The organism is Thermaerobacter litoralis (assembly GCF_054654595.1).
Genome location: NZ_BAAIES010000011.1, coordinates 229,904 through 272,500 on the forward strand (window position 1 = coordinate 229,904; position 42,597 = coordinate 272,500).

The window sequence follows — 42,597 nt, forward strand, 5'->3', positions numbered from 1 at the left end:
ATCGGCTACAGCCCTCCCTCGATCTTGGTCCAGCCCCTCGGGTGGCATCGCGCGCCTGCCGCCCGCGGGCGTTTGGCTAACCGGTATATCGAGGGGAGGGCAGGGTTCCGTTAGGGGAGGCCAGGTCCCAAATTGGCCGTCGAGATGGGAAGACTCCTCAGGACCCCACCCCGACGCCCTTGCCCAACAGCTCTTCAATCACTACCGCCACGCCGTCCTCGTCGTTGCTCACTGTGACCCGGCTGGCGGCGGCCAGGGCGGCCGGCGACCCGTTGGCCATGGCGACGCCGATGCCGGCGAACTGCAGCATCTCGATGTCGTTGTCCCAGTCCCCGATGGCGACGACCCGCTCCACGGGGATGTCCAGGTGGGCGGCCAGCCGCTGGACGGCCCAGCCCTTGCACACCGGCCCGTCCGACACCTCGACGGCGTAGATGTCCGGCTCCAGATCGGTGCCCGCCAGGACGCGGACGGCGTCGCCCCACGTATCGGTGACCCAGCGGCGGAAGGCTTCGGCCCCCTCCCGCCGGTCCCGTACCAGCACCCGGACGGCGCCGACCCCCAGCCACTCCATGAGGTCGGGCACCTCCTGGGTGAGCCGCCCCGCCTCGAAGAACCAGGACGCCCGGGGCAGGCGGGCGCCGGGTTCGTAGAGCATGCGGTCGCCATGGGGGTGGTCGAGGTCGTGGAAGAACAGGGAGACGCCCAGCTCCCGGGCCTTGAGGATGGCCTGCCGGGCGAAGCCCTCGGGCAGGGGCTGCTTCCAGACCGGCCGGTCCGTCACGGGGTCGACGGCCACCGCGCCGTTGTGGACGATGCAGGGGTCCTTCAGGCCCAGGACCTGGGCAAAGGGCCGGCTGGCCACCCAGCGGCGGCCGGTGGCCAGGACCACGTGGTGCCCGGCAGCGACGGCCGCCCGGACCGCGTCCCGCACCCGGTCGCGCAGCCGGCCTTGGCTATCCAACAGGGTTCCATCCACGTCGAGGGCGATGAGGTAAGGGAGCAACGGGCATCCTCCTTCGAAGTCAAACCGTTCCTATTATAGGCGGTTTGACCCGAAGGCGCCCGCCGGGGCTCGCCGCGAAGCCGCCAGTGGCCTCGGCCCGCGGCGGTCCCCCTCATCCGCCGGCCAGCTGCCGGCCCGCCGCCTCCACCACCTGCAGGGCGCGGTCCGTCTCCTCCAGGACCCGGGCCAGGGCGGTCGCCACCCGCTCGGTGCCGTAGGTCTCCACCAGCCGGTCCAGCTCCGAGCGGGCCGCCGGGGAGACCTGGCCCACGTGGTGGCGCAGGAGCTGCAGCAGCGCTTCCCGGGCCTCTCGCCCGCTGTGCAGCCCGCCCTCCACCACGCCGTAGGCGCTGTCCCGGAGATCGGGGTCGCCTTCCCGGACCACGGCGGGTCCCGTCAGGGGCTGGGCACCCGCCCGTCCGGCCGGCAGCCCAGTGTCCCCGGCGACCTCGCCCGCGGCCGGGTGGGGGGAGGTGCGCCCCAGGCCGGTCGACCCCATCCGGCCCGTGCCCGGACCGGTGAACCGGAAGGCAGGTCCTGCTCCCGGCCGGTGGAACCGGCTGCCCGGCAGGCCCGGCCGGGGATGGCCGCTTCCGGGCTCCCTGGCGCCCGCCAGGCCCCGGCCCGCCGCCGAAGCCTCGGCGGCCGGCCCCGACGGGGATGGCCCCACCGCGCCCGTTCCCGGATGACGCCCCGTGCCGCCGGCGCTGCGCCAAGTGCCCGCCGGACCCGTAGCCGGGCGGCCGGTTCGTCCGGGGCGGTAGCGCCGGTTCCAGCCCGACCCGGAGCCGGGGCGGGTCGAGCCGGCTCCGTAACGGTGCAGTTCCAGCAGCCGGTCGGCGTAGCGGTTGGCCAGGGGCTGCTTGCCGCCCAGGCGGCGGGTGGAGAAGGCGTACTTGCCGCTGTTGGGATCGAAGTGGACCACCTCGACCTGGACCCGCTCGCCCTTGTAGAAGTAATCCTCCGCCCGTTCCACGTACCAGTCGGCGATCTCGGAGATGTGGATGAGACCCCGGCGGCCGTCGTCGGTCACCAGGAAGGCGCCGTAGTCGACGATGCCGGTGATGGTGCCGTGGACCCGGGTCCCCGGCGTCAGGGGGACGAGCCCCGCCCGGTCACGGACGACGCCGGCGGGATCTGCCGTCCCGGTGCTGGGCGCCCCACTCGCAGCCGTGCCGGAGGCCACCCCGGCGGCGGGCGCCGCCGGGGCCGTGGCGCCGGCGGTGGAACCGGCCGGGGTCCGGGGCTGGGCGGCCGCAGAAAAGGGCAAGGCGGTGCCGCCGCCGGCCGGTTCGTCCGCCGGGGTCGACAGCGATTCCGCAGGCAGCGAATCCTCGTCAGGGAGCGGGGAATTCTTGAGTCCATCCGACATCCTGCATAGATGCCTCCTCGGCGCCGGGCGACCCTGTCGCGGGGTGCCCGGCTGCAACCCCGAATACGCCCTGGGTGCATCCGTCCCGCATGTAGGTTATGGAATATGCACCCGCCTTATCCAAAATGAGCAGCCCGACCAGGGATTTGACCATGTCCAACCAGGGCGGTTCAATCGACAGGCGCGGGGATGGATCCACACCGTTCCTGCATCGAGCGGGTTGGGTGGGGCACCTTCCCTGCATCCGCCCCGGCGGGCGGGCCGCGGTGGATGGAGCCAGGATATGCGGTCCGCCGGCCGGGAGACCCTCGCGGTTCCAAGGGCGGGAACCGGAAAGCTAGCGGAGGGCGAAGCTGAGCTCGGCCTCGGCGGCCAGCTCGCCGTCGACGGTGGCACGGGCGCGGCCCTTCCCCAGCGGCCCGCGCAGGGCGACGACCTCGACCTCAATCTCCAGGCAATCGCCGGGCACCACGGGGCGCCGCCAGCGGACGCGGTCGGCGCCGGCGAACAGGGCCAGCCGGCCCCGGTTCTCGGGCAGGGACAGCACGGCCGCCGCGCCCACCTGGGCCATCGCCTCCAGGATCAGCACCCCGGGCATGATGGGCCGGCCGGGGAAGTGTCCCTGGAAGAAGGGTTCGTTGGCGCTGACGCACTTCCGGCCCACCGCCCGGCGGCCCGGCTCCAGGGACAGGATCCGGTCGACCAGTAGAAAGGGGTAGCGGTGTGGCAACACGTCGAGGATGGCCTGGATGTCCATGCCCCCATGGGGCTGATCCTGGGCAGACATGCCGGGTGTCGATCCTCCGCGCTCCGTCGTGATGGGGATCCGGGTCGTGGTGCCCCGCGCCGGGGTCCCCGGATCCGCTCGTGCCCATAGGATTCGCCGGGCGGCGTCATCTTACCTTCTCGATGGAAAAGAATGGGGAGCCGGAAGCCCGGCTCCCCAAGATCCCACGATCTCCCCCGTATCCTACGGTCGGCGGAAGGCGGCAGAGGGGCCCGATCAGCCGCGGGCCTGCTGGTAGCGCCGCCCGACCTCGTCCCAGTTGACCACGTTCCACCAGGCGGCGACGTAGTCGGGCCGCTTGTTCTGGTACTTGAGGTAGTAGGCGTGCTCCCAGACGTCCAGGCCGAGGATCGGGGTGTGGCCCTTCATGTAGGGGCTGTCCTGGTTCGGCAGGCTGTAGACCTGCAGGTCGCCCTTCTCGTCCACCACCAGCCAGGCCCAGCCGCTGCCGAAGTGGGTCGTGGCGGCCTTGGTGAACTGCTCCTTGAAGGCGTCGAAGCTGCCGAAGGCCTTGTTGATGGCGTCCGCCAGGGCCCCCGTGGGCTGGCCGCCGCCATTGGGGCTCATGATCTCCCAGAAGAGGGAGTGGTTCGCGTGGCCGCCGCCGTTGTTCCGGACGGCCGTGCGGATGTCCTCGGGGACCTGGTCGATCTGCCGCAGGAGCTCCTCGACGGGCTTGTTCTGAAGCTCGGGGTACTTCTCCAGGGCGGCGTTGACGTTGTTGACGTAGGTGGCGTGGTGCCGGTCGTGGTGGATCCGCATGGTCTGCTCGTCGATGTGGGGCTCGAGGGCGTTGTAGTCGTACGGCAGGGGCGGCAACTGGTAGGCCACCAGCGATCCCTCCTTGAATCGGACGGTGCGCGGAGCCCGGTCCCGGGGACGAACCGGCCCCGGAAACCGGACTCCCGGTACCGCCGGCCCGGGCGCTCACCCGACCGGCGCCGGTTGCCTGCCCGTTCCCGCGACCCGGGCTGTCCCGCGCTCGATTACGAGTATATACCAAGCATCGGCAGCTTTCATGCGCCGGGGGCAGGGGGCCTAGGGAGGGGTCGCGGAGGCCGGGGACCTTGGGGGCTTTGGGGGCTTGGGGCGTTTCCGGGCCTCGGGGGGCTTGGGGGCTTGGGGGGATTTGGGGGGCCTTGGGGGGGCTTGGCGCGGCTTGGGGGCTTCGCAGGCTTGGGACGCCTGGGGGCTGTGACGGCGCGTGGGGGTGGTGGTGAAGAAAGCCCCCGGCCGGGCGGCGCAGGCCGCCCGGCCGGGGGCGCATCAGGGGGGAGGCCCATGCGGGCCATCGGAGCAAAGGGAAAGGGAATCAAGCCGTTTAGGAATCAAAGCCCTACGGCATAAAAACCCTACGGCCGCAGGCGGTTGATCAGCCCCATCATCTCGTCGCTGGTCCACACCGCCCGGGCGTTCAGCTGGTAGGCCCGCTGGGCTGCCAGGAGTCGGGTCATCTCCGTGGCCAGGTCCACGTTGGACTGTTCCAGCATGCCCTGGCGAATCCGCCCAGCGCCCCCTTGACCGGGCGGCACCGCGACCAGCGGCCCTCCGGCGGGGGCGAACAGGCCGTCACCCCGCCCTTCCAGCGCGTCGGGCGCGGCGGGAACAACCAGGGCCAGCCGGCCCGCCACCACCTCCCGGCCGTCCGCCAGGACCGCCCGCACCTCCCCGTCCGGCGTCACCACCCAGCTGCGGGAGCCGGGCGGGAGGGTGAGGGGCTGCCCATCGTCGGCCAGGAGCGGCCGCCCGGCGCCGTCGGTGACCCACAGCGCCTCGCCGGCGGGGGCCGGGCCGGTCTCGGGGCCCGGGCCGGGCGGGGGCACCGTTCCCGGGGGCTGGGCCGGCGGGAGGCCCGGCCCCGCCTGGCCGGCCGGCCACGGGCTCGCCGTGAAGTGGCCGCCCCGCGTCAGCAGGATCTCGCCGCTGGCCGGATCGACCACCTGGAAGAACCCGCCCCCTTCGATGGCGAGGTCCCAGGGGGAATCCGACGCCTGCAGCGGCCCCTGGCGCCAGAGCCGGGGCGTCGCCGCCAGGCGCACGCCGTGTCCGGCCTGCACGCCGCCGGCCGCGGCGGCGGCCGGTTCCACCGGCACCTGGACGGCCGCGTAGACCAGGTCGGCGAAATCCGCCCGGGCGGCCTTGAACCCGGGGGTGTTGACGTTGGCCAGGTTGTTGGCGGTGAGGTCGACCTGCCGGGCCGCCGCAGCCATGCCCGCCGCCGACGACCACAGGGCGCGCTGGATCATGTCACCCGCCCCACTTCCTGAATGGCGAGCCCCAGGGTCTGGTCCTGGGCCTGGACCGCCCGCTGGGCCGCTTCAAAGGCCCGGTAGTTGGCCAGCATCGTGACGACCACCTGGACGGGGTCCACGTTGGATTGTTCGAGGACCCCCTGCCGCACGGGGGTGGCGGCAGGCACCGGCGGGCCGGAGGCCGCCGTCGCCTCCCAACGGTTGTCGCCGGCCCGGCGGAGGCCTGCGGGGTTGGCGAAGGTGACCCGGGCGATGGTCCCGACCACCACGTCGCCCACCCGCACCTGCCCGCCGGGGTCGACGGTGAAGTCGCTGGTTCCCACCAGCAGCGGCAGGCCGTTGGTGTCGAGGACGGGCGAGCCGTCGGGCGCCTGGAGATAGCCTTCCGGGCCCACGGTGAAGTTGCCGGCCCGGGTGAAGGCCGGGCCTGTAGGCCCCTGGACCACGAAGAACCCGTCGCCCTCCAGCGCCAGGTCCTGGGGCCGCCCGGTCTCCAGCCAGGGCCCGGCCCCCATGTCGGCACCGGGTTCGGCCACCACGACGCCGGTCCCCAGCGGCCCCACGGGTGCCGCCCCGGTGCCGTCAAGGCGCGACAGCAGCAGGTCGGGGAAGGCCTCGGTGACGTTGCGGCTGGCCTTGTAACCCGGCGTGTTCACGTTGGCCAGGTCGCCGGCCAGGCGCTCCTGCTGCAGAACCCGGGCCAGCATCCCGCTGGCGGCGGTGTACAACCCGCGCAGCACCCCGCCATCCCTCCCCTCTCAACCGGGGACGACCTGGTGAGCCACGGCCCCAGGCGCCCCGGCCGCCGACGGTCCGTCGGCGCTCCCCCGGCTTTCACGGCCCCCCTAAGCAAAACCCCCGGCGGCTGCCGGGGGTGAAGGGCTTTCCAACGCCAGGCCGGGTGCTGCGGCCTTCCCGCATGAAGGAGGCACCCGGTGCCGGATCGGTCTCCACCCGTTCGGCAGCCCGGCCGTCGTAGCAGGCGCGGCGGCGCCCCGGGGCCCATCGCGGGCGCCCCTTCCAGGACCGCCGGCCGCATCCTGCGGTAGACCCGTGGCTTTGCGCCCCCGCCTTTCGGCGGGTTTGCCCTTTCGCGGCGTGGCCGCTTTCCTCGGCGATTCGACGCCGGTCGCACGGTTCCTGCCGGGTTTCGCCAGAAAATGTCCAACGCCCCGAGGCGGGCGCCTGTTCCTCCCCCGAGGCGGGGGCCGGTCCATCCCCCGGTGGGGGGCCGGCTCATCCCCCGAGGTGGGGGCCGGTTCATCCAGCGATGAGGACGCCGTCCAGCCGGTCCAGCATGCTCAGGGCGACGCCGGTGCCCAGCGCCACGGTGAGCAGGGGTTGCTCCGGCCGCACCACCGGCAGGCCCGTCGCCCGGGCGATCCGCCGGTCCAGGCCCCGCAGCAGGGAGCCGCCCCCTGTCAGGACCAGGCCGCGGTTCAGGATGTCGGCCGCCAGCTCGGGCGGAACCCGCTCCAGGATGCCGCGCAGGGCCGTGATCAGGGCGGCGAGGGGCTCGTCCAGGGCCTGCTGGACCTCGGCGGCCGAGAGGTACAAGGTCCGGGGCAGGCCGGTGACCAGGTCGCGGCCGCGCACCTCGAAGCGCTCCCCCTCGTCGTCGGGAGGCTCGGCGCTGCCGATGGCGATCTTGGCCTGTTCGGCCGTCCGCTCCCCGATCAGCACGTTGTACCGGCGCTTGACGTAACGGACGATGGCCTCGTCGAAGGTGTCACCCCCGACCCGGGTCGAACCGGCCACCACCACGCCGCCCAGGGATAGGACGGCGATGTCCGTGGTGCCGCCCCCCACGTCGACGACCATGTGGCCACCGGGCTCGTGGATGTTCAGGCCCGCCCCCAGGGCCGCGGCGACCGGTTCTTCCAGAAGATAGACCTTGCGGGCGCCAGCCTCGTAGCCCGCTTCGATGACGGCCCGGCGCTCCACCGTCGTCACGCCCGAGGGCACGCAGACCACCATGCGCGGCCGCACGCCGAGGCGGCGGGGCATGGCCCGCTGCAACAGCATCTTGAGCAGGGTTGCCGTGGCGGTGAAGTCGGCGATCACGCCGCCCCGGAGCGGGCGGGCGGCGACGATGTGGCCCGGCGTGCGGCCCAGCATCCGGTGGGCCTCCGACCCGACGGCCAGGACCCGCCCCGTTTCGCGGTCGATGGCCACCACCGACGGCTCGTTGAGCACGATGCCCCGGCCTTCGACGAAGACCAGCGTGTTGACCGTCCCCAGGTCAACCCCCAGGTCCCGGACGAACCCGACCATGACTTGTCCCCCTCCTGACCGCCCGGGCACCGCTGGGGCGGCGGCGGGGTGACCGGCGGGGTCGGCGGCCGCCGGTGGCCGCGCCAGGGCCTCGGGGCTGGCAGGGATCGCTGACAACGGCTTGGCTTTAACAACGGCCTGGGTAAGAGGTTGCCATGACGGATTTCTTTGCCATCGGGCCGGGTTCCTCTTGACGGCAAAAGGCCGCCCGGAGAGGACGGGCGGGCGGAAACCGGGGTTGTCCCTCCCCTGGCCAGGGTGCGGGGGTCGAGGACCGTTGCGGGACAGGTCCTCCTTGCGGCGGGAAGGAAGGTGGCCGGGCTGCAGGCCGGTTGATGCCGGGTCGGACCCGGCGGGCCGCCGCCACGGCCGTGTTCGACTGGGGGCCAGGGCCGGTGCGGGCAGGGACGGCGCTCAAGCCCCGACGGGCGGTTCCGACGGAGCTTGCTCGGGTTCCTGGCCCCGCTGTTCCTGCAGGTACTTGAGGCGCGTGGCCTCACCGCCCCGCAGGTGACGCTCCGCTTTGTTGGTCTCCAGCACCTGGTGGACCTTGGCCGCCAGCTGGCTGTCGATCTTGGGCAGGCGCTCGGTGACGTCCTTGTGGACGGTGCTCTTGGAGACACCGAACACCTTGGCTGCTTCGCGCACGGTGGAGCGGGTGCGAGCGATGTACGTGCTCACCTCCACCACGCGCTTCCAGATGTAGTCCTTCACCGACCTGCCCCCTTCGCCCTGGTCTGGTACCATCTATATGAGGGCGTTAGGCAAACATACCTTGGCCGCAGGCCCGCGCACGGCTTCGGACGAGCGGACAGGCCGGATTGCGACGGCAGGGACGTTGGGGGGCCGGGCACCGGAGGGTTGGGCGCCCCGCGGCTGCGGACCGGGGGCGGTGGGGCCGGGCGGGCGGCAAGCCCGAGGTCCGGTGGCCCGCAGACCTGGGGGCGGCACGGCCCGTCGCCGCCGGGGGGACGAACCGGCCCGATGGCGCCATGCAAAGCAGGGCGGCACCGCCGGGAGCGGTGCCGCCCTCTGCTTGGGTCAACGCGGGGGAACGCGGGCCGGCGGACCGCCGGGGACCGCTGGTGGTCGTCCCGTGGGGGTCCCGTGGGGGTCCGGCCCGGCCTGGCGGGGCTACTCGATCACGGTCTGGGGGTCGACCGCCTCGTCGCCCCGCCAGATCTCGAAGTGGACGTGGACGCCCGTGGCCGACTCCACCCGGGCCGACTGGCCGGCCTTGCCGATGGCCTGGCCCCGCCGCACCTGCTGGCCGGCCTGGACCGTCGCCTCGGCCAGGCTGGCGTAGACGGTGCGGTAGCCGCCGTCGTGCTCGATGGTCACGGTCAGGCCGTGATCGGGATCGCGGTCGACCGCCACCACGCGCCCGTCGGCGGCCGCCAGCACCTCGGCGCCTTCCTGGACCGCCAGGTCAACGCCGGGATGCCAGCGCCAGTCGCCCATGGTCTCCGAGTACTGCCAGCCGAAGCCCATGGCCGTCCGCCCGTTGGCCACCGGCCAGATGAAGGACGGCGTCGCCTCGCCGGTGACCTCCCGGGTGGGCACGTTGTCCCGGGGCTCGGCCGGCGTCTCCGTCCCGGTGCCGGTCCCGGCCTGGCCGGTGACCGGTTGCGGCGTCGCTGTGCTGGGCGCCACCCCCTGGTCGGCGCCGGTCTCCAGCGGGGTCTGCTCGTCCAAGGAGGCGGTCTCGGGGCCGCTCAGCCCCGGCCAGCCCTGGAAGTACAGATAAGACCCGATGAAGACGGCCACCAGCACGGCGAAGCCCACCAGCGACCGCAGTGCCGGCCGGCCCCGCATCTTGGCCATCCAGCTGGCCAGCCGGCCGGGCATGCGGCTCTGCCCGCTCTGCGGGGTCTCCTGCATGTGGCACCACCTCTGGCCGGTAGTGTTACCAGGGCTGGTGCATTTATGCAGGAACCCCGCCGGGATGGGGCAAAACCCGGCGCTGAGGGGGCCCTGCCGCTGGGCCCGGCCCGGTTCGGTCCTCCCGGTTCGGTCCTATTCGCTGAAGATGGGTCGCAGGCTGGTTCCCGGATAGTAGTGCCGGAGGATCTCTTCGAAGGTGCGCCCCTGGCGGGCCATCCCGTCGGCGCCGTACTGGGACATCCCGACCCCATGGCCCCAGCCGCGGATCTCGAAGGTGAGCCGGTCCCCCTGACGGCGGCAGGTCCACCAGGTGGACGGCAGGTCCAGCCGCTGGCGCAGCTGGGGACCGGTATAGGTCTTCTCGCCCAGCGTCGCCTGCCCCACCCGGCCTCCCGGCGACGGCTCGATCCGGGAAAAGCACTGGTCGCCAGGTAGCCCCCGGACCACCTTGGGGTCGACCTCCAGGCGCCGGGCGAACTCGTCCAGGGGCATGGTCCGGGTGCTGCGCCAGTGGGGCGAGCCCGTCTCCCAGGGGGAGTCGACCGGCCGCAGGTAGGGCACCTGGTTCCCCCACACCGCGGCGGCGTCCTCCGTGCGCCCGCCGGAGGTGGAGTGATAGACCGCGTCGATGGGCGCTCCCTGGTAGACCAGGATCAGGCCTGCCGTGTCCCGAACGGCCTGCTGGATCTTCCGGGTGAAGCGCCAGCCGTTCCAGAGGCCCCACTGGCGGCGCCGGGCCTCCAGGGGCTGCCATGCCTGGCCCGTCTGGGGATCGCCACAGACGTCGGCCTCGGGGTGCTGGCGGCAACCCGGCCCGCCGAAGACCTGCATCTGCCGCACGGTGTAGGTGCGGGCGGCCACGGCCTGGGCCTTCAAGGCCTCCGGGTGGAAGCTGGCGGGCATCTCCGCCGCCACCACCCCCGCGATGTAGACCTCAAGGGGCAAGGTCTCCACGGCGTTCCGGTCCGGCACCCACACCCGCACCGGCAGCTCGCCGGGGTCCAGCGGCACCGCCGGCGCCTGCGGCGTCTCGATCCGCAAGCCTTTCGTCACCACCACCAGGAAGGGCAGGAGCACCGTCAGCACCAGGGCCAGGAGGAACCAGCCGGCCACGGGGCGCCGCCACGCCGGCAGAACGGGCAAGGGCGATCCCCCCTACGGCGTCTTGGGTTCTGGGGATCTGTATGCCGCCCGGCCGGAGGACATGCCCCCGGGGAGGCGGCCTTGAAAACCGGTGCCCCCCAACCGGCGGGCGCTCGCAATGGGGCGAGGGCCGGACGACCACCGGTGCGCCGGTCGTCGTCCGGCCCCCTCCGTCTTCCCTGGGTCGGGGCGATTGCGGCGCCGCTTGAGAGGGCGATCGCAGCGCCGCATGAGAGCGGTGTGAGCGGGCAAGGCCGCCGCCGTTCCCTGCGTCGCGGCCTGTCGCGGTGCCACCCCGCGCCAGCCCCCGGGGGATCGGCCGGGGTCGCCGCCCGCCCGCCGCCCCCGGGCCGCCGTCGCGGCACCGCCAGGCGCGGGGAGGGGTCCGGGCTCCCGGGATCAGGGCAGGGGGAGCGGGGCGGTCAGCGCATGAGCAGCGCAGCGGCGACGGGATCGTCTTCGGTGGAAAGGCGCGCCACGTCGGCGCCCAGGGCCCGCAGCTTGCGCTCGATGGCCACGTAACCCCGGTCGATGTGATGGACGCCGCTGACTTCCGTGACGCCCTCGGCGCCCAGGCCGGCCAGCACCAGCGCCGCGCCCGAGCGCAGGTCGGTGGCGGTGACGGGTGCCCCCTGCAGCCGTTCGACCCCGGTGACGATGGCCGTCTGGCCCTGGATCTGGATCCGCGCCCCCATGCGCCGCAGCTCCGGCACGTGGGTGAAACGATTCTCGAACAGGGTCTCGGTGACCGTGGCCGTCCCCTCGGCGGTGGCCAGGGCCGCCATCATCGGCGCCTGGAGGTCCGTCGGGAAGCCGGGATAGGGCAAGGTCTTGATGTCCACGGCCCGCGGCCGCTCGCTGACGGCCACCGTCACCTCGTCGCCGTCGACGACCACGTCGGCGCCCATCTCCCGAACCTTCGCCAACAGGGACTTCAAGTGCTCCGGCACCACCCCGGTGGCCGTCACCTGCCCGCCCGCCACCAGGGGGGCCAGCAAGAAGGTGCCGGCCTCGATGCGGTCGGGGATCACCGTGTAGGTGCCGCCACCCAGCCCGGGGACGCCGTGGATCTGGATCACCCGGGTCCCGGCGCCCCGCACGTCGGCCCCCAAGGTGTTGAGGAAGTTGGCCAGGTCGACGATCTCCGGTTCTTCCGCCGCGTTCTCGATGGTCGTGGTGCCCTCGGCCAGGACGGCAGCCATCATGATGTTTTCCGTGGCTCCGACGCTGGGCACGTCCAGGTAGATCGAGGTGCCGCGCAGGCCATGGGGCGCGCGCACCTCCACCTGGCCCCCGGTGACCTCCACCTCGGCGCCCAGGGCGGCAAAGCCCTTGAGATGGAGGTCGATGGGCCGCTGGCCGATGGCGCAACCACCCGGAAGGGCAGCCCGGGCCCGCCCCAGGCGGGCCACCAGGGGCCCGAGGACGAGGATGGACGCCCGCATCCGCCGGACCAGGTCGTAGGGCGCGGCGAACTGCAGCTCGTCCGCCGGGTGGACGGCCAGGCCGCCGTCGGGGCCGGGTTCCACCAACACCCCCAGCTCCGTCAGGAGGCGGGTCATGGTCTCCACGTCGTCCAGCGCCGGGATGTCGTAGAGCACGCAGGTCTCTTCCGCCAGCAAGGTAGCCGCCAGGATCGGCAAGGCCGCGTTCTTGGCACCGCTGATCCTCACCTGACCCTGCAGGGGGCGCCCGCCGCGTACCACGATCCGTTCCATCGTCTCAACCCCCTCCAGGGCCACGCCCGCGGTCGGGCGGGCCGTCGCCGGCGGCACGCCGGGAGGGACCCCCAACGGGGCCGGCGTGCCCGCCGATATGGGATTCGCTGGCGGCCGCCCGGTTATGCCCCGGCGCCCCAGGTGCCCAGCAGGCGCCGTGCCGCCTGCCCCGGGGTCGCGGCCCGCCCTCGTGGCGCGGTGCCCTGCCCGCGCTGCGGGGTGGGGCACCGAATGGGGTTCCTCCGCCCCCCGGGGTGTCGTCCGCGGCTGGTGCCGGCTCCCCGGCGGGCTGGTGCCAGCCCGGGGCCGGTCCAGGGCCCAGGGCGCGCCATGCCGGCCGTTCCGGGCATCCGGACCGGCCTGGGGTAGCGGCCCGCGGTCCGGGCGCCGCCCTTACCATCCCCATGTATGTTATCGTCGGCAGCCCGTCCGGGGTTCCAGGCGGCTCCTGGCAGGCCTGGCACCGGCCGCGCCCGCGCGGGCCCACCCCGCGGAAGCAGGGCCGGGTCCTCCAAGACCCAGCGCCCGCGGGGGTCCGCCCCGCTTGAGCAAGGCCAGGTCCTCCAACACCCAGCGCGCCGGCGGGGGGCCGGCGCGCGAGGGCATGGGCCGCTGTCAGACCAGGTCGCCCGTGTCGGCTCCCGCCGCCCGCAACCGGTTCAGGGCCCGGTTCAGGGCCGCCCGGGCCCGTTCGAAGTCCCAGTTGGCCTCCCGCTCGGCCAGGCGCCGGCGGGCCCGCTCGGCGGCCTGCCGGGCCCGCAACACGTCGATCTCCTCGGCGCGCTCGGCGGCGTCGGACAGCACCACGGCGTGGTTGTCCGCCACCTCGAAGAACCCGCCGGCCACGGCCACGCGGCGGCGCTCCCCGTCCTTGCGGTAGGTGAGGATGCCGATCTTCAGGGCCGCCACCATGGGCGCATGGTCGGGCAGCACGCCCAGCAGACCCTCGGCCCCCGGAACGATCAGGGAGTCGACCTCCTCGCGGAAGACGACCCGCTCGGGCGTGATGACCTCCAGGGTGATGGCGCGCTCCGCCATGGTGTCGCCCCTCTCAGACCAGGCTCTTGGCCTTCTCCACGGCCTCGTCGATGGTGCCGACCATGTAGAAGGCGGCCTCGGGCAGGTCGTCGTGCTTGCCCTCGAGGATCTCCTTGAAGCCCCGCACGGTCTCCTCGCGGCTGACGTACTTGCCGGGGGTGCCGGTGAACACCTCGGCGACGAAGAAGGGCTGGGACAGGAAGCGCTCCAGCTTCCGCGCCCGCTGGACGATCAGCTTGTCCTCCTCCGTCAGCTCGTCCATGCCCAGGATGGCGATGATGTCCTGCAGGTCCTTGTACCGCTGCAGCACCTGCTGGACGCCGCGGGCCACCTCGTAGTGCTCCTGGCCGACGATGTTGGGGTCCAGGATCCGGGAGGTCGAGGCCAGCGGGTCCACCGCCGGGTAGATGCCGCGCTCGGCGATGGCTCGCTCCAGGCGCACCGTGGAGTCCAGGTGCGCGAAGGTGGTCACCGGCGCCGGGTCGGTGTAGTCGTCGGCGGGGACGTACACCGCCTGCACGGAGGTGATGGAACCCTTTCGCGTCGTGGTGATCCGCTCCTGCAGGTTGCCCATCTCCGTCGCCAGGGTGGGCTGGTAACCGACGGCGCTGGGCATGCGGCCGAGGAGGGCCGACACCTCCGAGCCCGCCTGGGTGAAGCGGAAGATGTTGTCGATGAACAGCAGCAGGTCCTGGCCCTCTTCGTCCCGGAAGTACTCCGCCATGGCCAGGCCCGTCAGGCCCACCCGCAGGCGCGCGCCCGGCGGCTCGTTCATCTGCCCGAAGACCAGGGCCGTCTTGTCGAGAACCCCGGACTCCTTGAGCTCGTGGTAGAGGTCGTTGCCCTCGCGGGTGCGCTCGCCCACGCCGGCGAAGACGGAGAAGCCGCCGTGCTTGTAGGCGATGTTGTGGATCAGCTCCATGATGATGACCGTCTTGCCGACGCCGGCGCCACCGAACAGGCCGACCTTACCGCCGCGGGCGAAGGGGCAGATCAGGTCGATGACCTTGATGCCCGTCTCCAGGATCTCCGTGGCGGGGTTGACGTCGGCCACGTCGGGCGCAGGCCGGTGGATCGGGTAGCGCTTCTTGGCCTGGGGCGGCTCCTTGCCGTCGATGGGCTCGCCCAGGACGTTGAACATGCGCCCCAGGACCTCGCGCCCCACGGGCACGGAGATGGGACCGCCGGTATCCACCGCCGGCATGCCCCGCTGCAACCCGTCGGTGGACGCCATGGCCACGCAGCGCACCACGTTGTTGCCCAGGTGCTGGGCCGCCTCCACCGTCAGGTCGATCTCCACCTCTTCGGTCTTGGCCTGGATCTTGATCGCGTTGTAGATGTCGGGCAGGTTGCCCTCGGGGAACTCGATGTCGACCACCGGGCCGATGACCTGCACGACCCGGCCCACGTTCTTCTCGGCCATTGGATTCTTCCCTCCGGTCCTCGGCGCCGCCGCCCCGCCCGGTGCGGGACGAACCGGCCGCCTGCGGCCCCGCCCGGGCCCGCCCGGCCTTCACGGCCCGGCCAGGCCCGGGGGCGGGCCGGCGCCCGGGCCGGCTAGCCCTTGAGGGCCTCGGCGCCGCTGACGATCTCCGCCAGTTCCTTCGTGATGGCCGCCTGTCGCGCCCGGTTGTACTCCAGGGTCAGCGTCTGGATCAGCTCACCGGCGTTGTCCGTGGCGTTCTTCATGGCCGTCATGCGGGCCCCGTGCTCGCTGGCCTTCGCCTCCTGCAGGGCGCGGAAGACCAGGATCTGCACGTACTTGGGCAAGAGTGCCTCCAGGATCGCCCGCTCCGACGGCTCGTAGATGTACTCCCGCAGCCCGCGCAGGCCGGGCCGCTCGCCCGGGCCGGTCCCCTGCAGCCGGCCAGCACCACCGCTAGCCACGGCACCCGCACCTGTCACGGCCGCGGCCGGCGCCGCGCCGGTTCCGGCCCCCGTGGGGCCGGCCGCCCCGGCGGCCGGTTCGTCCAGACCCGCGACGGGCAGGAGGCGGGTGACCACCGGCCGCTGGCTGATGGCCGAACGGTATTCGGTGTAGATCAGCCGCACCTCGTCCATCTCGCCGGCCAGGTAGCCCTCCACCAGCCGGCGCGCCAGTTCGCGGGCCGTGGCGAAGTCCACGTCCTCGCCGATGCCCGTCAGCTCGTGGGCGAAGGTGTGGCCGCGCCGGCGGAAGTGGTCCCGGCCCTTGCGGCCCACCGCCACCAGCACCGGCTCCACGCCCTCGGGCAGCTGGCGCAGCTCCTGTTCCGCACGGCGGATCAGGTTGGCGTTATAGCTGCCGGCCAGGCCACGGTCGCCGGTGATAATCACCAGGCCGACCCGCCGGACGGGCCGGGGCGCCACCAGGGGGTGCTGCCGGGCCTGTTCGGAGCCGGCCAGCCGGGCCAGCATGGCCCGGAGCGCGGCCGCATAGGGACGGCCGGAGCGGGCGGCCTCTTCGGCCTTCTTCAGTTTGGCGGCGGCGACCATGTACATGGCCCGGGTGATCTGCTGGGTGCTGCGCACCGCGCGGATCCGCCGCCGGATGTCCCTCATCGAGGCCATGGCCATTCACCCTTCCCGGCCGGGCTCACGAGGCCCGCTGCGCCTGCCGGGCGGGCTGCCCCGCGCCCTCCTGCCCCTCCGCCAGGAAGCCGGCCTTGAACTGCTGGATGGCGGACTGCAGGCGCTCTTCGTTCTCCTTGGTGATCTGCTTCTCGGTGCGGATGGACTCCAGCACCTCCGGGTTGAAGCGCTTGAGGTACTGGAGGAACTCCCGCTCGAACTCCCGCACCCGCTCCACCGGCACGTCGTCCAAATAGCCGTTGACGCCGCAGTAGATGGCGACGACCTGCTCCTCCACCGGCATGGGCTCGTGCTCGCCCTGCTTGAGGATCTCCGTCACCCGCTGGCCCCGGGCCAGGCGCGCCTGGGTGGCCTTGTCCAGGTCAGAGCCGAACTGGGCAAAGGCGGCCAGTTCCCGGTACTGGGCCAGGTCCAGGCGCAGGCGGCCGGCCACCTGCTTCATCGCCTTGATCTGGGCGGCCGAACCGACGCGGGAGACCGAACGGCCCACGTCGATGGCGGGCCGGATGCCCGAGTAGAACAGGTCCGACTCCAGGAAGATCTGGCCGTCGGTGATGGAGATGACGTTGGTCGGGATGTAGGCGGAGATGTCGCCCGCCTGGGTCTCGATGATGGGCAGGGCCGTCAGCGAGCCGCCGCCCACCTCGTCGCTCAGCCGGGCCGCCCGCTCCAGCAGGCGGGAGTGCAGGTAGAACACGTCGCCCGGGTAGGCCTCGCGTCCCGGCGGCCGCCGGAGCAGCAGGGCCAGCTCGCGGTACGCCCAGGCCTGCTTGGTCAGGTCGTCGTAGATCACCAGGACGTCCCGGTGCTCTTCATACATGAAGTACTCGCCCATGGCGCAGCCGGCGTAGGGCGCGATGTAGAGCAGCGGCGCCGGCTGGGAGGCCGTGGCCGACACGACGATGGTGTAGTCCATGGCGCCGTACTTCTTCAGGGTCTCCACGACGCCCGCCACCGTCGAGGCCTTCTGGCCGATGGCCACGTAGACGCAGATCACGTCCTGGCCCTTCTGGTTGATGATGGTGTCCACGGCCAGGGCGGACTTCCCGGTCTGCCGGTCGCCGATGATCAACTCGCGCTGGCCGCGGCCGATGGGGATCATGGAGTCGATGGCCTTCCAGCCCGTCTGCAGCGGCTGGTTGACCGACTGGCGGACGATGACGCCCGGCGCCGGCGACTCGATGGGCCGGGTGCGGGTCGCGTTGATGGCCGGCCCGCCGTCGATGGGCTGGCCCAGGGGGTTGACCACCCGGCCCAGCAGCTCCGGGCCCACGGGCACCTGGATGATGCGCCCGGTCCGCCGCACCTCATCGCCTTCCTTGATGTCGGTGTACGGCCCAAGGACCACGACGCCGACGGAGTCCTCCGCCAGGTTCAGGGCCATGCCGTAGACCCCGCTCTTGGGGAACTCCACCAGCTCGCTGGCCATGACCTTCTCCAGGCCGTAGACGGTGGCCACGCCGTCGGAGATCTGGATGACGGTCCCCACGTCCTCCAGCTCGGCGCGGCCCTCGAAGTTCTCGATCTGTTGCCGGATGATGGCGGTGATCTCTTCCGGACGAATGCTCACCAGCCCGTCCCTCCTACGCGTGACCGCCGGTCGCCAGCCGGCGGTGCAGCTGCACCAGCCGCCGGCGCAAGCTGGCGTCCAGCCGGCGGTCGCCGATCTTCACCACCAGGCCGCCCAGCAGCTCGGGACGAACCCGCACGGCCAGGCGCACCTGGCGGGCCCCCAGCGTGCGGGCCAGTTCCTCCTCCAGGCGCTGCCGGGTGGCGGCATCCAGCTCGGCCGCCGCCTCGACCTCGGCCTCCAGCACGCCCGCCTCCCGGTCGCGCAGGGCAGTAAACTCGGCCACGATGTCCGGCAGCAGGGTCTCCCGCCGCCGGCGCACCAGCAGCCGCAGCAGGTTGCCTACCCACGGATGGACCCGGTCCCCGAAGACGGACTCGATCAGCTCCTGCTTCTCACGCGCCGGGACGGCCAGGCTCTCGAAGCGCTGGCGCAGCTCGGGGTGCTCGCTGAAGACGTCGAGCACGCGGGCCAGGTCGGCGGCCAGGCGGTCGAGTTCACTGCTCTCGCGGCCGAGATCGTAGAGCACCCGGGCGTAGCGTTGGGCGAGGGGGCGACGCTTCATCGCAGGTTCGCCACCTCTTCCACGGCTTCGGTCACCAGGCGCCGCTGGTCCTCGGCGTCCAGGGCCCGGCCCAGCACCCGCTCCGTGGCCAGCAGGGTCAAGTCGGCCACCTCCCGGCGCAGGGCCGCGATGGCCTGTTCCTTCTCCCGCTCGATGGTCGCCCGGGCGCGCTCCAAGAGCTGCTCCGCCTCGCGGCGCGCCGCCTCCAGCCGCTGCTGCCGCTCCTCCTCGGCCAGCTGGGTGGCCCGCTCCAGGATGCTCTGGGCCTCCCGCTGGGCGGCGGCCAGCCGCTGGCGGTACTCGGCCTCGGCCCGCGCCGCCTCTTCCCGGGCCCGTTCGGCCGCCGCCAGGTTCACCTCGATCTCCTCCCGGCGCCGGTCCAGGACGTCCAGGATCGGCCGCCAGAAGAACCGGGCCAGGATGGCGACGAACAGAAGAAAGTTGACGAATGCCCAGATCAACTCGGGTGAAATCTGCACAGGTGTTCCCTCCAGCCGCGGGTGGCGCTCGCCCTTGGCAGCCTCCACCCGGCCCCGCCGGGGGCAGGATCCACGCCCCATAACGCCATGGGGGGCGGTCCGACGCGGCAGTCCCTTACGGGTGCCCGGCCGCCCCCCGCCACCCAACCCGCCTCGCCGCCGGCAGGGGGCGGGTTCCTCCGCCCCTGCCGGACCGCCATCAACCGGCGACCTGGCCGGCGAACAGGAAGGCGAGGGCGAAGGTGAACAGGGTCAGCGACTCGAGGAAGGCCAGCGACAGGATGAGCACCGTCTGGATGCGGCCGGCCGCCTCGGGCTGGCGCCAGATGGCATCCAGCGCCGCCGCCGCCGCCCGGGCCTGACCGGTGGCCGAGCCGAAGGCCGCGATGGCCAGGCCGATGACCGCCAGGCCGGCGAAGAACGCAATGCCGGTGATTCCTTCCACCGCGTCTCCCCCTCCTTTCCGAAACTTTGCCCGGCGGGCCGCCGCAGCCGCCCGCGGGTCAAGCCTTGCAAACTTGAACCTGGCAAACTTGCACACTCACAAGGAAACAAGGAAAGCCCACAAATCTGATCCGGCTCTGATCCGGTAACCATGCGCTTCCGCAGGTCATGCGCTCGCCGGAGGGCCTCCCGGTGCCCGCGGGCCCTTCCCCTTCCGCACCCCGGTTCCGCACCCCGGGCCCGGCCGGCACCGCGCCATGCCGGCGGCGCCGGATCCGGCCCGGCGCACCCGGGCGCGGGCGGCCGCGACCGTCAGTGCTCGTGGTGGAAGTCGGCCGTCGCGGCCTCGATGTACAGGGCCGACAGCATGGTGAAGATCAGCGCCTGGACGAAGCCGGCGATGACCTCGATGAACATGACCCCCATGGGCAGGAACCAGGGGAGGGCCGCCAGCAGGCCCGCCAGCACGGCCTCGCCGCCGAAGATGTTGGCAAAGAGACGCAAGGACAGGGAGAAGGGCTTGATCAGCTCTTCGATCACCGCCAGGGGCACCGTCAACGGCCAGAGGAAGACGGGACCCTCCAGGAAGCGGCGGAAGTAGCCGAGGCCGTGGCGCTTGAGGCCGTAGGCCTGGACAGCGACGAAGGTGAAGATGGCCAGCCCGCCCGTCACGCCCCACCGGCTGGTCGGCGGCTGGAACCACTCCTCATGGGGCAGCAGGGGCAGCAGGCCGGTGTAATTGCTGAAAAGGATCAGGACGAAGAAGGAACCCAGCAAGGGCGTGAACTGCCGCGCCCGCTCGCGCCCCATGATGTCGGTGACGAACCCGTAGAGCGCCTCGACGGCCCACTCCACCGCTGTCTGGAAACGGGTGCGCGGCACCTGATGGAGGCTCCGGGCCACCAGGGCGCCCAACACGATGATCAGGCCCATCAGGATCCACATGGTGAGGATGGACTCGTGCACGGGCAGGCCAAATAGATGAAAGACCACATGGGCGCCCTCGGCCCCGTGCCCGCCCTCTGCCGCCTCGCCGCCCGCGGCGGCCAGCTGCAGCCATGGGGTCAAGCCCGTTCCCTCCTTGCCCGCATCCGGAAGAACAGGGGAGCATCGCCGGCCAGGATGAGCCCCGCGATGGCCGCGAGGATGGCCACGGGCCGGCCGGCAACCAAAAACACCACCAAGAGTGAAACAAAACTCAAAGCCATGCGCAATAAGAATCGGGCCAAAACTTGCTGTTGATGTGTGGCAGCGGCTCCACGGTCGACGGCATCGGTCAAGCGGGACAGCGGGCCGGCCAGGAGGAGGTAGTTGATCCAACCCCAGACCATCCCCCAAAGCCCCGCCACCAGCCCGAGGGCGCCGCTCGAAAGCCCGCTGAGCCAGCTTGTGAAATCGTTCACGAAACCGGCCCGTCCTTTCCGCCCCGTCCCCCGGCCGCACCACCGCTCCCCGGAGGCCTCCCGCCGGCATCGGCGTCCTCGTCGGCGATCCGCTGCAGGGTTCGCCACAGGACCCGGAAGGCGGCGACGACGCCCAGCATCAGGCCGAACAGCTGGAGCCACGGCGCGGTCCCCAGCCACCCGTCCAGCCAGCGGCCCCCGTAGTACCCGATGCCCATCCCGGCCAGGAGGGTTCCGGCGAAGGTGAAGGCGAGCTCGAAGAGGGTGCCCGCGCCGCGCAGGCCACCCCCTGGGCCGTCCCGTCCCCCGGGTCCGGCGTCCGTGCGCGGCCGCCTGGAAGGGGCATCACCCGCCATGGTCCAACCTCCCCGCTGCGGTCGCCACCCGGGATGTAACGGACCGGCTCCGTCGGTACCAGCGGTAGATTAGCAGAGGGTCGTAGGGCGGGCAACCGGATCGGGACCCTACCCGCTTGCCCCAGCGGCTCCCCCCACGGGCGCCCCTCAGCGGCTCCCTTCGCGGCGCGGGCCCGCGGCCCCACCGCCAAGGCCCGGTGCACCGCCGGCGACCGCCGGCGCCGCCGCCAGCGGCAGCGGGCCCGGGTCCCAGGGATCAGGCGGTTCCTCCCGCAGGCCGAAGGCGTACTCGATGGCCTCCACCGTCCGGCGGGCCGCCTGGCCGTCGCCGAAGGGATTGCGGGCCTGGGCCACCTGCCGGTATGCCTCCCGGTCCTGCAAGAGCCGGCTGGCCGTCTGGACGATGGGTTCTTCGTGGGGGCCCACCTGCAGCACGGTCCCGGCCGCCACGGCCTCCGGCCGCTCCGTCTTGTCCCGCAGCAACAAGACGGGAAGACCCAGCGCGGGAGCTTCTTCCTGCAGGCCGCCGGAGTCGGTCAGGAGCAAGGTGGCGCGGGCCATCAAGTTGGCCCAGTCGGCGTACTCGGGCGGGTCCAGGAGCGCCACCCGTTCCACCCCGTCCAGGTGCCGGCGGATCGTCTCGGCCACCACGGGGTTGGGGTGGACGGAATAGACCAGCTCCACGTCGGGGTGGGCTTCCACCAGCCGGCGCAGGGCCCGGGCCACGGCCTCCAGGGGCTCGCCCCAGTTCTCCCGCCGGTGGGCCTCGCAGAGGACCAGCCGCCGGCCGGGGGCCGGGAAGCGGGCCAGTTCGTCCCGGCGGAAGCGGTACCCTGGCCGCACCACCGAGAGCAGGGCGTCGATGGCGGTGTTGCCGGTGACGAAGATCCCGGCCGGGTCGATGCCCTCCCGCAGCAGGTTGTCCCGGGACGCGGGGGTCGGCGCGAAATGGAGGTCGCAAAGGGCGTCGGTCAGGCGCCGGTTGATCTCCTCGGGGAAGGGCTGGTACTTGTCATAGGTCCGCAAGCCGGCCTCCACGTGTCCGATGGCCAGCTGGTGGTAGAAGGCGGCCAGGGCGCCGGCCAGGGTCGTCGTGGTGTCGCCGTGGACCAGCACCAGGTGGGGCCGTGCCTGCCGTAAGACCCCTTCGAGTCCCTGGAGGGCCCGGGTGGTGATGTCGGTCAGGGTCTGGCGCGGCAGCATGATGTCCAGGTCGAAGTCCGGCCGGATGGCGAAGAGCTCGAGCACCTGGTCCAGCAGCTCGCGGTGCTGGGCGGTGACGGCCACCTGGACGCGCACACCCGGCCGCTCGGCCAGCTGACGAATGACGGGGGCCATCTTGGTCGCCTCGGGCCGCGTGCCGAAGACGGCCAGCACCCGCAGCGGCTCTCCGGCCGGTCGCCGGGCGGCCAGGCGCGCCCGGAGGCCGGCGGCCCCGTCGCCGCCGGCGGGGCGGTCCAAGTGGTCCGGGCGGCCCGGGCGGTTCAATGGGTCCCCTGCCCGCAGCGCCCGCGCCGGCTGATCGATGCTGCCCGCCGCCTGGGGAGGGTGAGGGTCGTCGTGGGTCATCGTGACATGCCACCCCTTATGGCTGATCCCGGCTCCCGGAACCGGATCTCCCGGCAGGCGCAACGGACCCGGACCGGGTCCCGCAGGCCGGGGCAGGCCTGTGCCGCCGCCCTCGGCCGGGGTGCCGGGCACCGGCCTGCGGCGCTGGCCACCGGCGGCGCGCAGGGGCACAACCAGGCCCAGGGACACCACGTCCGGGGCCCCTCTGGGGTCCGCAGCGCCCCCGGGGCCGCCGGTCGCGGGCCCGCCGGTTCCCGCCCGCCGGCCTGCGGCCGGGGCCCGCGCCGGCGCCCTCCGCGGGCCCGCGCCGGCGGTCCGCGGTGGCAGGAGGGGGCTGGCCCCCGTCAGTGGCCCAACCGCCGCGGCCGCTGCCGGTTCCACTCCACGAGCTTGCGCGCCACCAGGTGAACGGATGCGGCCAGGGTGAGGACGATCAGCACGCCCTGGAGGATGTTGCCCTCGGCCACCGAGACCGCCCCCAGGGCGAGCCAGGCGGTGATCAGGTACATCACCAGCACGGCGTCCCGGTGGCTGAAGCCCAGGCGCATCAGGCGGTGGTGCAAGTGGTCGCGGTCGGCGGCCATCACGGGCCGGCCCGCCTGCAGTCGCCGCAGGATGGCCAGGGCGGTGTCGGCGATGGGCAGGGCGAGCACCATGACGGGAACCGCCAGGGCCACCGCCGCCGCGCTCTTCAGGAGCCCGACCACCGAGACCGTGGCGATGGTATAGCCGATGAACAGGGCGCCCGTGTCGCCCATGAAGATCTTGGCGGGGTTAAAGTTGTAGGGCAGGAAGCCCAGGGTGCTGCCGGCCAGCGCGGCCATCAGGACAACCGCCTCGATGGGCTGCCCCGTCTGCAGGGCCACCACCAGGACCGTCAGGGCGGCGATGGAGGCGATGCCGGCCGCCAGGCCGTCCAGCCCGTCGATCAGGTTGATCACGTTGCTCATCGCCACGATCCAGAGCACGGTGAGGGGAATGCCCCACCCGCCCAGGACCAGCAGGTCGTCGGCCCCGCTGGGGGTCAGCAGCCCCAGCGGGTTCGTCAGCACCTCGATCCGGATGCCCTGGGCGACGGCGACCAGGGCGGCCGCCACCTGGCCGCCCAGCTTGACCAGCGGAGGCAGGTCGAAGACGTCGTCGGCCAGCCCCACGGCGAGCATCACCAGCCCGCCCAGGAGCACCGCCGTCACGTCGGGGTCGGCCCACCCCCGGCTGACCAGCGCCGCCGCCCCGAAACCCGCGAAGATCGCCAGCCCGCCCAGGTGGGGCACGGGCACCCGGTGGACGCTGCGGGCGGTGGGCCGGGCGACCAGGCCCAGGCGCATCGCCAACAGGCGCACCAGGGGGGTGCAGACCAGGGCGACCAGCGCGGCGACGACCAGCGCCAGCCAGTACGACTGGGAATGGGCCCACGTTGGCATGACGGCTCTTCCTCCCGTCCTCTCCCCACGTCCGCAGGCGGCCCTCTCCCCTGAACCGCCTGCCCGAAGGGACCGCCGGCCGGTGGCGGTACCGGCGCGCCAGGCTCGCCGGGGTCCAGCTGACCCGGCGGCCGGCAACGGGCCCCGGTAACCGGCCCGCGTCCGGCGATCCTCAAGGATTGTAGAACCGGCCCCCGGCAGTGTCAAAGGGACCGCAAACGATAGTTTCCATTATTTACACAACGTTAACAATGGATCCTTCCCCGGGTACCGGGCCTTCCGGGGCAATATGGCCTCGCGGGTGGAACCAGAGTGCTTGCATCCGGGCACCGCCCCGCGGCCGCCCGTCCGACCCGCCCCAGGGCACGGCCGCCCGCGGCCGTCCAGGGCGGCTGGGCGAGCCCCCGCGACCCCGCTGATCGGGTCCCTCACCCCGGCCCCCCTCAGCCTCCGGCGGGGATCTCCGCCGGCCCGGACCGGCCTCCGCCCGCGCCCACCGCCCCGGTATCGGCGCGCCGGTTCATAGATTCGCGTTCCAGGGCAGCGATCTTGTCGATCCGCCGCTGGTGCCGCCCGCCGGCAAAGGGCGTCTCGAGCCACGTGGCCAGGATCTCCCGGGCCATTCCCGGTCCCACCACCCGCGCTCCCAGGGTGAGGACGTTGCTGTCGTTGTCCTGGCGGGTCAGGCGCGCCGAGTACGGCTCCGTGCAGCAGGCGGCCCGGATCCCCGGGATCTTGTTGGCGGCGATGGCCATGCCGATCCCCGTGCCGCAGATCAGCACGGCGCGGTCCGCCTCGCCCTCCACGACCTTGAGGCACGCCGCCCGGGCGAAGTCCGGATAGTCGCACGACGACCGCTGGTGGGTGCCCACGTCGATGACCTGGATGCCCCGTTCCTCCATGAAGGCGATCAGGTCGCCCTTGAGGTCGAAGCCGGCATGGTCGCTGCCGATGGCCACCCGCAGCGGCCGGACCGCGGTGGAACCGGCAGCGGTCGGGCCCGTCGACGGGCTCATCCCCTGGGCGCCGGCCGCGTCCATCCCTTGCACCTCCCGACCGTGCTCGTCCACGTCGACCCCTTGCCCGCCACCCGCGGTCCCGCCGCCCCCGGTCCCGCTGTCCCCGGTCTGGCTGCCGGCGGTCTCGCTGCCAGCGGCCACGGCCGGGGACGGCGCCGCCTCCCCGGCCAGCCGCCGGGCCACCATGGCCGCCTCCCGCCGGAGCTGGCGGGCCAGCACCTGGTAATCCGCCAGCCCCTGGCCAAAGGGATCGGGCACGTCGGCATCGGCCAGCGGGCCGCCGGCCGCCCACTCCCGCCAGAGGGCGACCCGCCCGGCCGCCTCGGGAAAACGGCGGCGCAGCTCCTCGGCCTGGGAGCGGGTCATGGCCAGGATCAGGTCGGCCTCCGCCACGCCGCCGGCCTCCAGGGGACGGCTGCGGTGTTCGGCCAGGGACAAGCCGTCCCGGGCCACCGCCTCCCGGGCCTCCGCCGCGGCGGGCAGGCCGGGAACGGCGTGCAGCCCGGCCGACTCGACGGCCACCGCGCCCTGGCCCAGGTCGTCCAGGGCCCGGCGCAGGTAGGCGGCGGCCATGGGACTGCGGCAGGTGTTGCCGCTACAGACGATCACGACCTTCCGCACGGGCCTCGCGCTCACGGCCAGGCACCTCCCCTCCGGCCGCGGCCTTGCGCAGCCGGTTCATCACCGCGCGCCCCAGGCCCTCTTCGGGCACCGCCAGGGCCAGGACCCGGGTGGAACCGGCAGCGTCGGCCGCCCGCAACGCGCGAAACAGCCGCCGGGCGTGGAGATCGGGCCGCGCCCGCGGCCCCAGATCCAGGGCGATCAAGGGGCCGGCCGGCCGGGCCGGTTCGTCCTCGAGGGCGAGCCAGCGGGCGTCGGCGCCGGTCCGGCGGAGCACCGCCTCCAGATCCTCCCGGCAGCCCACCAGGGCGACCCGCTGCCCTTCCTCCAGCCACCGGCGGAGGAACCCGGCCCCCTGGTCCGCGTCGCCCGCCAGGACCACCGGGGCTTCCGGCGCGTAATGGCGGTACTTCATGCCCGGCGCCGGGGCCGCCGCCCCCTGGGCCAGGGCCGGCGGGGGCGCCAGGGAGACCCCCAGCGCCGCCTCCAGCTCCTCCACGGGCAGTCCGCCGGGACGCAGGAGCCGCGGCGGCCAGGCGGTCACGTCGATCACGGTGCTCTCCACGCCGACCGGCACCGGACCGGCATCCAGCAGCAGGTCCAGGTGGGGCGCCAGGTCCGCCCAGACGTCTTCCGCCCGGGTCGGGCTGGGCCGGCCCGAGCGATTGGCGCTGGGCGCCGCCACCGGTGTGCCCGCGGCGGCGATCAGGGCCTGGGCCACGGGATGGGCGGGGCACCGCACCGCCACCGTGGGCAGTCCCGCCCGCACCGCCGCCGGCACCCGCGGCCCCGCCGGCAGCACCAGGGTCAGGGGGCCCGGCCAGAACCGCTCCGCCAGCCGCCGCGCCACCGGCGGCCAGTGGGCCACCACCTCGGGCCCTGCCTGCTCGACCCCCGTCACGTGGACGATCAGCGGGTTGTCGGCCGGCCGCCCCTTGGCGGCGAAGATCCGGGCCACGGCCTGGGGGTTGAGGGCGTCGGCACCCAGGCCGTACACCGTCTCCGTGGGGAAGGCGACCAGGCCGCCCCGGCGCAGCAGCGCCCCCGCGCGCCGGAGGGCGGCGGCGTCCTCCTCCGGTCCCGCCCCTAGGCGCACCCAGACCCCTTCGCCCGCGCCTCCGCGCAGCCCGTCCATCGCCCGTCCCCCGGTTCCACCCGGTCCCCAGGGCGTCCTCGGGTTCCACCCCGTCCCCGGGTGAAGGGATTCCTACGTGGGCCCCTGCCTTCAGCCTTCAAGGTGCCCACCCGGCGGGCCCGTCGTTCCGAAAATCGCCCGGCCACTGGCCGCCCACCACCCGCGGGATGCCCGCCAGGTCGGGCCACTGGCGCAGGGACCGGCAGCCCACGGCCCCCAAGAGGTGCTGGACCGCCGGGACCTGGCCCGCGCCCACCTCCAGGAAGATCCACCCGCCCGGCGCCAGCAGCCGGACCGCCCCCGGGATCAAGCGGCGGTAGGCCTCCAGGCCGGTCGCGCCGGGGGTCAGGGCCAGGTGGGGTTCATAGCGGTGGATCTCCGCCTGCAGGTGGGGCAGGTCGCAGGCGGCCACGTACGGCGGGTTGCTGGCCACCGCCGCCAGCTTCCCGGCCCAACCGGCGGCCAGCAGGGGCTCGGCCCAGTCGCCCGTGCAGAATTGGACCCGCGGCGCCACCCCATGCCGCTGGGCGTTCTCGCGGGCCACCCGCAGCGCCGGCAGGGAGCAGTCGGTCGCCAGCACCGTCCACCCGGGACGCTCGGCCGCCAGGGTGACGGCGATGATGCCCGTGCCGGTGCCCAGGTCGGCCACCACCGCCTCTGCCGCGGGCACCGTGTGGAGCACCGCCTCGACCAGGACCTCCGTCTCCGGCCGGGGGATCAAGGTCGCCGGGGTGACGCGGAAGGTGCGGCCGTAGAACTCGGCCTGCTGGAGGATGTAGGGCACCGGCTCCCGCCGGGCGCGGCGCAGGATCCACTGGACGAACCGGGCCCAGGCGGCCGGCGGCAGGGCGGCATCCGGTTCCGCCACGAGCCGCACACCGGGGACCCCCAAGGCGGCGCCCAGGAGGACCCGGGCGGAGGCCCGCGCCTCGTCGGCGTCGAGCCCGGCCGCTGCCAGGAAGGCTCGCGCCCAGGCCAGGGCCTCGCCCACCTGGGTCGGCCGCTGGGCGGGCAGGCCTACCGTGGCCACGGCGGGCTGGGCCACGGCCTCTCCGGCCCCCCGGCCCGCGGGCCCGGGGGCTGCCGGCGCCGGTTCGTCCGCCGCCGGATCCCAGGGTTCCGGCATGTCAGCTCACCGCCTCGCCCAGCCGCACCTGCTCATCGTGGGCGGCCAGGGCGTCCAGCAGCTCGTCCAGGTCCCCGTCCATGATCTCCTGCAACCGGTAGAGGGTCAGGCCGATGCGGTGGTCGGTGACCCGGTTCTCCCGGAAGTTGTAGGTCCGGATCTTCTCGCTGCGCTCGCCGGTCCCCACCTGGGAGCGGCGCTGCTGGGAGAGCTCCTCCTGCTGGCGCCGGGTGTAGTAGTCCAGCAGGCGGGCCCGCAGGATCTTCATGGCCCGGGCCCGGTTCTTGTGCTGCGAGCGCTCGTCCTGGCACGTGACGACGATGCCCGTCGGCTTGTGGGTGATGCGCACCGCCGACTCCGTCTTGTTCACGTGCTGCCCGCCGGGGCCGCTGGCGGCGAAGGTGTCGATCTCCAGGTCCTCGGGGTCGATCTCCACCTCCACCTCCTCCGCCTCGGGCAGCACGGCGACGGTGGCCGTCGACGTGTGGATGCGGCCGCCCGCCTCGGTCACCGGCACCCGCTGCACCCGGTGCACCCCGCTCTCGTACTTGAGGCGGCTGAAGGCGCCCCGCCCGCTGATGGCCACCACGACCTCCTTGAACCCGCCCAGGTCGCTCTCGGTGGCGGCCATCACCTCGGTGCGCCAGCCCTGCCGCTCGGCGTAGCGCTGGTACATGCGGAAGAGGTCGCCGGCGAACAGGGCGGCCTCCTCGCCGCCGGTGCCGGCCCGGATCTCCACGATCACGTTGCGCTGGTCCCGGGGATCCCGGGGCAGCAGCAGCCCGCGCAGGGTGCGCTCCAGGGACTGCCGCTCCGCCTCCAGCCGCTCGACCTCGGCGGTCAGGTAGCCGTGCTCCTCGGCGTCGTCCGTCTCCCGCAACAGCGCCCGGGCCGCCTCCAGGTCGGCCGCGGTGGCCCGCCAGCGCCGGTAGGCCTCGGCCAGCGGCTCCAGCTCCGCCCGCTCCTGGGCCAGGGGCTGCCAGCGGCGGGGGTCGGCGGCCACCTCCGGGTCGGCCAGTTGCCGCTCCAGCTGGTCGAACCGGCGCAGCCGGGCGGCCAGCGCCTCCCCCAGGGCCCCCGGCAAGTCAGGCAGGGGGCCGGGTTCCTCCGGCGCGGCGCCCGCGACGGCCGCAGGTTCGCGACCCGAGGGCGCGCCTGGGTTGGAGGGCGTAGACCGGTCGGCCATGGGACCTCACCTCGAGGCGGGGGTGACCGGGGACGGGGCGGTGCGGGCGGCGGCCGGCCCAGCGGCCCGAGAGGCGACCGCCACCGGCCGGACCCCGGCGGTGGAACCGACCGGCGCCGCGCCGGCCTCTGCCGCCGGTTCCACACCGGGCAGGCAGGCCTTCAACGCGGCCAGGGCCACCTCCAGCTGATCCAGGGTCGGCTCCGCCGTGGTCAGCCGCTGGAGCCAGAGGCCCGGCGCCGACAGCCAGCGCACCCAGGGACGCTGGCTGCGGGCGGCCAGGAGGATCCACTCGTAGGCGAGGCCGGCCACCACGGGCACCAGGGCCAGCCGCAGCACGGTGCGCTCCCAGAAGGACGGCCAGCCGAACAGGGCGTGGACCAGGACGGCCGTCACCGCCACGAAGAGCAGGAAGGCGGTGCCGCAGCGGGGATGGAAGCGGGAGAAGCCCTGGGCGACCTCCGGCTCCAGGGGCGCTCCGGCCTCCAGGGCGTGGATCGCCTTGTGCTCGGCGCCATGGTACTGATAGACCCGGTGGATGTCCGGGATGCGGCCGATGGCCGCCATGTAACCCAGCAGGAGCACCAGCCGGACCACGCCTTCGACGGCGTTGCGGGCCAGCTCCGCCTCTGCCAGGGCCGTGGCGACCCAGGTGGGCAGCAGGATGAAGAAGACGAGCCCCAGGGCCAGGGCAAGGCCGTTGACCGCCGTCACCCAAAGGTCCTCTCCCCGCCGGCGGCGGTCGCCCGCCACCCCCGGGCCCGCGGCCTCTGGCCGCTTGCCCGCCGGCCCGGCGGCGTCGCCGGGCGTGGCCGGTTCCTCCGCCAGGCGGGCCGATTCGTTGAGGACCTGGATGCCCACCACCAGCGCCTCCGCCAGGGCGGCCACGCCCCGCACCAGGGGCCAGCCCAGCCAGCGCCGCCGGGCGGTGTAGGCCGTGTGGGGCCGCACGGTCACGTGGATCCGGCCGTCGGGCCGGCGCACGGCCAGGGCCATGCGCCCGGCACCGCGCATCATCACGCCCTCGATCACGGCCTGGCCGCCGAAGCGGTTGCGCAAGTCCATGCCGATCGCCCTCTCCCTGGTGCGTCAGCGGCCGCGGCGGAGGGGTCGCCCGCCACCCACCACGGCGGCGGCGACGGCCGGCGCGTCCCCGCGCTCCCGCTCAGCGGCCGGCCGCGCCCGCCTTCTGCTCCTGGCGGAAGCGCTCGTACTTCTGGCGGAACCGGTCCACCCGGCCGCCGGTGTCGACGACCCGCTGGGTGCCGGTGTAGAAGGGATGGCACTGGGCGCAGACGTCGACCCGCAGGTTCTCCTTGGTCGAGCCGACCTCATACACGGCACCGCAGGCACAGGTGATGGTCGTGCGCTTGTACTCGGGATGGATCCCCGGCTTCATGCCCTTCACCCCATCGCGGCGGGCGCCAGCGGCCCGCACAGGATCGGCGGACCGGCGCTCCGGTCCGCCTCGGATGCACCCAACCATTATACCAGCTTCGCGCCTTCAGGACCCACCCCACCCTGCTCCATCCGCCGTTCCGCCCGCCTCCAGGCGGTCGCGGAGGGCCGGCGCCGGCCGGTACCAGCGCCGGTCGAGCCACGCCAGGGGGTCGTAGAAGCTCTCGCCCGCCCGGACCTCCAGGTGCAGGTGGGGTCCGGTGGCGTTGCCCGTGGCGCCCAACCGGCCGAGGACCTGGCCCCGCGCCACCCGCTGGCCGGGTTCCACCGCCAGGGAGGAGAGATGGCCGTAGAGGGTCGACCAGCCCCCGGGATGGGCCACCTCCACCGCCAGGCCGTACTCGCCGCGCCAGCCCGCCTGGCGGACGACGCCGGCCCAGACGGCCCGCACAGGCGTGCCCTGGGGGGCGGCCAGATCGACGCCGTGGTGCCAGCGCCCATCCCGGGGGCCGAACAGGGAGGTTAGGGTGGCGACCTCCGCCAGCGGCGGGCTCCAGCGCGCGCCGGCGGGAATGGCGGCCAGCGCCGCATCAGGAACCGACGCCGCCGCTGCGTCGCCGGGCCTGCCGGCCGGGTTGCCCTCCCTCGGCGGCACTCCCTCCGCCGGCCGCGCGACGTCACCGCCCCCCGGCAGCCCGGCCCCGGCCCCTCCGGCCCCTGGCGGGCCGCCCTTGTCATGAGCGCCCTTGCCCTGAGGTGCGCCCCCGGCGGCCGGTTCCACCCCCGCGGACCCCCTGCCGGGGGACGCTGCGGGCATGTCCAGGTGGGACCCATGCCCGAAGAACCCGCCTTCCCACCCGCGGCCGCGGAGGCTCAAAGCCTCCCAGGCCGCCGACCAGAGGGCCTCGATGGAACGCGGGGCCCGCCCGGCGGGGACACCGGGCCGGTCCAGTCCGTGGGCTGCCACCATGCCGAGCCACGCGGCGAGCAGCAGGGCGTTGATGCGGTTGAGCCATCGGCTGAGATCGGCCAAGACGACCACCTCGTGGCCCCATGGGCACGAGGTGGAGTTTGGCTGGCAAGGGACGCCGCTATGCAACGGGCCGCGATGCAACGGGCCGCAACGCAACGGACCGGCAGGCAACCAGGATGCCGCCGTCCCGGAGGGGCGGTCTAACCCCGGTGCTCCTTGATCTGGGCGATGAACTCGGCGTTGGACCGGGTCTTGCGCATGCGCTCGATCAGTTTTTCCAGGATGTCGGCCGGGTCGCGGTCGCCCATGGACCGCCGGAGGGCCCACATGATCTCCTGCTCGTCCTTGCTGAGCAGCAGCTCCTCACGCCGGGTGCCCGACCGCTTGATGTCGATGGCGGGGAAGATCCGCCGCTCCGCCAGCCGCCGGTCCAGGTGCAGCTCCATGTTGCCGGTGCCCTTGAACTCCTCGTAGATCACGTCGTCCATCTTGCTGCCGGTGTCGATCAGGGCCGTGGCGATGATGGTCAGGCTGCCGCCCTCTTCGATGTTCCGGGCCGCGCCGAAGAACCGCTTCGGCTTGTAGAAGGCCGCGGGGTCAAGGCCGCCCGACAGGGTGCGGCCGCTGGGCGGCGTGACCAGGTTGTGGGCCCGGGTCAGCCGGGTCAGGCTGTCCAGCAGGATCACCACGTCGCGCCCGTGCTCGACCAGCCGCTTGGCCCGCTCCAGCACCATGTCGGCCAGCTTGGCGTGGTTCTCCGGCGTCTGGTCGAAGGTGGAGCTCAGGACCTCGCCGCGGACCGACCGCTCCATGTCGGTGACCTCTTCGGGCCGCTCGTCGATCAGCACCACCATCAGGGCCACGTCGGGGTAGTTGTAGGCGATGCCGTTGGCGATCTGCTTGAGCAGGATCGTCTTGCCCGCCTTGGGCGGCGCGACGATCAGCCCGCGCTGGCCCTTGCCGATGGGCGCCACCAGGTCGATCAGCCGCTGGGCGATGCTGCCGCCCGGCGTCTCCAGGGTCAGCCGCTCGTTGGGGAAGATCGGCGTCAAGCCCTCGAAGTGCAGGCGATCCCGGGCCAGCTCGGCGTCCACGCCGTTGACGGCCTCGACCCGGAGCAGGGCAAAGTACCGCTCGTTGTCCTTGGGCGGCCGCGCCTGGCCGGAGACCATGTCGCCCGGCCGCAGGTCGAACCGGCGGATCTGGGAGGGCGAGACGTAGATGTCCTCCTTGCTGGGCAGGTAGTTCACCGGCCGGAGGAACCCGAAGCCCTCGGGCATGATGTCCAGCAGGCCCTCGGCCCACAGCAGGCCGTCCTTCTCCGTGCGCGCCTTGGCGATCTCGAAGATCAGCTCTTGCTTGCGCATCGCGCTGTAGTAGGGGATCTCCAGCTGGCGCGCCAGGGCGTAGAGCTCCTTGAGGGACATCTGCTCCATCTCGCGGATGTCCGGACGGCCGCCGTTGCCCTGACGACCGCGGCCGGCTCCGGGACCTCGCCCGGGACGCCCGGTGGTGTCGGCCTCCGGGGCACCGGGTCCCGCCGGCAACGGCACAGGGCCGCCGGCGGCCGGCGCCGGCATCTCGGTAGCTCGCTCGGCCACCCCGCCGTAGGGGCCGCGGCCGGCCTCGTCGCCACCTGCCCCAAACCCGGCGGCACCCGGGAGGGCGCCGGGTTCGCCACCCCCCCGCTCCTCCGGCCAAGCCGGTTCCGCCGGGGCTGCGCCTGGCACCTGGACCCCTCCTTCCCGGGCCCCCCGCCCGTTGGTCGCGCCCGCCGGCCGGGGGCCCGCCCCCCGCGACCAACCGTTGCCCGACCGGGTGGCCGCGGCGATCGCCTCCCCCGGGCGGGGACGGGATTCGCCCCGGGGACGGCCATCCGCCCGCTCGGCGGCGGCCGGGCGCGGCCGGTGCTCGACCCGCTCGGGGGACTGCGGCCGCGGGCGCGCCTCCGGGCCACCCGGCACGGCCCGGGCAGCCGGCGCCGCCTCTTGGGGGGACGTCCGCCGCTGCGCCCCTTCCACCCCGGCTGCGGCGCCGCGGCGTCGCTGGGCTGCTGCGGAGGGTGCCCCGGCAGCCTCCGCCGCCGTCGCCGCGGCCGGTCCCTGAACCGTCGCGGGCTCAGCCGCTTCACCGCCACCGGTGCCCGCAAGGGACGGCGAAGCGGCCGCGGGGGTCACCTCGGAAGCCGGGGTCGCGGGCATGGGGGTCACCGCCGGGGCCAAACCGGGACTGCGGCCACCGCCGGCCTCTTGGACGGCCTCTTGGGCGGTCGCTTGGACCATGGGCTGGTCGGGCGCCGGCATCACCGCCGCCGGGGAGGCCCCGCGAGCGCCGGCCACTTGCCCCTCGGGGGCCACGCCGGTGCCGGTGGAACCGGCGGCCTGTGCGGCGCCGGTGGAACCGGCCTCCTCGGCGGTACCCGCCATCCCGGTGGAGCGGGCTTCGTCCGTCGCAGCAGAGATTGTGGCGTCGGCGGGTTCAGCGGTCGTCGCCGCCTTCCGGCGGGTCCGGCGGGTCCCGGTGCTCCCCGCCCGCCGCGTCCGGCTGCGGGTCGAAGAGGTGGCGGTCGCCTCGGCCAGCTCGCCGGGCTCGCCCCCGGCCGTGGTCCCGGCGGTCTCGCCGCCGTCTCCCCCGCCGGCCGGGGTGGCGGGTCCCGCCTGCAGCCCCTCACCCGGCTGCCTCTCCGAGGGCACCGGAGCCCTGGCGCCAGCCGTCTCCGGGCCGTCGCCGGCCCCAGGGGCCGCCGCCACCGGTTCGGCTGCGCCGGCTGCCGCGGCCGGTTCGTCCTGCATGGTGGCCGGGCTCAGCGTGCCGTCCCCTCTGGCGCTCGCATCCGGGTTGGAGGCGGTCCCCGGGTCAGGGCTGGGGGCGTCGCCCGAGGTCGCCGTGACGGTCCCCTCCGCTGCCGCGGTGGGAGCGGCAGCGGGGGCCGCTTTTCGCGTGCGGGAACTGCGCGTCCGTCCGGTCCGGGAACGCGGAGTCGAACGGGATTCGGTTGTGTCCGACAAAGAGGTCACCTTCCCTTAGGCGGGCATGTACCCTCGCTGGCGAGTCTGGCGCTGCGTCTGGGGGAGGAGGAGGCCAACCATAAGGATTGCGTCTGCGGTAGAAGCCTATGCGCCCGGCCGGGCGCCAACACCGCTGGTGTGCGGTGGAAGTATACCAGGCTCAGGGGCTGCCGTCAAGGCAAGTCGCCTCATGACGACCCGCAACCACCCGTCCTGTTGCATCGCGAACGGTCTCGATCCAAGACACGGCTCGCCCCTCTACCGGCCTCCGGAAGCCACGACGTGGCAGCCGAGCGACCGGGCCGCCCCGACGGGGTACCCGCCCGCGGGTTGCCGGCGGGCACCCCACGGGCGGCACCGGACGGGTCATGGCCGCGGCGGTGGGCGCCGCGCGGGCAGGGGTGCCGTTCCACCGTTCCTGCGCCTGCCCCCCGTCCCTCCTTGCGCCCGGCTTTCCGTTGCCTTGGACCGGCTCCCCATCACCCACCGGGGACCACGCAATCCATCGCCGCAACGCGGCTCCGGAACCCGCGCGCCGGGCCGGGAACCCGGCCGCTCCGGAACCCACGCCCCGGGCCGGGGAACCGGGCGTGGGACTCAGGCGTGACCGCTCCGCCCGGCCTGGGCCGCCCGCCAGTCGGCCAGGAACCGCTCCAGGCCCGCGTCGGTCAAGGGATGCCGGATCAACTGCTCCAGCACCGCCATGGGCATGGTGGCGATGTCGGCGCCCACCCGGGCGGCCGCGATCACGTGCCGGGGATGGCGGATGCTGGCGGCCAGGACCTTGGTCGCCAGGTTGTGGGCGCGGAAGATCGCCACGATCTCCGCCACCAGGCCGATGCCGTCTTCACCGATGTCGTCCAGGCGACCGACGAAGGGGCTGACGAAGGCGGCGCCGGCCCGCGCGGCCAGCAGCGCCTGCCCGGGCTGGAAGACCAGGGTGACGTTGACCCGGATGCCCTCCCGGGACAGGCGGTGGGTGGCCTCCAGCCCCGCCGCCGTCATCGGCACCTTGACGACGATGTTGTCCGCCAGGGCCGCCAGATGGCGCCCCTCCCGGACCATGCCGTCGGCGTCGGTGGCGATGACCTCGGCGCTGATGGGGCCGGGGATGAGACTGGCGATGGTCTTCAGGATGGCTTCCGGATCCCCTCCGGCCTTCGCCATCAGGGTCGGGTTGGTGGTCACCCCGGTGACCACGCCCCAGGCCGCGGCCCGCCGGACCTCATCGACCTGGGCGGTGTCGAGAAAGAGTTCCATTGCCATCGCTCCTCCGACTCCGAACTCATTCGGGCCCCCGGGCCGGTCTCCTGCCGGCGCCCGGGGCGATCGCCTGGCCGCCCTCTGGCCATCTCCGACGGGCCCCCGCGCAGGCCCGTACCCGTGCCCTCGCCGTGGCTCTTTCCCGTCCCGGCACGCCCGTCCCGCCCCGGCCCCGGCCGTGCCCCGACCGGGTCCCTGCCCTTCCCTTTCCCATCCCGGCGACGACCCGGCGCTGCGGCACCGGTCACCCCGCGGGCCGGCCCGGCAACACCACCCGCTGCCGGCTCTCCTCACCGGCGCCCAGGACCCGCACGTCCAGGACCCGGTGACGGCCGTCCCAGGGTAGGGTCACCCGCCCCCCCGCCGTGGTATAGAGGTGGCCGTCCACGATCAGGCTGGCGTCCCGCAGCATCCCGTCGCTGCGATCCCGCACCTGCAAGGTGACCCGGGCCGGCTGCCCCGGCGCCACCGGCGGCACCACCGCCGTCACCACCAGCCGGGGTGGACCCCGCCGCACCCTCACCGGCAGGGGCGCGCCGATGGCGCCCGCATCGTCCAGCAGCACCAGGTAACCCCGTTGCTCGCCGGTTCCGGGGGGCACGTCGAACATGGCCATGATCCGGGCCGGCTGTCCGGCGGCCAGATCCACCGAACCGGCCGCCACCCGGATTCCACCCCCGCTGTGGAACCGGCGAACCACCAGGGGAACGGCCAGCGCGCCCCCGTCGGGCTCCGGGCCTTCGCGCCAGGCCGGCGGCTCCGCGCCCGCCGGCTCCAGTTCGACCACCGCATAGTACCGGCCGGGCACCGGATCGGCCACCACCGCCACCGGGTCGCCGCGCCCGTCACCGACGGGCTGGGCGGCCCCCTCCTCCACCCGGTAGAGATACAGGTGGACGCGCCAGCCGGCCCGGGGCGCCGGCCCCGCCTGCACCTGCAGCAGGGCCGTCCCCGCTGCGACGTCAAAGCGGTACGGCTGGGGCTCGCCGGCGACCACGACCACCTGGGCCCGTTCCTCCGCCATGGGGTCGGCGGGTGCCGTGCCCCGGTCCCCCGGTGCCGTGCCCTCGCTCCCGGTGGCGGGCGCCACCGCCCGGGCCCGCCCGTTCGCCGTGCCGGTCGGCTCGCCCTGGCCCGCCCGGGCCCGCCCGTCCGCCGCACCGGCGGGCTCGCCGTGGGCCGCCGGGGCCGCCGGGCCAGCACCGTCGTTCCTCCCGCCGTTGCCGCCGCTCCCCCCGGCCCGACCGGCTCCCGTGCTCCCCGCGTTCCCCGCCCCTTCGGCCCCTTCCCCGGCCCCAGGCCCGCCCGGTGCCACAGCCGCCCCCGGCCCCGCCTGGCCGGGCGGCGCGGCCGCGCCCGCCATCCCCGGGGCGCCCCCCGGCGTGCCCTCTGCCGTATCCGCCCCGCCGCGGGTCCCAGGCTCTACCGCGAGGCCCACGTCCCAGCCCATCCCGGCCACCCGGCCGCGAACCGCCCGCCCAAAGGGAACCAGGGTGACGCCTTCCCACAAGCGCGCCCCCTGGGGCCCCGGCGCCGTCACCTCCAGCTCCCGGGGCTGCCAGGCCACGCCCTGGGCCGTGGCCGTCATGCGGAAGGGACTGGCCGTGCGGTCGAAGGCCGCCGGCGAAAGGGGCGAGAAGAAGAGGTCGACTTCCCAGACCCCGGCTTCGGGCGACGGGATCTCCACCGTCCAGTCGGGGAGCTCGGGTCCCCCGATCAGCTGGCCCGCGTCCCGGGCGCTGTCGCGGACCAGCCGGCCGCCGGGCCCGTAGACCCACGCTGCCAGGCTGCCGCCCTCCACCGTGCCGCCCGCAGTAGGCCGGTCGATCCGGAACACCAACCGCGTCACGCCCGGCGGCACGTCGACGAAGACCCGCCGGACCTGCCCCCGGGGTACCGTTCCCTGCACCTGCAGGTTGCCGCCGGCCAGGTCGTGGGGCCGCACGAAGGTCTGGAGGAACCCGGCCGCCAGGGGGCCGCCCCCCTCCAGCCGGACCAGCGCCGAGTACAAGCCCGGCTGTTCCGGCAGCTGGTACTGCACGGGCAGGGCGATCCCCTCTCCCGCCGGGTAGGGCATGGAGCCGGGGAACCGGGCCCAAGGAGGTACCCCCGCCCAGCCCGCGACGACGGCGCCTGCCCCGCCGTGCCGCACGTGGAAGGTGAGGACGCCGGGCGGCGGCCCGTCCCAGAACACGCCCCGGTAGGGGCGCCCCCGGTGGAGCCACAGCACCGACCACCCGGACGAACCGGCCGCCCCCGGTCCGGGCCTGACCGCGGGCCCGGAAGCCTCAAGCGCCTCCACCGCGGCCGCCGCCCGGGGCACACCGAACCCCTGGACCGCCGCGGGCACCCCGGCCAGCGGCCGGGCGGTCGCCTGGAGGACGGGTCCCAGCGCCGCCGCCGGCAACGCCGGCGCCTGCTGGCGTGCCTGCTCCAGCAACAAGGCCGCCAGACCGGCCACGTAGGGCACGGCCACGCTGGTGCCCTCGTCGGGCGCCAGGCCACCGGGCCACTGGCCGGACTGCCAGGAGGGCACCAGGGCGTAGGTCACGCCGGGCGCCACCAGGGAGGGGGACGGCGTGCCGTCCCGGGCCGGACCGGCCGCGCTGTAGGGCAGCAGGCGCTCCCCGGCCGGATCCCCCAGCAGCGCAGCCGCCTGGGCCGGGAGGAAGGCGCCCACCACCAGGCCCGCGTCGGCCGGCAGGGCCAGGGCCGTGTGCAGGCCCGGGCCCCCGTTGCCCGCGGCCAGCACCGGCAGCACGCCCTGGGCCACCGCCTCCCGCAGGACCCGCTCGGTCACCGGCAGCTCGTCTTCAGGGGAGCGGCTCTCGGCGCTCAGGCTGATGACGTCCACCCCGTGGGCCACGGCATAGTCCACCGCCGCCAGGATCTGGCTCCAGTCGCCCTGACCGCGGCTGCCCAGGGCCTTGAGGACGACCATCTCCACCCCCGGCGCCACGCCCTGGTAGGTGCTCCCCGCAGCGGCCAGGATGGAGGCCATGCGGGTGCCGTGGCCGTGGGCATCGAAGCCGAAGTTGACCAGGGCCCCCTGGGGGTCGACGGCCGTCACCGCCACCGCCATGCCGGCCGGCGCGCCGGCCGCGGGCCCTGAACCGCCGCCGGCCGCCCCCCTGGCCTGCTCCGCCGCCGGTTCTTGAGCCGGCGGCAGGGCAGGCGCCCCGGTGCCCGTCCCGGTTGGCTCACCGCCCGGCGCGACCGGCCCCAGCCAGGCCACACCGCCGCCCTGGGCCACGGGCTGCAGGGCCGGTTCCTCCGCCAGGTCCAGGTCCTGGTCGGCGTCGATCTGGACCCGCGGCCCGCCCGGAGGCGCGGCCGCATCCGATGCCGCGGACCTGTCCCCCGAGGACGGCGCGCGCTCGTCCGGCGATGCCCCTTCCGGGTAGGCCACGACCAGCCAGCGGTCGCGCACGGTGCCATTGCCGTTGAGGTCCGTCCCGCCCGCGCCCACGTTGGCCTCGTCCAGCCACCCCAGGCGGATCGCCCGGCCGGCGGCCCAGGGGGGCAGGTGCAGCTCCAGCCCCTCCCACCGGACCCGGACCCCCTGCGACCCGGCCCGGCCGGCCCGTACCGCCCCCGTGAGGAAGACATCCCCCTCCGCGGCCCAGGCGGGGTTTTGCCCCTCTACCAGCACCCCGGGCCCCTCCGCCCGCGCCCGTTCCGCGCGCTCGGCGAAGGGCACCGCCGTGGTGAAGTCCACATAGTCCACGATCCGGCGGCGCAAGGCGGGAAGACCGGGATCGGCCCCGGTGTCGATCACCGCCACCCGGACGCCCCGCCCCGTCCATCCCCGCCCGCGCAGGCCCGTCGCCCCGATGGCCTCCAGGTTGGCCTGGTGCAGGGCCCGTTCGAAGGGCAGGGACCGGTCATCCACGTCGGCGCCCGGCACCGGCGGGCTGGGGACCGCCGTCGCCACGGGACCGTCCACCTGGATCGCCTCCAGGCCCGGCAGGATCCGCGGAAGAACCGGCGCCGGCACCCGGGCAGCGATGGCCGCCGTCACCCGCCCCTCCCAGAGGATGTGGCCCCCTGCCGCCTGGATCTGCCGGCGGACCGCCTCCCCCGCTCCGGGGCGGGGCAGCAGGGTCACGGTGACGGCCTCTCCCCGGGCCAGGGCAGCCAGCCAGGCGCTGCGGGCCTCCGGCCAGCCGGCAACCGGCGAGGTTGGCGCGCCGTCACCGGATCCCAGGGCGTCGGGAGCTGGCGAGCCCAGCGGGCCGGCGCAGGGAGCGGCGGGCGCACCGGCCCCCGGTATCCGACTGGACGAACCTGGCCGGTGGATCATCCCCTCCGGCGGCGGCGCGCCCTCGCAGCTGGCCCCGGGGCCGGTCCCGTCGCCCACGACGGCTTGGTTCGCGCCGCCCGGCGGGCGCGGCAGACCCGCCGGGGCTGGGTGGGCCGGGTTCGTCCCGGCCGCCCCGCCGCCGATCCCGAGCACCGGCGCGCCCCACGCGTTCCAAAGCACCGAACCGGCCAGCAGCAAGGCCGCCAGTCCATTCCTCAAGGCCATCCTCCGGCGCAAGCTCCAACCCCCACGTGCCCGTGCAGGCACCTCCGGCCGTCACCAACCGGCTCCGGCTCCGGTTGCCCCGTCGCCGGCACCGGCCCCTTCCGCCACGACGAACCCGGCCACGCTGGGCGACGCCAGCGCCAGCTCCACGTGGTCGCCCGGCCGCAAGTCGCTGAGGAGCGCGTCCCGGCCGTCCCGGCGGATGGAGGCCGTCGTCGCCACGACCCAGCGGGCCGTACCGCTCCCCGTCCGGACCGTCAAGACCCCGCGCAGGGCGTCGACCGCCACCAGCCGCCCGTCGACGGCGGCGCGCAGGGCCTCAATGCCGCGCACCGTTCCCGTTGCCCACCTGAGATCCAGGACGACCCGGTCCCCCGGCTGCAGGGCTGCCAGCCGGCTGGGCCGGCCGTTCAAGTGGACGGGGGCCCCGTCCTCCACGCGGAGCTCAAGGCGCATCTCCCCCCCGGCCATCCCCGGCTCGAGAAGGCCGGTTGCCCCGGCCGCAGCCCCCGCGGCCGCGGCCCACGGGGCGGGGGGCCGGGGGACCGGGGACCGCCGGGGTCCAGGCCCCGTCGCACCAACCGCGCCGGCGAATGGGCCGGCCGCTTGAGAGGGAATACCGGCGGGAAGGGCCAGCACCAGCTGACCGGCACGCCAGTCCACCTGCCGCACCGTGCCTTCCAGGGTCCAGCGATAGGCCTCCACGTAAGCCGCCGCCACCGACGGGCCCCGGGTGAGGGTGGAACCGGCCCCCGGCGCCTCCCGCGCCGCCGGGGTGGATCCGCCTCCCGCTGGAGGCTCCACCGGGCCCGCCACCCCTGGGACGCCGCCCGCCCTGGGGCGTTGCTCCACCCAGCGGACCTGGTCGCCGGGCCGGAGGGCGGCCGGCTCGACGCGCCTCCCGTTGCGAAACACCGGGGCCTCGGCCAACCGGAGGACCCGCCGCAGGCCACCCTGGTCGACTTCCACCCATCCGGCCCCGGCGTCCACCGCCGCGACGACCCCCTCGCCGTCGAAGAGGGCCCCGGCCTGGTCCATCAGGGCCAGGAACCAGGGCATCGCCTCGGCCAGGCGGACGGTCTCGCGGCCTGCCTCTTCCGGGCGCGGGCCCGGCGCCGTCGTTCCACCCGCCCGGCCCCCGGGGGAGCCTGCACCGGCGGTTCCCCCTTGATTGGGCGCACCGTTCGCAGCGGCCCCGGTGAGGACCCGAGCAGCCACGTCCTCCAGATCCAGAGGGGTCACGGGGACCTGAGGCGAGGGCACCGCCCCCGCGGGGCCGGCGCCTCCGGCCGTGGGCGGCGCGGCGACCTCCGGGGCTTGGGGGACCGGGGCCGCGCTACCCCTGGGGGCCTCAGGCCCAGCGGGTTCCACCCAGCTGGCCGGCACCCAGCCCATCCCCACGGCCAGGGCCAGGGCCCGGTCGGGCGGCAGCGGTTCCCCTGCCGGCCCCACCAGCGCAGCCACCAGCCACCCCGCCAGCTCGCCCCGGGTGACGGGCCGGCCGGCAGGCTCCGCCGGCAACGGCCACCCCAGGGCGCGCCAGAGGCCTTGGACGGCCTCGGCCCGGCGGCCGGCATCCGGGTCCAAGGCTGCCCCGGCGGTGCCGGCGGAGGCCGCCTCCCGGGCGGCCGGCGAGTCGTCGGAGGAACCCGGCGCCGAGGCAGCCTGGCCGGCACTCCCCGGCCCGGCGACGGCCGCCAGGAGAGCGACCAGGAGGACGAGGGTCAGCAGCCGGGTCCGCCGCTGCGCGGCGGCCCGGCGCCGTCCATGTGGATGCTCTGCGGGGACGAATTCGGCTGCTGCATCCCGCCGGTGGAGACGATGCCGCCATCCGAACACGCCACGACGATCCTCCCGTCGCCCGTTGCAGGGCCGCCTCGACCCTCCCGTCGCCCGTTGACGGGCCGCCTCAACGGCCCCCGGTATGACCCGGCGGGCTGCCGGCGGGCAGGGGCTCCAGATCGGTTCTCGCCGGCGCCGCCGTGGCCGGCGCGGTGCCTCCCTGGCCGCGGCCCTTGCGACGCCGTCGCCGCCGCCTCCGCCCTTGCCCGGTGGGCCGGGCCGCCCCTTTGCCGGCGTCGCCCGCGCCCGTTCCACCCCGATCACCCGGGGCCGGGGCAGGGCCGTCCCCCGGGCCCGGACGCGCAGCCCCGGGCATGGTCCCTGCCCGCCCCTTGGCCAGGGTGCCAAGGCCGGCGGGCCCCGGGGACGGTGGCGCCTCGGATTGCAGCGCCGCGCGGATGCGCGCCAGCAGCACGTCCACCGCCACCCGGTTGAAGCCGCCCTCGGGGATGATCAGGTCGGCATACCGCTTGCTGGGCTCGACGAACTGCTCGTGCATGGGCTTGACGGTCTCCAGATACTGGCTGATCACCGATTCCAGCGTGCGGCCCCGCTTCTCGATGTCGCGCACCAGGCGGCGCAAGATGCGGACGTCGGCGTCGGTGTCGACGAAGATCTTGATGTCCAGCAGGGGTCGCAAGGC

The 42,597-nt window shown here is 74.3% G+C and carries 36 protein-coding genes, 1 pseudogene and 1 riboswitch (2 of these 38 only partly in view); of the genes and pseudogenes, 1 reads left to right on the top strand and 36 read right to left on the bottom strand.

Annotation, left to right across the window (positions count from 1 at the left end; all coding sequences use genetic code 11):
* The 32 genes from ACYQ02_RS11660 to rho form a co-directional block, all read right to left on the bottom strand.
* Positions 1-2 carry a 2-nt sliver of a flagellin N-terminal helical domain-containing protein gene (locus ACYQ02_RS11660; RefSeq protein WP_460040585.1) on the bottom strand. 814 nt of this gene lie to the left of the window's left edge, so only 2 of the gene's 816 nt are visible here; the start codon is cut by the window's left edge — 2 of its three bases fall inside, at positions 1-2; its stop codon lies beyond the left edge, outside the window.
* Positions 3-157: 155 nt separating this feature from the next.
* On the bottom strand, positions 158-1,006 hold the full coding sequence (locus tag ACYQ02_RS11665; protein WP_460040586.1) for an HAD family hydrolase: 849 nt from the start codon (positions 1,004-1,006) through the stop codon (positions 158-160).
* A gap of 112 nt (positions 1,007-1,118) precedes the next feature.
* A complete protein-coding gene (locus tag ACYQ02_RS11670) occupies positions 1,119-2,378 on the bottom strand; it encodes a S1 RNA-binding domain-containing protein (RefSeq protein ID WP_460040587.1) in 1,260 nt (419 codons plus the stop codon).
* A 337-nt stretch (positions 2,379-2,715) separates the two neighbouring features.
* The gene (fabZ, locus tag ACYQ02_RS11675; RefSeq protein ID WP_460040588.1) at positions 2,716-3,165 is read right to left on the bottom strand and encodes a 3-hydroxyacyl-ACP dehydratase FabZ; all 450 of its coding nucleotides are present in this window, start codon (positions 3,163-3,165) and stop codon (positions 2,716-2,718) included.
* Between the two features lie 216 nt (positions 3,166-3,381).
* Positions 3,382-3,996 (bottom strand): superoxide dismutase, encoded by a 615-nt coding sequence (locus tag ACYQ02_RS11680; protein ID WP_460040589.1) that lies wholly within the window; start codon positions 3,994-3,996, stop codon positions 3,382-3,384.
* A 521-nt stretch (positions 3,997-4,517) separates the two neighbouring features.
* Positions 4,518-5,411, bottom strand: a complete 894-nt coding sequence (locus ACYQ02_RS11685) for a flagellar hook-basal body protein (protein ID WP_460040590.1) — start codon at positions 5,409-5,411, stop codon at positions 4,518-4,520.
* Complete coding sequence (locus tag ACYQ02_RS11690) at positions 5,408-6,157, bottom strand: flagellar hook-basal body protein (RefSeq protein ID WP_460040591.1); 750 nt, start codon at positions 6,155-6,157, stop codon at positions 5,408-5,410. Before ACYQ02_RS11690 ends, ACYQ02_RS11685 begins: the two co-directional genes overlap by 4 nt.
* A 217-nt stretch (positions 6,158-6,374) precedes the next feature.
* Positions 6,375-6,515, bottom strand: a riboswitch (cyclic di-GMP riboswitch).
* A gap of 162 nt (positions 6,516-6,677) precedes the next feature.
* On the bottom strand, positions 6,678-7,691 hold the full coding sequence (mreB, locus tag ACYQ02_RS11695; protein WP_460040592.1) for a rod shape-determining protein: 1,014 nt from the start codon (positions 7,689-7,691) through the stop codon (positions 6,678-6,680).
* A 414-nt stretch (positions 7,692-8,105) separates the two neighbouring features.
* Positions 8,106-8,405, bottom strand: a complete 300-nt coding sequence (gene spoIIID, locus ACYQ02_RS11700) for a sporulation transcriptional regulator SpoIIID (protein WP_460040593.1) — start codon at positions 8,403-8,405, stop codon at positions 8,106-8,108.
* A 420-nt stretch (positions 8,406-8,825) separates the two neighbouring features.
* Positions 8,826-9,572, bottom strand: a complete 747-nt coding sequence (locus ACYQ02_RS11705) for a peptidoglycan DD-metalloendopeptidase family protein (protein ID WP_460040594.1) — start codon at positions 9,570-9,572, stop codon at positions 8,826-8,828.
* 135 nt (positions 9,573-9,707) lie between these two features.
* On the bottom strand, positions 9,708-10,718 hold the full coding sequence (spoIID, locus tag ACYQ02_RS11710) for a stage II sporulation protein D (protein WP_460040595.1): 1,011 nt from the start codon (positions 10,716-10,718) through the stop codon (positions 9,708-9,710).
* A 422-nt stretch (positions 10,719-11,140) separates the two neighbouring features.
* Positions 11,141-12,436 carry a UDP-N-acetylglucosamine 1-carboxyvinyltransferase gene (murA, locus tag ACYQ02_RS11715; protein ID WP_460040596.1) on the bottom strand — a complete coding sequence of 432 codons (1,296 nt, stop codon included), beginning with the start codon at positions 12,434-12,436 and terminating at the stop codon, positions 11,141-11,143.
* Between the two features lie 615 nt (positions 12,437-13,051).
* Positions 13,052-13,474 (bottom strand): F0F1 ATP synthase subunit epsilon, encoded by a 423-nt coding sequence (locus tag ACYQ02_RS11720; protein WP_460040597.1) that lies wholly within the window; start codon positions 13,472-13,474, stop codon positions 13,052-13,054.
* A gap of 13 nt (positions 13,475-13,487) precedes the next feature.
* Positions 13,488-14,897 carry a F0F1 ATP synthase subunit beta gene (gene atpD, locus ACYQ02_RS11725; protein WP_460040598.1) on the bottom strand — a complete coding sequence of 470 codons (1,410 nt, stop codon included), beginning with the start codon at positions 14,895-14,897 and terminating at the stop codon, positions 13,488-13,490.
* 134 nt (positions 14,898-15,031) lie between these two features.
* A complete protein-coding gene (gene atpG / locus ACYQ02_RS11730) occupies positions 15,032-16,024 on the bottom strand; it encodes an ATP synthase F1 subunit gamma (RefSeq protein WP_460040599.1) in 993 nt (330 codons plus the stop codon).
* A 25-nt stretch (positions 16,025-16,049) separates the two neighbouring features.
* Positions 16,050-17,615, bottom strand: coding sequence for a F0F1 ATP synthase subunit alpha (gene atpA, locus ACYQ02_RS11735; protein WP_460040600.1), 1,566 nt, complete (start codon positions 17,613-17,615; stop codon positions 16,050-16,052).
* Between the two features lie 13 nt (positions 17,616-17,628).
* Positions 17,629-18,180, bottom strand: coding sequence for an ATP synthase F1 subunit delta (atpH, locus tag ACYQ02_RS11740; protein WP_460040601.1), 552 nt, complete (start codon positions 18,178-18,180; stop codon positions 17,629-17,631).
* A complete protein-coding gene (atpF, locus tag ACYQ02_RS11745) occupies positions 18,177-18,659 on the bottom strand; it encodes a F0F1 ATP synthase subunit B (protein WP_460040602.1) in 483 nt (160 codons plus the stop codon). The genes atpH and atpF overlap by 4 nt, the downstream gene beginning before the upstream one ends.
* Positions 18,660-18,858: 199 nt before the next feature.
* Complete coding sequence (locus ACYQ02_RS11750; protein WP_460040603.1) at positions 18,859-19,104, bottom strand: ATP synthase F0 subunit C; 246 nt, start codon at positions 19,102-19,104, stop codon at positions 18,859-18,861.
* Between the two features lie 311 nt (positions 19,105-19,415).
* Entirely contained in the window at positions 19,416-20,171 is a 756-nt protein-coding gene (gene atpB / locus ACYQ02_RS11755; protein WP_460040604.1) for a F0F1 ATP synthase subunit A, read from the bottom strand.
* On the bottom strand, positions 20,168-20,506 hold the full coding sequence (locus ACYQ02_RS11760) for a hypothetical protein (RefSeq protein ID WP_460040605.1): 339 nt from the start codon (positions 20,504-20,506) through the stop codon (positions 20,168-20,170). Before ACYQ02_RS11760 ends, atpB begins: the two co-directional genes overlap by 4 nt.
* On the bottom strand, positions 20,503-20,862 hold the full coding sequence (locus tag ACYQ02_RS11765; protein ID WP_460040606.1) for an AtpZ/AtpI family protein: 360 nt from the start codon (positions 20,860-20,862) through the stop codon (positions 20,503-20,505). The genes ACYQ02_RS11760 and ACYQ02_RS11765 overlap by 4 nt, the downstream gene beginning before the upstream one ends.
* A gap of 147 nt (positions 20,863-21,009) precedes the next feature.
* Positions 21,010-22,200 (bottom strand): non-hydrolyzing UDP-N-acetylglucosamine 2-epimerase, encoded by a 1,191-nt coding sequence (wecB, locus tag ACYQ02_RS11770; protein ID WP_460040693.1) that lies wholly within the window; start codon positions 22,198-22,200, stop codon positions 21,010-21,012.
* A gap of 575 nt (positions 22,201-22,775) precedes the next feature.
* Entirely contained in the window at positions 22,776-23,855 is a 1,080-nt protein-coding gene (locus ACYQ02_RS11775) for a glycosyltransferase family 4 protein (RefSeq protein WP_460040607.1), read from the bottom strand.
* Positions 23,856-24,298: 443 nt separating this feature from the next.
* Positions 24,299-25,510 (bottom strand): ribose 5-phosphate isomerase B, encoded by a 1,212-nt coding sequence (gene rpiB, locus ACYQ02_RS11780; RefSeq protein WP_460040608.1) that lies wholly within the window; start codon positions 25,508-25,510, stop codon positions 24,299-24,301.
* Positions 25,470-26,630, bottom strand: coding sequence for an L-threonylcarbamoyladenylate synthase (locus tag ACYQ02_RS11785; RefSeq protein ID WP_460040609.1), 1,161 nt, complete (start codon positions 26,628-26,630; stop codon positions 25,470-25,472). Before ACYQ02_RS11785 ends, rpiB begins: the two co-directional genes overlap by 41 nt.
* Before the next feature lie 97 nt (positions 26,631-26,727).
* Positions 26,728-27,756, bottom strand: a complete 1,029-nt coding sequence (gene prmC, locus ACYQ02_RS11790; RefSeq protein ID WP_460040610.1) for a peptide chain release factor N(5)-glutamine methyltransferase — start codon at positions 27,754-27,756, stop codon at positions 26,728-26,730.
* Position 27,757: 1 nt separating this feature from the next.
* Positions 27,758-28,942, bottom strand: a complete 1,185-nt coding sequence (prfA, locus tag ACYQ02_RS11795; RefSeq protein WP_460040611.1) for a peptide chain release factor 1 — start codon at positions 28,940-28,942, stop codon at positions 27,758-27,760.
* Positions 28,943-28,948: 6 nt separating this feature from the next.
* On the bottom strand, positions 28,949-30,007 hold the full coding sequence (locus tag ACYQ02_RS11800; protein WP_460040612.1) for a DUF1385 domain-containing protein: 1,059 nt from the start codon (positions 30,005-30,007) through the stop codon (positions 28,949-28,951).
* Positions 30,008-30,107: 100 nt separating this feature from the next.
* The gene (gene rpmE / locus ACYQ02_RS11805; RefSeq protein ID WP_460040613.1) at positions 30,108-30,341 is read right to left on the bottom strand and encodes a 50S ribosomal protein L31; all 234 of its coding nucleotides are present in this window, start codon (positions 30,339-30,341) and stop codon (positions 30,108-30,110) included.
* Positions 30,342-30,446: 105 nt separating this feature from the next.
* Complete coding sequence (locus ACYQ02_RS11810) at positions 30,447-31,373, bottom strand: M23 family metallopeptidase (RefSeq protein WP_460040614.1); 927 nt, start codon at positions 31,371-31,373, stop codon at positions 30,447-30,449.
* Positions 31,374-31,513: 140 nt separating this feature from the next.
* Positions 31,514-32,749, bottom strand: a complete 1,236-nt coding sequence (gene rho / locus ACYQ02_RS11815; RefSeq protein WP_460040694.1) for a transcription termination factor Rho — start codon at positions 32,747-32,749, stop codon at positions 31,514-31,516.
* 844 nt (positions 32,750-33,593) lie between these two features.
* Here rho and ACYQ02_RS11820 point away from each other — a divergent pair.
* Positions 33,594-34,340 carry a hypothetical protein gene (locus ACYQ02_RS11820; RefSeq protein ID WP_460040615.1) on the top strand — a complete coding sequence of 249 codons (747 nt, stop codon included), beginning with the start codon at positions 33,594-33,596 and terminating at the stop codon, positions 34,338-34,340.
* Between the two features lie 578 nt (positions 34,341-34,918).
* On the opposite strand, the gene fsa is transcribed toward ACYQ02_RS11820, so the two are convergent.
* The 4 genes and pseudogenes from fsa to udk form a co-directional block, all read right to left on the bottom strand.
* Positions 34,919-35,581: a fructose-6-phosphate aldolase gene (gene fsa / locus ACYQ02_RS11825; RefSeq protein WP_460040616.1), complete on the bottom strand. Its 663-nt coding sequence runs from the start codon at positions 35,579-35,581 to the stop codon at positions 34,919-34,921.
* 247 nt (positions 35,582-35,828) lie between these two features.
* Positions 35,829-40,112 (bottom strand): S8 family serine peptidase, encoded by a 4,284-nt coding sequence (locus tag ACYQ02_RS11830; protein WP_460040695.1) that lies wholly within the window; start codon positions 40,110-40,112, stop codon positions 35,829-35,831.
* Positions 40,113-40,163: 51 nt separating this feature from the next.
* Entirely contained in the window at positions 40,164-41,951 is a 1,788-nt protein-coding gene (locus ACYQ02_RS11835) for a hypothetical protein (protein WP_460040617.1), read from the bottom strand.
* 385 nt (positions 41,952-42,336) lie between these two features.
* A pseudogene (gene udk / locus ACYQ02_RS11840) lies at positions 42,337-42,597 on the bottom strand (uridine kinase); its annotated part runs 348 nt beyond the window's last position; the annotation flags it as partial.

What these genes read in the sequence shown, in the direction of transcription:
- ACYQ02_RS11670 (WP_460040587.1), bottom strand. Translation starts at nt 2,378, where the DNA reads ATGTCGGATGGACTCAAGAATTCCCCGCTCCCTGACGAGGATTCGCTG.
- fabZ (WP_460040588.1), bottom strand. Translation starts at nt 3,165, where the DNA reads ATGTCTGCCCAGGATCAGCCCCATGGGGGCATGGACATCCAGGCCATC.
- ACYQ02_RS11685 (WP_460040590.1), bottom strand. Translation starts at nt 5,411, where the DNA reads ATGATCCAGCGCGCCCTGTGGTCGTCGGCGGCGGGCATGGCTGCGGCG.
- mreB (WP_460040592.1), bottom strand. Translation starts at nt 7,691, where the DNA reads ATGGTCGGGTTCGTCCGGGACCTGGGGGTTGACCTGGGGACGGTCAAC.
- ACYQ02_RS11705 (WP_460040594.1), bottom strand. Translation starts at nt 9,572, where the DNA reads ATGCAGGAGACCCCGCAGAGCGGGCAGAGCCGCATGCCCGGCCGGCTG.
- murA (WP_460040596.1), bottom strand. Translation starts at nt 12,436, where the DNA reads ATGGAACGGATCGTGGTACGCGGCGGGCGCCCCCTGCAGGGTCAGGTG.
- ACYQ02_RS11720 (WP_460040597.1), bottom strand. Translation starts at nt 13,474, where the DNA reads ATGGCGGAGCGCGCCATCACCCTGGAGGTCATCACGCCCGAGCGGGTC.
- atpD (WP_460040598.1), bottom strand. Translation starts at nt 14,897, where the DNA reads ATGGCCGAGAAGAACGTGGGCCGGGTCGTGCAGGTCATCGGCCCGGTG.
- atpG (WP_460040599.1), bottom strand. Translation starts at nt 16,024, where the DNA reads ATGGCCTCGATGAGGGACATCCGGCGGCGGATCCGCGCGGTGCGCAGC.
- atpH (WP_460040601.1), bottom strand. Translation starts at nt 18,180, where the DNA reads ATGAAGCGTCGCCCCCTCGCCCAACGCTACGCCCGGGTGCTCTACGAT.
- ACYQ02_RS11765 (WP_460040606.1), bottom strand. Translation starts at nt 20,862, where the DNA reads ATGGCGGGTGATGCCCCTTCCAGGCGGCCGCGCACGGACGCCGGACCC.
- wecB (WP_460040693.1), bottom strand. Translation starts at nt 22,200, where the DNA reads ATGGCCCCCGTCATTCGTCAGCTGGCCGAGCGGCCGGGTGTGCGCGTC.
- ACYQ02_RS11775 (WP_460040607.1), bottom strand. Translation starts at nt 23,855, where the DNA reads ATGCCAACGTGGGCCCATTCCCAGTCGTACTGGCTGGCGCTGGTCGTC.
- ACYQ02_RS11785 (WP_460040609.1), bottom strand. Translation starts at nt 26,630, where the DNA reads ATGGACGGGCTGCGCGGAGGCGCGGGCGAAGGGGTCTGGGTGCGCCTA.
- prmC (WP_460040610.1), bottom strand. Translation starts at nt 27,756, where the DNA reads ATGCCGGAACCCTGGGATCCGGCGGCGGACGAACCGGCGCCGGCAGCC.
- prfA (WP_460040611.1), bottom strand. Translation starts at nt 28,942, where the DNA reads ATGGCCGACCGGTCTACGCCCTCCAACCCAGGCGCGCCCTCGGGTCGC.
- ACYQ02_RS11800 (WP_460040612.1), bottom strand. Translation starts at nt 30,007, where the DNA reads ATGGACTTGCGCAACCGCTTCGGCGGCCAGGCCGTGATCGAGGGCGTG.
- rpmE (WP_460040613.1), bottom strand. Translation starts at nt 30,341, where the DNA reads ATGAAGCCGGGGATCCATCCCGAGTACAAGCGCACGACCATCACCTGT.
- rho (WP_460040694.1), bottom strand. Translation starts at nt 32,749, where the DNA reads ATGGAGCAGATGTCCCTCAAGGAGCTCTACGCCCTGGCGCGCCAGCTG.
- ACYQ02_RS11820 (WP_460040615.1), top strand. Translation starts at nt 33,594, where the DNA reads ATGGGCTGGTCGGGCGCCGGCATCACCGCCGCCGGGGAGGCCCCGCGA.
- fsa (WP_460040616.1), bottom strand. Translation starts at nt 35,581, where the DNA reads ATGGAACTCTTTCTCGACACCGCCCAGGTCGATGAGGTCCGGCGGGCC.
- ACYQ02_RS11830 (WP_460040695.1), bottom strand. Translation starts at nt 40,112, where the DNA reads ATGGCCTTGAGGAATGGACTGGCGGCCTTGCTGCTGGCCGGTTCGGTG.